Origin of the sequence: Herbaspirillum sp. C7C2 (assembly GCF_022627865.1) — a bacterium.
GTDB lineage: Bacteria > Pseudomonadota > Gammaproteobacteria > Burkholderiales > Burkholderiaceae_D > Herbaspirillum > Herbaspirillum frisingense.
The window spans coordinates 56605-114275 of sequence record NZ_JABXGI010000015.1 but is presented as its reverse complement, the minus strand read 5'-3'; the positions used below and the strand labels follow the sequence as shown (position 1 = coordinate 114275).

Sequence of the window (57671 nt, the reverse complement as noted above, 5' to 3'; positions counted from 1 at the left end):
AGGCCCTAGCCGCCGATGCCACGGCGGCCGACCGCAAGATGAACGAATACCTGGCCAGGCTGCAGCAAGTGGCACGCACCGAGGAAGACAGGCGATACGTGGAAGCCGCTATCGCGGCACGCCAGGCCTACGTTCCCGCGCGCGACCAGCTCATGGCCCTGGCCATGGCGGGTCGCACCGATGAAGCCCGTGCCTTCCTGCCGCAGCAATTCATGCCGGTGCAGATCAAGTACTTCATTGCGCTCGATGCCATGTTCGACTACCAGGGTGGTCTGATGGATGCGGCCGGCGAAGCAGCCACCCGGGATTCGGCCAGTGCCCGTCTACTCATCAACAGCCTGGCCGTGGTCGCTCTGCTGCTGGCTACCGCAGTCGCATGGCTGGTCTCGCGCAGCATCTCGCGCCCGCTCGGCCATGCCGTGGGCGTGGCACGGCGGGTGGCCGAAGGCGACCTGTCCACGCAGGTGGAAGTCACCTCGCGCGACGAGACTGGCGAGCTGATGGCGGCCCTGAAACTGATGAATGAGAACTTGCGCAACATCGTTGGTCGCGTGCACCAGGGCAGCAATACGATCCACCATGCCGCCGGTGAAATCGCCAGCGGCAACCTGGATCTCTCGGCCCGCACCGAGCAGCAGGCGGGCTCCCTGGAAGAAACCGCCTCGGCCATGGAAGAGCTGACCACCACCGTCAGACAGAACGCCAACAACGCCCGTCAGGCCACGCAACTGGCCAGCACCGCCTCCGGCATCGCGGTACAGGGCGGGAGCGTGGTGCATCGGGTGGTCGATACGATGGCTGACATCAATGCGTCCTCACGGCAGATCGTGGACATCATCGCGGTCATCGACGGCATCGCCTTCCAGACCAATATCCTCGCGCTCAATGCTGCCGTGGAAGCCGCGCGTGCCGGCGAACAGGGACGCGGCTTTGCGGTGGTGGCCTCGGAGGTGCGCTCGCTGGCCCAGCGCAGCGCCAGCGCCGCCCGCGAGATCAAGACCCTGATCCATGACTCGGTGGGCAAGATCGAAAACGGCAGTACCCTGGTGCAGCAGGCCGGCAGCACCATGGAGGATGTGGTGGCCAGCGTGCAAAGGGTCAACACCATCATCGCCGAGATCAGCCGGGCCAGCCAGGAGCAGAGCACGGGCCTGGAAGAAATCAACCGGGCCATCACCCAAATGGACGAATCGACCCAGCAGAACGCGGCCCTGGTGGAACAGGCCGCCGCCGCCGCCCAGTCCATGCGCGACCAGGCCGTGCAGTTGCAGGATGTGGTGGGGGTGTTCAAGCTGGCGCCAGCGCACCCATGAAAGAAAGCCGTTCAGCATGATGCTGAACGGCTTCTCCGGCCGTCATGATGGTTATCCGGCCTATCCCCACACCTCCGCCACCCGCAACAGATTGGTACTCCCCGGCTGCCCGAAGGGCATGCCGGCAGTGATCGCAATCTGATCTCCCTTGCGCGCAAATCCCTCCCGCACCGCTGCCTGGCAGGCAGCACCGACCAGCTGGCTTTCGTCGTGCATCTGTTCGCTGATGGTGGAATGCACGCCCCATACCAGCGCCAGCCGTCGGGCTGTCGTCAGTTGCGGGGTGATGCAGAGGATGGGCGCGGACGGGCGTTCGCGGGCGGCGCGCAGGCTGGTATGGCCGGAGCTGGTGTAGGTCACCGTGGCGCTGGCGCCGAGGATACCGGTGACGTCGCGCAGGGCGGCGCAGATGGCGTCCGGGCGGTTGCGTTGCGGGGCCGCGTACTGGGCCTGCATCAGCGTGCGGTAGAGCGGGTCTCGCTCCACTTCGGTGATCACCCGATCCATCATCGTCACCGCCTGCACCGGGTAGTCGCCATGGGCCGATTCGGCCGAGAGCATCACCGCGTCCGAGCCATCGTAGATGGCACTGGCTACATCCGAGACTTCTGCGCGGGTGGGGACCGGGGCGCTGATCATGGATTCCAGCATCTGGGTGGCGATCACGACCGGCTTGCCCTGCTGGCGGCAGGCACGCAGGATGCGCTTTTGCGTGCCCGGCACGCATTCCGGGGGCAGCTCCACACCGAGGTCGCCGCGCGCCACCATGATGGCGTCCGAGACGTCGACAATCTCTTCCAGCCGGTCCAGCGCGGCAGGCTTTTCCAGCTTGGAAAGAATGGCCGCGCGGCCTGCAACCAGGCTGCGGGCTTCCTTCACATCTTCAGGACGTTGTACGAAGGATAGTGCGATCCAGTCCGCGCCCATGTCCAATGCGAAATCGAGGTCGCGCCGGTCCTTGGCGGTCAGTGCGGGAATCGGCAACACCGCATCCGGCACATTGACGCCCTTGCGGTCGGACAGCACGCCGCTGTTGACCACGCGGGTAAGGATGCGGGCGCCATCGCTGGAGTCGACCTGCAGCCGCACCTTGCCATCGTCGATCAACAGGCTTTGCCCGGGTCCGATGACCTCGAACAATTCCGGATGCGGCAGGCATACCCGGTGAGCATCACCAGGGGTCGCATCGTGGTCCAGCACGAAGGCCTGCCCGGCCTCGACACTCACACGGCCTTGGGCGAACTGGCCGATGCGCAGCTTGGGGCCTTGCAGGTCGGCCAGGACGGCGATGGGACGGCCCACTTCCTGCTCCACCTGGCGCACGATCTGGTAGCGGGCGTGATGGTCGGCGTGGCTGCCGTGACTGAAATTGAAACGGAACACGTCGGCACCCGCCTCGAAGAGGGCGCGGATCATTTCCGGCGTGGCACTGGCGGGGCCGAGGGTGGCGACGATTTTGGCCTGGCGTTGGCGGCGCATGAACATCCTCTTTAAATTGTTTTGATCATTAAAAAGCCGTTCGGACTGAGTAGATCCGAAGGATCGTATCGAAGGCGCTCTCACGTCTGCGCGCCTTCGATACGCCGCTTGCGCGGCTACTCAGTCCGAACGGGATGAGGTATGCCAGGACCATCATCATCCCTGGCCGCACCTCATGCTGGCAGCGTCAACTGCTCACGCCTGGGCAATCTCATGGTTGGACATGATCTCCACGGCGCGGCACAGCGCCGAGTGATCCAGTCCGCTCAGGCCATGGGCGGCGCAGGCATTCATCAGCTCCTGCGCGGTGGCGGTGTTGGGCAGGCTGATGCCCAGCGCCTTGGCGCCCTGCAAGGCCAGGTTCAGGTCCTTCTGGTGTAACTCGATGCGGAAGCCCGGATTGAAGCTGCGCTTGACCATGCGTTCGCCATGCACCTCCAGGATGCGCGAGGCGGCGAAGCCCCCCATGAGCGCCTGACGCACCCGGGCCGGATCGGCACCGGCCCTGGAAGCGAACAGCAGTGCCTCGGCCACGGCCTGGATGTTCAGGGCCACGATGATCTGGTTGGCGACCTTGGTGGTCTGGCCGTCACCGTTGCCGCCGACCAGGGTGATGTTCTTGCCCATCAGTTCGAACAGGGGCTTGACGTCGTTGAAAGCCGATTCCGATCCGCCGACCATGATGGTCAGCGAGGCGGCCTTGGCGCCGACTTCGCCACCCGAGACCGGTGCATCCAGGTACTGGCAACCCAGGGCGTTGATCTTCTGCGCGAACTCCTTGGTGGCGATGGGCGAGATGGAACTCATGTCGACCACGATCTTGCCGGGCGAGAGGCCTTCGGCCACGCCCTTTTCGCCGAACAGCACAGCCTGGACGTGCGGCGTGTCCGGCACCATGACGATGACGATGTCGGCGCGCTTGGCCACTTCCGCGCCCGAGGTGCAGACGGTGGCGCCGCCTTCCAGCAATCCCGCCGGCGGGTTTTTCTGGTCATGCAGGTAGAGCTTGTGGCCGCCTTGTTGCAGCTTGTCCGCCATGGGTGCGCCCATGATACCCAGGCCGATGAATCCGACTTTTGCCATGCTGTGTCTCCTCAAGAAAAGATGAAATCCTGCTTGCGCGCACTTGCGCATTCACGCCCTCACGCGTGCTGCAAGCCGTGTTGCGCCATCCAGCCCAGGCCGGCAACGGTGCCGGCCTGCGGTTTGTATTCGCAGCCGATCCAGCCGCGATAGCCGATCTCCTGCAGCCAGCCGAACAGGTAGCGGTAATTGATTTCGCCGCTGCCGGGCTCGCCGCGCCCGGGGTTGTCGGCCAGTTGCACGTGGCCGATCAGGGAAAGGTTGGCCTTGAGGGTGTTGGCCAGTTCGCCCTCCATGCGCTGCATGTGATAGATGTCGTACTGGACGAAGAGATTGTCCGAGCCGGTGGCCAGGATCAGCTCTACCGCCTGGCGCGTGGTGTTGAGGAAGAAGCCGGGGATGTCGAAATGGTTGATCGGTTCGATCAGCAGGCGGATGCCCTGCTCCTTGAGCTTGCTGGCGGCGTACTTGAGATTGCCCACCAGCACCTCGCGGGCGGCCTCGCGCGAGACACCCGGTGGCAGGATGCCGACCAGGCAGTTCAGCTGCGGCACTTCCAGCGCCTTGGCATAGCGGATCGCCTCATCGACACCGGCGCGGAACTCGGCCACCCGGTCCGGGTGGCAGGCAATGCCCCGCTCGCCCGCATCCCAGTTGCCGGCTGGCAGGTTGTGCAATACCAGTTGCAAGCGATGGGTGCGCAGCTGGTCGGCGATCTGCTGCGGCGTGAAGGCATACGGGAACAGGAATTCCACGCCCTTGAAACCGGCATCGGCCGCAGCCTTGAAGCGTTCCAGGAAAGGCTGTTCGGTGAACAGCATGGTGAGATTGGCAGCAAGTCGGGTCATCGTGGCTCCTCTTAGTCCAGCAGGCTGATGGCGGTGGGGGCATCCTCGGCGCGCTCGGCCAGGGCTTCGAATTCGTTGATGGCATCGATCTCGGTGCCCATGGCGATGTTGGTGACGCGCTCCAGGATGATTTCCACCACCACCGGCACGCGATACTCGGCCATCCAGCGCTGCGCCTGGGCCAGCGCATCCTGGATGCCATTGGGGTCGGTCACGCGGATGGCCTTGCAGCCCAGGCCCTCGACGACGGCCACATGGTCCACGCCATAGCCCTGCAGTTCGGGGGCGTTGATGTTCTCGAAGGCCAGCTGCACGCAGTAGTCCATCTCGAAGCCGCGCTGGGCCTGGCGGATCAGGCCGAGGTAGGAGTTGTTGACCAGCACGTGCAGGTAGGGCAGCTTGAATTGCGCGCCCACGGCGAGTTCTTCGATCATGAACTGGAAGTCGTAGTCGCCCGAGATGGCCACCACCTTCTTCTGCGGATCGGCCGCCACCACGCCCAGTGCGGCGGGGATGGTCCAGCCCAGCGGACCGGCCTGGCCGCAGTTGATCCAGTGGCGGTCCTTGTAGACATGCAGGAATTGCGCGGCGGCGATCTGCGACAGGCCGATGGTGGCGACGTAGCAGGTATCGCGGTCGAAGGCGCGGTTCATTTCCTCATAGACGCGCTGCGGCTTGACCGGTACCTCGTTGAAATGGGTGCGCCGCTGCAGGGTCTTCTTGCGCTGCTGGCACTCGGTCAGCCAGGCCGAGCGGTCAGGCAGGCGGCCCGCCGCCTTGAGTTCACGTGCCACCTCGACGAACAGATTCAGTGCGGCGCCGGCATCGCTGACAATGCCATAGTCGGGGCCAAAGACGCGGCCGATCTGGGTCGGTTCGATATCGACGTGGACGAACTTGCGGCCCTTGGTGAAGACATCGATGGAGCCGGTATGGCGATTGGCCCAGCGATTGCCGATGCCGAGCACGAAGTCCGAGGCCAGCAGCGTGGCATTGCCATAGCGGTGGCTGGTCTGCAGGCCGACCATGCCGGCCATCTGCGGGTGATCGTCAGGGATGGCGCCCCAGGCCATGAGCGTGGGGATGACCGGCACGCCGGTCAGTTCGGCAAACTCCACCGCCAGCCCGGCAGCGTCGGCATTGACCACGCCGCCGCCGATGGTCAGCAGTGGACGTTCGGCGGCGTTGAGCATCTCCAGGGCCTTCTCGATCTGGGCGCGGGTGGCGGCGGGACGATAGACAGGCAGCGGCGCATAGGTATCCGGGTCGAAATCGATCTCGGCCATCTGCACATCGAAGGGCAGGTCGATCAGCACCGGCCCCGGGCGGCCCGAGCGCATCAGGTGGAAAGCCTGCTGGAATACGCGCGGCACCTGGGCCGGCTCGCGCACGGTCACGGCCCACTTGGTGACGGGCTTGGCGATGGACTCGATGTCCACGGCCTGGAAGTCTTCCTTGTAGAGCCGCGCACGCGGGGCCTGGCCGGTGACGCACAGGATGGGAATGGAATCGGCCTGGGCCGAATAGAGGCCGGTGATCATGTCGGTGCCGGCAGGCCCCGAGGTACCGATGCACAGGCCGATGTTGCCGGCCCTGGCGCGGGTATAGCCCTCGGCCATGTGGGAGGCGCCCTCCACATGGCGCGCCAGAATGTGTCCGATGCCGCCGTGCTTTTTGAGGGCCGAATAGAAGGGGTTGATGGCCGCGCCCGGTACGCCGAAGGCCTGCAGGCAGCCCTCCTTGACCAGTACATGCACTGCCGCGTCGACTGCTCTCATCTTTGCCATGCTCGTTCTCCAGATGTCCGTTGGGATGGTGTTGATCTCTGGAGGCCATGCTAGTCATTACAAATCCGGATGATAAGTATCATCAGAATCCACTGATTACTTACCAAAAGTATGGAAACATAGAAAAAGTATTGAATTACACTGCAGCCAGGAGGAATTGATGGACAAACTCAAGCAAATCGAAGCCTTCGTTTCGGTGGTGGACAAGGGCAGCCTGGCCGCCGCCGCGCTGGAAGAACAGGTCACGCCGGTGATGATGGGGCGGCGCATCGATGCCCTGGAAAAGCGCCTGGGGACCAAGCTCATGCACCGGACCACGCGCCACCTGACGCTGACCGAGCAGGGCAGCGTCTTCCTGGATCACTGCCGCAAGCTGCTGGAACAGATGGACACGGCCGAAAAGAGCGTGGCCGAAGGGCGTCACAAGGCCACCGGCCACCTGGTGGTCTCTACGCCTGCCGCCTATGGCCGGCTGCATGTGGCGCCGCATGCCCCGACCTTCCTGGCGGCCCACCCGGAGGTGCAGATCTCCTTCAACCTGACCGATCGCGTGGTGGATCTGGTGCGCGAGGGCTATGACCTGGGCATCCGCATCGGCGGCGCCATTGAGCCCAGTTTCGTGGCCGTGCGCCTGGCCAGCAACCGCCGCGTGGTCTGCGCGGCGCCGGATTACCTGCATCGCCACGGCATCCCGCGCACGCTGGACGACCTGGCGCGCCATAACTGCCTGGCCTTCAATCTGCAGGGCGGCCAGCAGCGCGGCTGGTATTTCCAGCAGAATGGCAAGCCGGTCATCATCAAGGTACAGGGCAAGCTGGATTGCAACGATGGCGAACTGCTGCACCGCTGGGCCAGCGAAGGGCTGGGACTGGCCTGGCGCTCCACCTGGGAAATCCAGGCGCAACTGGCGTCAGGCGAGCTGGTGACGGTGCTGGACGACTACGCCCTGCCCCACTACGACATCATGGCGGTCTACCCGCAGCAGCGGCACCTGCCGGCCAAGACGCGCTTTTTCATCGATTACCTCAAGGACGTCTATGCCCAGCCGGACTACTGGAACCGGGCACGCAGTCCGGCCCGAACGGCCTGAGGCGAAAGCCGAAAAGCGGGCGTTCCCGGATGCAATCCGACAACAGTGGCAAAATCTCGGTCCTGGCGGCAATTTGCGACGATCGATTGCTTACCCGTATGCCGACAATGCAATGCAACAAAATCCGCCTGCCAGGCGGGTTTTCCGCCAATCCGACCGTTATAACCCCAGCCCAATAATGGCTATGCCCCGGCCCTTACATCGCGCATCATGAAATTCAACGACATTACGAACGCTGCCAAGACAACAGCAACGCCCACTTTCTGCCTGCCACCGCTGCAGGCGGGTTTTCCGGCGCATAAAAAAGGACCCAACGGAGACAACCCACAATGAACGCCCTGAACAGATTCTTCCGCCTGGAAGAAAACGGCACCACCGTGCGCACCGAGCTGCTGGCCGGGCTCACCACCTTCCTGACGATGGCCTACATCATCTTCGTCAATCCCTCCATCCTGGGGGACGCCGGCATGCCCAAGGACTCGGTGTTCGTCGCCACCTGCGTGGCCGCTGCCGTGGGCACGCTCATCATGGGCCTGTACGCCAACTACCCCATCGGCCTGGCACCCGGCATGGGGCTCAATGCCTACTTCGCCTATGCCGTGGTCAAGGGCATGGGCTTCCCGTGGCAGGCCGCGCTGGGCGCGGTGCTGATCTCGGGCTGCCTGTTCCTGCTGGTGAGCGTGCTGCGCGTGCGCGAGTTGATCATCCAGAGCATTCCGCGCTCCTTGCGCACGGCCATCCCGGCCGGCATCGGGCTGTTCCTGGCGATCATTTCGCTCAAGAGCGCCGGCATCGTCGCCGCCAATCCGGCCACCTTCGTGACCCTCGGTGACCTGCACCAGCCGGCGCCGGTGATGGCCGTCATCGGCTTCCTGGTGATCGTGGCGCTGGACCGCCTGAAGGTGCGCGGGGCGCTGCTGATCGGCATCCTGCTGGTGACGGTGCTGTCGTTCGTCTTCGGCGGCAACCATTTCTCGGGCATCTTCGCCGCACCGCCCTCGATTGCGCCGACCTTCCTGCAACTGGATATCAAGGGCGCCATTTCCATGGGCCTGATCAATGTGGTGCTGGTGTTCTTCCTGGTGGAACTGTTCGACGCCACCGGCACCCTGATGGGCGTGGCCACCCGCGCCGGGCTGATGAAGGACGGCAAGATGGCGCGCCTGAACAAGGCCCTGATGGCCGACAGCACGGCCATCGTCGCCGGCTCCCTGCTGGGCACTTCGTCCACCACCGCCTACATCGAGAGCGCCGCCGGCGTACAGGCCGGTGGCCGTACCGGCCTCACCGCCGTGGCCATCGCGGTACTGTTCCTGCTGTGCCTGTTCATCGCACCGCTGGCTGGCGTGGTACCGGCCTATGCGACGGCACCGGCGCTGTTCTTCGTGGCCTGCCTGATGCTGCGCGAACTGGTGCACATCGACTGGGACGACACCACCGAATGCGTGCCGGCCGTGATCACGGCGCTGGTGATGCCCTTCACCTATTCGATCGCCAATGGCCTGGCACTGGGCTTCATCAGCTACGCCGGCCTGAAGCTGCTCACCGGTCGCGCCCGGGACGTGTCGGTGGTAATCTGGATCATCGCTGCGATCTTCCTGTTCAAGATCATCTACCTCGGTGGCGAATGAGCGCATGCAGCGTCATGAAGTAGTCTGAACCATCGAAGAGGCGGCCCGCAACGACAGGGGCTGCCTCTTCGGGATCGTGACAAGAGGGAACCCGACAATCGTCCGCAACAATAGGCTGCGGACAATCCGTTTCCTCTTTTGACGACCCCGGCACGTTTCTTGAATGCCATCTGGCCACGGGAGACACCACAGGCCGGCCGCCGCCCCGAGCGGACATGCCGCCTGAAAGCAGATCCAATAATAAGAAGCACGCCCCACGATACGCCCTGGAGCGCGCCATAAAGCAGTCTGTTTTGTAGACAATCCATATTGAGTAAAGCCAAATGCCAGAGACCATCCGCCCCATCCAGTTCTACTTTCGCGGCCAGACCCACGAAGTAGCAGGCCAACCCACGACCCGCACCGTTCTGCAGCATCTGCGCGAAGACCTGCATTGCACCGGCACCAAGGAAGGCTGTGCCGAAGGCGATTGCGGAGCCTGCACCGTGGTGGTGGGCGAGCTGCGCAATGATCAGCTGGAGCTCAAGACGGTCAACTCCTGCATCCAGTTCCTGCCCACCCTGGACGGCCGGGCGCTGTTCACCGTGGAAGACCTGAAGCAGGCCGATGGCTGCCTGCATCCGGTACAGCAGGCCATGGTGGAATGCCATGGCTCGCAGTGCGGCTTCTGCACGCCGGGTTTCGTGATGTCGCTGTGGGGCCTGTACCTGAAGCACGACCAGGACGGCGTCACGCCGACCAAGCGCGAGATCGATGACGCCCTTTCCGGCAACCTGTGCCGCTGCACCGGCTATCGCCCCATCATCGATGCGGCACGCCGCATGGGCGAACTGCCCAAGGTGGATTTCGACCGTGACGCCGTCAAGACCGCGCTACGCGCCATCGACCGCGACGCGCCGCTGGCCGTGACGCATGGCGGCCAGACCTTCCACGCCCCACGCACGCTGGCGCAGCTGCTGCAGTTGCGCGCCGAGCTGCCCAAGGCGCGCATCCTGGCCGGTTCCACCGATGTGGGCCTGTGGGTGACCAAGCAGATGCGCGAGCTGGGTGACATCCTCTACATCGGTCGCGTGGAAGAACTGCGCGCCATGTCCGTGCAGGATGGCATGCTGGAGATCGGTGCCGGCGTCTCGCTGGAGGACGCCTACGCCGAAGCGGCCCGCCACTATCCGCAAGAGCTGTCCGAACTATGGCAGCGCTTTGCCTCCATGCCGGTGCGCAACGCCGGCACCCTGGGCGGCAATATCGCCAATGGCTCGCCCATCGGCGACTCCATGCCCTGGCTGATCGCGCTGGGTGCGCAGATCGTGCTGGCCGGCGTGGACGGTCAGCGTGTCATGCCGCTGGAAGACTTCTATCTGGCCTATCAGAAGTCGGCCCTGCAAGCCAACGAGGTGGTGCAGGCCGTACGTATTCCGCTGCCCGGCAAGGAGGTGCGTTTCCGCGTGTACAAGCTCTCCAAGCGCTTCGACCAGGATATCTCGGCGGTCTGTGCTGCCTTTGCCCTGCGCATGGACGGTGACATCGTGACCGAAGCGCGCATCGCCTTCGGCGGCATGGCCGCCACGCCCAAACGCGCCGCACAGGCGGAGGCACTGTTGCAAGGCAAGGTGTGGGACGAGGCACAGGTACGCGCCGCCATGGCTGCGCTGGCCCAGGATTACGCGCCGCTGTCGGACATGCGTGCCAGCGCCGCCTATCGCCTGCGCACCGCGCAGAACCTGCTCTATCGCTATTGGCTGGAAACCCGCAGCGAGGCGCCGCTGACGCGCCAGGACGTGCGCGCCTTCGCGGCGTGAATGCATCGCGTACAGCCTATCGACAGAATCCGCAGGAGAACAGCATGAACAAGCAAAGCGAACAATTCCTCAATACTCTGGTACAACCGCCCCAGGACTGGGCCACCGTAGGCAAGCCGCATCCGCATGAATCGGCCCTGCTGCACGTGACCGGCGAAGCCACCTACACCGACGACATCGTGGAACTGCAGGGGACCCTGCATGCGGCCCTGGGCCTGTCGCAGAAGGCCCATGCCAGGGTGCGCGCCATCGACCTGGACAAGGTCAAGGCGGCCACCGGTGTGGTCGCAGTCTTCACCGCAACGGACATTCCGGGCGAGAACGAATGCGGGGCCATCATCCACGACGATCCGGTGCTGGCCGATGGGCTGGTGCAATACGTGGGTCAGCCGATGTTCATCGTGGTGGCCGACAGCCACGACCATGCGCGCCGCGCCGCGCGCCTGGCGGTGGTCGATTACGAAGAACTGCCGCCGGTCCTGACGCCACGCGCCGCCCATGCCGCGCAATCCTATGTACTGCCGCCGATGCACCTGTCGCGCGGGGAACCGGCGGTGGCCCTGGCGCTGGCACCGCACAAGCTGCGCGGCCAGTTCGATGTGGGCGGACAGGAGCAGTTCTACCTGGAGGGGCAGATTTCCTATGCCATCCCCAAGGAGGGGCGCGGCATGCACGTGTACTGCTCGACCCAGCACCCCAGCGAGATGCAGCACCATATCGCCACCGTGTTGAAACTGGCCTCGCACGATGTGCTGGTGGAATGCCGGCGCATGGGCGGTGGCTTCGGTGGCAAGGAATCGCAATCGGCGCTGTGGGCCTGCGCCGCTGCCGTGGCGGCGGCGCGCCTGCGTCGTCCGGTCAAGCTGCGCGCCGACCGGGACGACGACATGATGGTCACCGGCAAGCGCCACTGCTTCGCCTACGACTATGAGATCGGCTATGACGACAGCGGACGCATCCTGGCGGCCAAGATCGACATGATCTCGCGGGCCGGTTTTTCGGCCGACCTGTCCGGCCCGGTGGCCACGCGGGCGGTGTGCCACTTCGATAATGCCTACTACCTCTCGGACGTGGAAATCCACGCCATGTGCGGCAAGACCAACACCCAGTCCAATACCGCCTTCCGCGGTTTCGGCGGACCGCAGGGGGCGCTGGCCATCGAGTACATCATCGACGAGATCGCCCGCAACCTGGGGCGTGATCCGCTGGAGATCCGCCGCAACAATTTCTACGGCCCCAGCGATGAAGAAGGGCCGGCGGCGCGCAACGTCACCCACTATGGCCAGAAGGTGGAAGACAACGTCATCCACGGCCTGGTGGACCAGCTGGAAAAGAGCAGCCGCTACCAGGAGCGGCGCCGGGCGATCGCCGACTTCAATGCCGGCAATACGGTGCTGAAGAAAGGCCTGGCACTGACGCCGGTGAAGTTCGGCATTTCCTTCAACGTGCCGCACCTGAACCAGGCCGGTTCGCTGGTGCACGTCTATACCGATGGCTCGGTGCTGGTGAACCACGGCGGCACGGAGATGGGGCAAGGGCTCAATACCAAGGTGGCGCAGGTGGTCGCCCATGCGCTGGGCGTGCCGCTGGAGCAGGTGCGCTGCACCGCGACCGACACCAGCAAGATCGCCAACACCTCGGCCACCGCCGCCTCCACCGGCAGCGACCTCAACGGCAAGGCTGCGCAGGATGCGGCCCTGCAGATCCGCGAACGGCTGGCCCAGGTGGCGGCCCGGCATTTCGGCGTGGACGCATCGGCCATCCGCTTTGCCGATGGGCTGGTGATGGCCGGCGAGCAATCGATCGCCTTCGTCGAACTGGTGATGCAGGCTTACCTGCAACGGGTGCAGCTGTGGTCCGATGGCTTCTATTCCACGCCCAAGGTGCATTGGGACGCCAAGCGCATGCACGGCCATCCCTTCTTCTACTTCGCCTATGCGGCGGCGGTGTCGGAAGTGGTGATCGATACCCTGACCGGGGAGTGGAAACTGCTGCAGGCCGACCTGCTGTACGACGCCGGAGAGAGCCTGAACCCGGCGCTGGACATCGGCCAGGTCGAGGGTGGCTTCATCCAGGGCATGGGCTGGCTGACCACCGAGGAACTGTGGTGGAACAAGGACGGCAAGCTGATGACGCACGCCCCCTCGACCTACAAGATCCCGGCCATCTCGGATTGCCCGGAAGCCTTCCGCACCGAGCTGTATCGCAACAGCAATGTCTCCGACACCATCCACCGCTCCAAGGCAGTGGGCGAGCCGCCGCTGCTGCTGCCGTTCTCGGTGTTCCTGGCCATACGCGATGCGGTCTCGGCAGTGGGTGGGCATCGCGTCAACCCGCCATTGCGTGCACCGGCCACCAGCGAGGCCATCCTCGATGCGGTCGATGCGGTCCGCGCGGCCGCAGCGGTGCAGTAAGCCAGACCCTCGGAGAGCGATCATGACGACATGGCTAGCCGCCTTGCGCCGCATGCAGCAGAGCAGCACACCGGCCGTGCTGGTGACTGTGGCGCAGATCCAGGGTTCGACACCGCGTGAATCGGGGGCGCGCATGCTCTACACCGCCGATGCGCAGTTCGACACCATCGGCGGCGGCCACCTCGAATGGCGCGCCGCGCAGATCGCACGTGCCATGCTGCTGGCCAATCCTGACCAGCTGGATGGGCAGCGGCGGCTGGAGCGCATCGCACTGGGTCCCAGCCTGGGACAGTGCTGCGGTGGCGTGGTGTTTCTCTGTTTCGAACGGATCGCCAGCGATGCCGAGGCATTGCGGCTGTGGCGGGCACTGGAGCAATCATGGACCAGGGGAAATGACCGGTGGCGGGCCTTGCCACTGGACCATGCCGAGCCCATGCAACTGCTGCAACCTGATGGCACGCAGCACACGCTGCAGGACATGGCGCGTACAGCAAGCCAGACGCAGCTGGTGCGCGACCAACAGGGCCGCCGCTGGCTGCTGGACCTGTGCCGTGCGCACCAGCCGCAGGTGGTGCTGTTCGGCGCCGGCCACGTCGGCGCGGCCATCGTCAAGGTCTTGTCCACGCTACCCTGCCGGGTGCTATGGGTGGATGAGCGGGAAGACATGTTCCCGCCCGGCTTGCCGGTGCAGATCAGCACCGAAGCCACCGACGTGCCCAATGCCGCGGTGGACATGGCCGAGCCGGGTGCGTACTATCTCGTGATGACCCACAGCCACGCCCTTGACCAGCAGTTGACCGAACGCATCCTGAAACGCGGGGATGCGGCCTGGTTCGGCCTGATCGGGTCGATCACCAAGCGCCGGCAGTTCGAACATCGCCTGGCCGAACGCGGCTTCAGTGCGCAGCAGCTGGAACGCATCACCTGCCCCATCGGCATTCCCGGCATCTACGGCAAGGAACCGGCCAGCATCGCCATCGCGGTGGTGGCCCAACTGATGCAGTTGTGGGAATTGCGGTCCCGCCAGCCGGCCGCGCAACGCTATCCCTCTTCCCTGGTCACACACGCTCTGGACGGCAGAGGCTGAAGGAACACCCTGCCGTCACCCTCCGGAAATCCACGTCACCGGTCCTGCTCCAGGCGCCAGACACGATCGGATTTCCCCATCGATTCCACCCTATCCCTGTACGGAAAGCATCTTCACGTCTGTGCCTTCCAGTATGATGAATATTGAATCGACGGTCTGCGCCCAATGAGCGCCAGGCCGCCTGCAACGAGGAAATACCATGAGCCCATCCCTGCAAGCCTACCGCGCCAGCCTGCTGTACTTCAGCAACGATCCCGCCTTCGACGAACACGCCACGCACTGGCACAGCGACGGCCTGCTGCTGGTCCAGGACGGCAAGATCCAGGCCGCCGGCGACTATGCCGCGCTGGCCGCCAGCCTGCCACCTGGCACCGCCATCGAGGACCTGCGCGGCAAGATCCTCTGCCCCGGCTTCATCGATACCCACGTCCACTACCCGCAGACCGACATCATCGGTTCCCCCGCGCCAGGGCTGCTGCCCTGGCTGGAGAACTACACCTTCCCGGCCGAACGTCGCTTCCAGCAGCCCGAGCATGCGGCCGAAGTGGCCGATTTCTTCCTCAGTGAACTGCTGCGCAATGGCACCACCAGTGCGGCGGTGTATTGCACCGTGCATCCGCAGTCGGTGGACGCCTTCTTCAGCGCCAGCCATGCGCGCAACCTGCGCATGGTGGCCGGCAAATGCCTGATGGATCGCAATGCCCCCGATTTCCTGCGTGACACGGCCGAGAGCGGCGTACGCGAGAGCGAGGCGCTGATCCAGCGCTGGCACAACAAGGGACGCCAGCATTACGCCATCACCGTGCGTTTCGCACCGACGTCCACGCATGCGCAGATGAAGCTGGCCGGTGAACTGGCGGCGCAGTATCCGGATGCGTATATCCAGACCCATGTGGCCGAGAACACCGACGAAGTGAAGTGGGTCAAGGAGCTCTACCCCGACGCGCGCAGCTACCTGGATGTCTATGACGGCTACGGCCTCATGCGCCAGCGCGCCCTGTATGCACACTGCATCTGGCTGGACGACCAGGACCGCGCGCGCATGGCGGCCACGCAGTCGGCTGCGACCTTGTGCCCGACGTCCAACCTGTTCCTGGGCAGTGGCCTGTTCGACTTTGCCCGCGCCGACGCGGCACGGGTACCGCTGTCGCTGGCGACCGATGTCGGTGGCGGCACCAGCTTCTCGATGCTGCAGACCATGAACGAGCTGTACAAGGTGGCCCGCATGGGCGGCACCTATCTGCCGGCGCAGCGCATGTTCTACCTGGCGACACTGGGTGGCGCACGCGCCCTGCAACTGGAGGGGACCATCGGCAGCTTCACGCCGGGCTGTGACGCCGACTTCGTCGTCCTCGATCCACAGGCCACCCCCCTGCTGGCGCGCCGCAGTGCGACCACCGACAGCCTGGAAGAACAGTTGTTCGCCCTGGCTATCCTGGGGGACGACCGCGCCATCGCCGCGACCTATTCGGCGGGGGTGAAGGTGCATCAGCGCTGATCGCTTTACGTCAGCACGCCATCGTGTGGCCCGGCTTGCCCTTGCGGTGAGCCGGGCTTTTTTTGCGTCTGCCTTTTTCTTTATCTTTTTCCAACTTTTTCGTGACCACACGGACGCTGATTGATGGAGCATCCAAAGCTCAAATGTATCTACTGAGCAACATCATTTGATATGCAATAACCAATAACTTATCAATTGATTTATATTGGAGCCCATACGATGTCTGCCTCCCGCTTGCAGGTCCAAGGTTTTCTCAACCAGTTGTCTGCCATCAACCCGAAGGAAATCATCCTTTCGCGCCAGCGCAAGACGTTGGATTTCCTGGATGAACTCGATTTCGACATGCGCGACGTGATCATGGCGCTCAGACAACTGCGCGTGGAAGATTACAGCTATGGCCCGAATCAGAACGACTGGGGTGCGGGTTGAGTGTGGCACTTCGGCAAGGCCGTCATCCAGTGGGTCGATGAGGAACAGGTAGTACGGCGGGTGTACATCAAGCTCTGCCTGGCAGTCAGCAAGGATGGCCGCAAGACCACCTGCATGTCCTTCCATCCCCCTGAGAGGACGATGACCTTTCCCTTCTCCAAGCCCCCCGTTCAATGGAGCGTCTGATGGACAACAAGCTTTTCGATATCTGCCCCAACTGTGCCGGCGAAGGCACGGTACAGGCCGTGAGTACGACCGAAATCCGGACGGTGAACAAGGAAGCCTTCGAGGTTCCGGTGAACTATTTCGCCTGCCAGCGCTGCGGCGAAAGTTTCCAGACGATGGAGATGGACGACAGCCTGGCCCTGGCGCGCGATCTGTATCGCGACAAGCACGGCATGGTCCGGCCGGCGCAACTGACGGCGTGGCGCAAGTCGCTCGGACTGTCCCAGGTCGAACTGGCGGCCGTACTCGGCTGGGGCGTGGCGACCGTCAGTCGCTACGAGAACGGCAAGCTGCAGTCCGATGCCCATGACAAGGCCATGCGCATGGCCATGAGCTCGGCCGAGACCGCCATGGAACTGGTGCGCACCGCCGCCGACCTGGCACCGCAGGTGCGTTCCCGCCTGCTGGCTGATCTCGAAACGAAGGCCGCCGCCCAGGCGCTGGAAAAAGCCTTCCTGACCAGCGTGCGTACTGCACCGGCCGAGGGCATCCACCTGGAGAAGTTGGGACAACTGGTGCTGCTGCTGAGCGAACCGGAAGGCGTCTTCGTCACGAAACTCAACAAGCTGCTGTTCTACAGCGACTTCAGTTTCTATAAGCAACGGGGACGCAGCCTGTCCGGACTGGCCTATGAACGCCTGCCGTATGGGCCGGTGCCTTCGGCGTTCCGGCTGCTGTTCTCGCTGCTGGAACAACGTGGCCTGATTCGCCAGGTGGAAGTGAAGGTAGGCACCACCGAGGGAACACAGGTCCTGCCGCTGCTGGCGTCGGACCGGAACTGCTTCGATGAAGAGGAACTGGCCCTGCTGCTCGATATCAAGAAGCGCTTTGCCAGGATGACGGGCAACGATATCTCGGAAGCCTCCCACCGGGAACAGGCCTGGATCGCCACACCGATGGGCATGACGATCGCCTACCAGCACGCGGCCGCATTGAGCTTCTGAGCTACCCGCCTCAGCGTGGCTGGTACAGGTAGATGAATGCCTGGACCGCCCGCTCGGCCGATTCGCGCTGCTGTTGCGGCGTGATTTCGGTGACCACGTTGAGCACGCGCATCTCCATCCATTCCGCCTCCATCAAGCCCCGGAACTGCATGGCCGCGATCCAGGGATCGCCGCCATGCAGCGTGCCCTCGTCCATCTTGACCTTCAGGAACTCGGCGATGCGGGTCCAGCCACGACGGGGGCCGCGCTCGTAGAGCATGGGGCCCAGATCGGACTTGCCGGCGTAATACGAGGCCAACCGTTTGACGGCGATCACCTCGGGCCGGAACACCACACTCAAATAATGCGTCGCCAGACGCAATAAACCGGTTTTCAGATCGTCTTCGTTGCGTAGGGCCATGAACAGTTCTTCGAACTGGCACCCCACCTGTTTCATCATCACCTCCACGAAGATTTCTTCCTTGGAGTTGAAATAGTTGTAGAGCGTGGCCTTGGAACCGCCGACCCGGGCCGAGATTTCCGCCATCGAGGCTGCTTCGAAACCGATTTCGTTGAACACCTCGGCAGCGATATCAATCATTGCCTGGCGGCGTTCTTCACTTTTCTTGCGCATGAATTTTCCTGTGGTGCCGGCCGGCATCGCGGTGCTTGCTGCGGCCAATGTCGAATTATAGGCGGAGAAGCCATCCAAAGCCGCCAGATTCACATCAATTGCCCGTCCAAATTCGCTGTTGCGGCATTGCCGTACAAAGATGAGTAATTTCTCGCAATGAGTCTTGACTATTCATAAAACCAAATACTATACTGAACTGTACAGTTTTAAAAACAGGCATTTCTGTTTCAGTTGTTCACTCCACACTCCACGAACATGAATAACAATTCATCTCTCCACGGTCAGCGTTCGCCGTCGCCGCGACGTCCTCAGCCCTGGCGGCGGGCCGTGACGGCCTCGGCCGCCGTGCTGACGGCAACACTCATGGCAGGCTGCGCCTCCTTCACCGATCTCGGCCCACGCGCCGAACCCAAATCCATCGCACAGTACCAAGCAAGCCAGACGCTGGCGGCCACCGCAGTGCAGGCCGCCTGGCCCAGCGACCAGTGGTGGAAGGTCTATGGCGATGCGCAACTGGATGCGCTCATCGCCGAAGGCCTGCAAGGCGCACCCTCCATGGCCGTGGCCAAGGCGCGGCTGATGAAGGCCGAAGGCGCGGCCCAGCAGCAGGGTGCGGCGCTGTATCCGCAGATCAGCACCAACGCGTCGCTGGACCGGATGAAGCAGTCCTATAACAATGGCGTGCCGCCCGATTTCGTCCCCAAGAATTACAACAACGAAACCCGCGCCACCCTGGACTTCAGCTACGAGATCGACTTCTGGGGCAAGAACCGCGCCGCACTGGCGTCGGCCACCTCGGAACTGGAAGCCAGCCGCGCCGATGCCGCCCAGGCCCGCATCACGCTGGCCACCTCGATTGCCTCGGCCTATGCCGACCTGGCCCAGCTCTACGCCCAGCGCGATACCAACGAAGCCGCCCTGAAGGTGCGGGTGGAAAGCCTGGACCTGTTCAACCAGCGCTTCGGCAACGGCCTGGAAACGCGCGGTTCGGTCAAGCAGATGGAAGCGCGTCGCGCCATCGCCCAGGCCGACCTGAAGGCCACCGACGAATCCATCGGCCTGCAGCGCAACAAGCTGGCCGCACTGCTGGGCGCCGGGCCGGATCGTGGCCTGCAACTGGTCCGCCCGCAGATCGACCTGTCCAAGCCCTTCGCCCTGCCGGCGCAACTGCCGGTAGAACTACTGGGCCGCCGGCCCGACATCGTGGCCGCACGTCTGCGTGCAGAAGCCGCCGGCAAGCAGATCAAGGTGGCGCGCGCAGCCTTCTATCCCAACGTCAACCTGACAGCCTACTTCGGTTTCCAGTCGCTGGGCATCGATATGCTCACGCGCAGCGGTTCGGACATCGGCAGCGTCGGCCCGGCGATCTCGCTACCGATCTTCAACGGCGGTCGCCTGCGCGGACAATTCCGCTCGGCCAGCGCCAGCTATGACGAAGCCGTGGCCAACTACGACCAGGCCGTCACCCAGGCCCTGCAGGACGTGGCCGATGTCGGCGTGAGCGAAAAAGCCCTGGCCGGACGCCTGGCCGACGTGCAAGCCGCCGCCGATGCAGCCGAGGAGGCCTATCGCATCGTCAGCAACCGTTACAACGGCGGCCTGGCCAACTACCTCGACGTACTCAATGCGCAGGACACGCTCATCAGCAACCTGCGCCAGCTCTCCGATCTGCGCTCGCGCATGTTCACCCTGGATGTCGCGCTGGTGCGCGCCCTCGGCGGTGGCTACCGCGCCACCTCCGACAGCAGCCGCCAGAACAGCGCCGACGCGCCCCATACCGATATGCCAAATACGCAAGCGAAAGGTTGATCATCATGTCCCACAGCGATTCCCAAGCGACCCAGACCCTGGCCGACGACGCCAAGCAACGCAATGAAGCCGCCGCCCAGGCTGCGGCCGCGCAAAAGCGCAAGAAGCTCTTCTCCATCTTCGGTGGCGTGGTCGCCATCGCGGCCGTCGGCTACGGCGCCTACTGGTACCTGATCGGCTCGCGCTATGTCGAGACCGACAATGCCTACACCGCCACCGAGATCGCCACCGTCACCCCGGCCGTGAACGGCATCGTGTCGGCCGTGGATGTGGTCGATACCCAGGCCGTCAAGAAGGGCCAGGTGCTAGTGCGCATCGACGACGCCGACGCCCGGCTGGCAGTGGACCAGGCGGCTGCCGACCTGGACCGCACCGAGCGCAAGGTCAAGGGCTTCTTCGCCAATGACGCCGGCCTGGCAGCCCAGGTACTGGCCCGCGAAGCCGAGCAGAAGCGCGCCGGTGCGCAGTTGCTGTCGGCCCAGGCCGATCTCAAGCGTGCCGAGATCGACCTGCAGCGCCGCGAAGCGCTGGCCAAGTCGGGCTCGGTCTCGGGCGAGGAATTGAGCAACGCCCGCACCGCCCTGCTGACCGCCCAGGCCAACCTGAAGGCAGCCGACGCGGCCGAAGTGCAATCACGCGCCAACATCAAGGCCACCCAGGGTGCGCAGAAGGCCAGCACGGTGCTGACTGCCAACACCACCGTGGAAGACAACCCCGAAGTGGTACTGGCCCGCGCCAAGCTCGACCAGGCCCGCCTGGACCTGGAACGTACCGTCCTGCGCGCCCCCGTCGACGGCGTGATCGCCCGCCGCCAGGTGCAGGTCGGCCAGCGCGTGCAGAGTGGCGCCACCCTGCTGTCGGTGGTGCCGCTGCAGCAGATGCACGTGGACGCCAACTTCAAGGAAGGCCAGTTGACCAAGGTGCGCATCGGCCAGCCGGTGACCATGAAGGCTGACCTCTACGGCGGCTCGGTGGAATACCACGGCGTGGTCACGGGCCTCTCCGGCGGTACCGGCTCGGCCTTTGCCGTGATCCCGGCGCAGAACGCCACCGGTAACTGGATCAAGGTGGTCCAGCGCCTGCCGGTGCGCATCTCGCTGGATCCCAAGGAACTGGCGCAGCGCCCGCTGTCGGTTGGCCTGTCGATGGTGGTGGAGATCGATACCCGCGGCCAGATCCAGGTCGGCGACGCCCAGCCCAAGAGCGCGCAGAACACCGAGACCAAGGCCGCCGCGCTGTAAGCCAGGCCCCACGAGAAGAAGAGGTTTCCCATGTCATCCACACTCAGCGCAGATGCCGGCTCGCCGCCCGCATCTCCGCCCACACCTCCTCCCACCGCCCAGCCGGCGCTGTTCGAAGCGCCACTGAGCGGCGCCCAGCTGGTCGGCGCCGGCATCCTGCTGGCGGCGGCCAACTTCATCGCGGTGCTCGATACCACCATCGCCAACGTCTCGGTATCGACCATCGCCGGTGCGCTTGGTGCCTCCACCAGCCAGGGTACCTACGTCATCACCTCCTACGCGGTGGCCGAAGCCATCACGGTGCCGCTGACCGGCTGGCTGGCCAACCGCTTCGGCACGGTGCGCGTCTTCATCCTGTCGATGGTCATGTTCGGGCTGTTCTCGGCCCTGTGCGGCCTGGCCAATTCGCTGGGCATGCTGATCGCCTTCCGCGTGATGCAGGGCCTGGCCGGTGGCCCCCTGATGCCACTCTCGCAGACCCTGCTGCTGCGCATCTTCCCCAAGGAAAAGGCGCCCGCTGCGGTAGGCCTGTGGGCCATGACCACGCTGGTGGCGCCGATTGCCGGCCCGATCCTGGGCGGCGTGCTGTGCGACCAGTACAGTTGGCCCTACATCTTCTGGATCAACGTGCCGGTGGCCCTGATCTGCGGCTACCTCGGCTGGCGCATGCTCAAGCGCTTTGAAACCAAGATGTTCAAGCTGCCGATCGATCGCGTAGGCCTGATCCTGATGGTGGTGTGGGTCGCGGCGCTGCAGCTGATGCTGGATGAAGGCAAGGAAAAGGACTGGTTCGCTTCGACTGAAATCGTGCTGCTGGCGGTGACGGCGGTGGTGTTTTTCATCGCATTCCTGATCTGGGAACTGACCGAACGCAACCCCATCGTCGACCTGCGGGTATTCCGTCATCGCGGCTTCACGGCCAGCGTGACCACCATCTGCCTGGCCTTTGGCGCCTTCTTCGGCTCGGTGGTGCTGACCCCGCTCTGGCTGCAGGGCTACATGGGCTATACCGCCACCTGGTCGGGCTGCATCTCGGCCCTGACCGGCATCCTGGCGGTGATGACGGCGCCCATGGTGGCCAAGATGTCCACCACCATCGATGCCCGCAAGCTGGTGTGCATCGGTGTGACCTGGCTGGGTTTTATCACCTTCCTGCGCGCCTTCAACACGACCGACATGTCCTTCTTCCAGATCGGTTGGCCGCTGTTCCTGCAGGGCATCGGGCTGCCGCTGTTCTTCGTGCCGCTGACCGGTCTGGCGCTGTCCAGCGTCAATGAGGAAGAAACCGCCTCGGCGGCTGGCTTGATGAGTTTCTGCCGCACCATGGCCGGCGCCATCGCCACCTCCATCGTCAACACCAGCTGGGAGAACGATGCGACCTTCTTCCATGCCGAACTGTCCGGCCTGGTCGATCGCGGTGGCGAAGCCGTCAACAGCATGGTGGCTGCGGGGATGAGCCCCGATCAGGCCACCGCCTCGCTGGCACAGACGGTACAGAACCAGGCGGTGATGCTGGCCACCAATCACATCTTCATGATGGCGGCGGTGTCCTTCTCGCTGGCCGCCCTGGCAGTGTGGCTGGCGCCCAAACCCAGCCGCGTGGCCGATACCTCCTCGGCGCACTGACGATACCCGCTCCCCCTCCCCCCACAGTCCGTCCACCCCCTGCGGACTGGGCAGGCGGCCACTTCGGTGGCCGCCTGTTTTTTTGCGCTCCGACACGCCGGCAGCGATTTTGCTAGACTGCGCCATCCCATTGCTTCACCTTCCGAGGAGACCGTGCGCATGAGAGCCCTGCAAGCCGACGCCTTCGCCATCGACCGTCTGAGCCTGGTCGATCTGCCCACCCCGACAGCCCGACGCGGCGAGATCCTGGTCAAGGTCAAGGCCGCCAGCCTGAACTATCGCGACCTCGCCATCCTCTGCGGCGGCTACATGCCTTCCCTGCCATTGCCCTATACCCCTTGTTCGGATGCCTGTGGGGTGGTCGAAGCCGTGGGCGAGGATGTCACCCGTTTCAAGCCTGGTGATCGCGTCATCCCGGTCTATCTCCAGGGCTGGCGCGATGGCGCGCTCACGCCCGAGCAACGCAGCAGCGGCAGCCTGGGCGGGCCGCTGACCGGCGTGCTGCAGGACTACGTGGTGGTGCCGGCCGAAGACGCCGTGGCCGCGCCGGACTACCTCTCCGACGCCCAGGCCAGCACCCTGCCCATCGCCGCCCTGACCGCCTGGTCCTGTCTGCAGCAAGGCGGCCTGCAGGCCGGCCAGACCGTGCTGGTGCAAGGCACCGGCGGAGTGGCCCTGTTCGCGGCCCAGTTCGCCCGCGCCGCCGGCGCACGGGTGATCGGCCTGACCTCGACGGACGAGAAGGCGCAATTGATGCGCGACATGGGCGTGGACACCGTCATCAACTACCGCCAGACCCCAGCCTGGGGCCAGGCCGTGCGCGCCGCCACCGCGGGGCGCGGCGTGGATATCGTGGTCGAGACCACCGGCAGCAGCCTGGGCGAATCGCTCACGGCGGTGCGCTTCAATGGCTTTGTGGGTGTCATCGGCTTCGTCGGCGGCATGGAGACCCCGCTCAACATCCGCCAGCTGATCGGCCCCATGATCCGCATGCAGGGCGTGGTGGTGGGCTCGCGTGCCGCACTGGAGGCCATGATCCGGATGATGGCCATGCACCGCATCGAGCCCCTGATCGACTCCAGCTTCCCGCTGGCGCAGGCGGCGGAAGGCTTTGCCCGCATGCAACGGGGCGAACATGCGGGCAAGATCGTCATTTCCTTCGACTGAACCCACCGGCCAATCCGGTCACTGCCCGCCCGCATGCTTGGCTGCACCCGGCCAAGCGCGTACAATCCCGGCTCAAGCATGCGGACCACGGTCCGCATTTTTGATTTCTGGCGACCTGCCTGCCAGGCCGCCTGATGGACTCCCTGCCGTCAGCCCCGGCCCGTCGATCCCGCCCGATCCGGACCTGCCCGCACGGCAAGCGCCTTCCCGAACTTGCAAGACGCGATCCTCGCATCGCCATGAGTGACCAATGACCAAAGACCTCGCCGCCCACACGCCGATGATGCAGCAGTACCTGCGCATCAAGGCAGATCACCCCAACACGCTGGTGTTCTACCGCATGGGCGATTTCTACGAACTGTTCTTCGACGACGCCGAGAAGGCCTCGCGCCTGATGGGCGTGACCCTGACCCAGCGCGGCTCCTCCAACGGCAATCCGATCAAGATGGCCGGTGTGCCCTTCCACTCGGTGGAGCAATACCTGGCGCGGCTGATCAAGCTGGGCGAGTCGGTGGCGATCTGCGAGCAGATCGGCGATCCCGCCACCAGCAAGGGGCCGGTGGAGCGCAAGGTGGTACGGGTGGTCACGCCCGGCACCCTGACCGACTCTGACCTGCTGCCCGAAAAGGCCGAACGCTGCCTGCTGGCCATGCAATTGCTGCCCTCCAAGTCACGCAAGCAGATGCAGGTGGGCCTGGCCTGGCTGTCCATGGCCAGTGGCGCGCTGAAGATGATGGAATTCACGGTCGAGACCACCCTGCTGGACGGCCGCGTGAAGCAGGAACTGGAACGCATCTCGGCGGCCGAGGTGCTAGTGGCCGATGGCCAGCTGGAACTGTGCGAGCCGCTCCTGCCCAGCCGCGCGGTGACGGTGCCGGATTGGCATTTCGACCAGCCCAGCGGAGAAAAGGCCCTGCTGGAACAGTTGAACGTGGCCACCCTGCACGGCTTCGGCGCCGATGGCCTGGGCCCGGCGATCTGCGCGGCCGGCGCGCTGCTGCGCTATGCGCAATCCACCCAGGGGCGCGGCCTGCAGCACGTACGCACGCTGACGGTCGAATCCGAGAACGAATTCATCGGCCTGGACGCCGCTACCCGCCGCAACCTCGAACTGACCGAAACCATCCGCGCGCAGGATGCCAATGCGCTGGCACCCACCCTGTTCTCCACGCTGGATCACTGCCGCACCGCCATGGGTTCGCGCCTGCTGCGCCACTGGCTGCATCACGCGCTGCGCGACCAGCGGGTGGCGCGGGCGCGCCATGCGGCCATCAATGCGCTGATGCGCACGGACGCCTGCTCGGGCCTGTCGGCCACCTTGGCGGCGGTGCCCGACATCGAACGCATCACCACCCGCATCGCCCTGCTGTCGGCCCGTCCGCGCGACCTGGCCGGCCTGCGCGCCGGCCTGCAACAACTGGGCTCGCTGCGCGCCTATGTGGAAATGTGCGGACGTGACGCCGATGCGCCACTCTTGGGCCAGCTGCATGAAGACCTGGCCACGCCGGTGGAATGCCTGGACCTGCTGGAACGCGCCATCATGCTGGAACCGGCTGCCATGGTGCGCGATGGCGGCGTGATCGCACGCGGCTTCGATGCGGAACTCGATGAACTGCGCGGCCTGTCCGAAAACGCCGGCCAGTACCTGCTGGAACTGGAGGCCCGCGAGCGCGAGCGCACCGGCATCGCCAACCTGCGGGTGGAATACAACAAGGTGCATGGCTTCTACATCGAAGTCACCCACGGCCAGACCGACAAGGTGCCGGAAGACTACCGCCGCCGTCAGACGCTGAAGAACGCCGAGCGCTACATCATCCCCGAGCTCAAGGCCTTCGAGGACAAGGCGCTGTCGGCGCAGGAACGCTCGCTGTCGCGCGAGAAGTTCCTCTATGAACAGCTGCTGGGCGACATGGGCGAGCACATCCTGCGCCTGCAGTCCATCGCCCACGCGCTGGCCCAGCTCGACACCCTGGTGGCCCTGGCCGACCATGCCGTGCGCAACAACTGGTGCGCGCCGCAGCTGGTGGACGAACCCTGCATCCAGATCGAGCAGGGCCGCCACCCGGTGGTGGAAAACCAGATCGAACGCTTCATCGCCAACGACTGCCAGCTGGCGGCCGAACGCAAGCTACTGCTGATCACCGGCCCCAACATGGGCGGTAAATCGACCTTCATGCGCCAGGTAGCGCTGATCACGCTGCTGGCCTACGTGGGCAGCTTCGTGCCGGCCAGCGGTGCCGTGATCGGCCCCATCGACCGCATCTTCACCCGTATCGGTGCAGCCGACGACCTGGCCGGCGGGCGCTCGACCTTCATGGTGGAGATGACCGAATCGGCCTCCATCCTCAACAACGCCACCGAGCATTCGCTGGTGCTGATGGACGAGGTCGGGCGCGGCACCTCCACCTTCGACGGCCTGGCGCTGGCCTGGGCCATCGCCAAGCACCTCATCGACGTGACGCGCAGCTTTACGCTCTTCGCCACCCACTATTTCGAACTGACGCAGTTGCCGGACATCCATCCCACGGCGGCCAACGTCCACCTCTCGGCGGTGGAGCACAAGGACAGCATCGTCTTCCTGCACGCGGTACAAAGCGGCCCGGCCTCGCAGAGCTACGGCCTGCAGGTGGCGCAACTGGCCGGCGTGCCGGCGCCGGTGATCCGCGCGGCCCGCAAGCACCTGTCGGCGCTGGAAAGCCAGTCCATGCAACCGACGCCGCAGTTTGACCTCTTCAGTGCGCCCGCCTTCATGGAATCGGAGTCGGACGTGAAGCAACAGGATGCCCTGGCTGAACGCAACGCCCTTGCGGTGGTCGAACCCGATCCGCTGGCCCAGGCCCTGCTGCAATCGCTCGACGGCATCGACCCCGACGCCCTCACGCCGCGCCAGGCGCTGGAGGCGCTGTATCAGCTCAAGGCCCTGAGCCGGGCTCAATAGTAGGCTGCCTCCGGTCAGCCCCCCTACCACCGCAGAGAGACTGCATGACGAGCCGCCCGGTCCCACGCATCCTGCTGTACACCCTGCTGACCGTGGCCACCGCCCTGGTGGCCGGTCGCGGCTGGGCGGCGCCGCAGGATTTCTCGTTCGGCGTCATCAATCATGCCCTGGCTGGCAGTGCCGGCGAGGAAAAACTGCGGCGCGAGATTGCTGAGACCGATGCCGACAACCTGGCCTTCGTGGTGGTCAACGGCATCAAGTCGCCCTCGGAAAGCTGCGACGACAATCTCTACAGCCAGCGTCACGAGATGCTGTCGCAGGCGCAGAACGGTATCTTCCTGTCGCTGGCCGGCAGCGACTGGATCACCTGCCGCGACCGCGAAAACCGCTCGGATGCCATCGAACGACTGGCGCGCATGCGCGACATCTTCTATGCCGGCGAATTCTCGCTGGGGGCCACCCGCCTGCCGATGTTGCGCCAGTCGCTCACGCCCAAGTTCCGCAGCTATGCCGAGAACACCCGCTGGGAAGTCGGCAACGTGCTCTTCGCCACCGTCAATCTGCCGGCCGGCAACAATCATTTCCTGCTCGACGGCGGCCGCAACAACGAGTTCGAGGACAGGCTGATCGCCAACCGCAACTGGCTGCAGCACCTGTTCGCCTTTGCGGCATTGAAGAAGAGCGCGGCCATCGTCTTCTTCAGCGACGGCAATCCCTTTGGCCCGCCACCGCGACGCTCCTTCTTCCGCACCCAGCGCGACGGCTTTGCGGAGACGCGGCGCCTGTTCTCCGAACTGGCCGGCAAGTTCCCCGGTCGCGTGCTGGTGGTGCATGCGCAGGCGCCCAACGCCAAGGCCCCGGCGCACATCCTGTGGACGGGCAACCTCGGCAATGTGGGCGTGGGGGAGCGCTGGCTCAAGGTTGTGGTGGACGATCACCTGCCCCAGTTGTTCGCCGTCGCGGATGCCGATGGAGAGCGGCGCTAGAAGGGCCTCCCCTTCCTTTTGACTCAGAAAAAACAAACGCCCGCAGAATAATTCTGCGGGCGTTTTGTCTTCTTGCTTGATCTGCTGCCTCAGCGTCGGCTGCCTGGATCACCCTGCAGCCATCCATTCAGCAATCAGTTCAGCGGCTGGCTACGGAAATGATCGCCGGCTTCGCCGTCATCTTCATCATGGTGGTGATGATGACCATGGGCGCCATGCACGTGGCCGTGGGCGACTTCTTCTTCGGAGGCGGCACGCACTTCGGTCACGTTCAGCTCGAAGCGCAGGGCGATGCCGGCCAGCGGGTGGTTGCCATCCAGCACGGCCTTGCCGTCGGCCACTTCGGTGACGGTGAAGATGACCGATTCTTCGCTGTCGTCGTCGGGCGAACCTTCGAACTGCATGCCTACTTCCAGCGGCTGCGGCAGACGCTCGACGGGTTCGATCTTGACCAGCTCGGAGTCGTATTCGCCGAAGGCATCTTCCGGTTCGACCTGGATGGTGGTGCTGTAGCCGGTTTCCTTGCCGTCCAGTGCTTCTTCGATCTTGGGCAGGGTGTTCTGGTAACCGCCGTGCAGGTAGACCATCGGCTCGCTGCTCTGCTCGATCAGGTTGTTCTGGGCATCCGATAGCTTGTAGTTGACGGAAACGACGGTATTCTTTGCGATCTTCATCGTAAGGGTCCTTTGTATCGATAGTGGTGCGGGAGCGGCAGGTATTGCGGTCTGGTCGCGCGGGACACCTGCCACCCGGGTTGGGGCCTAAGAACCATCCCCTTGCCATTCCCGCGAGGCAAGGACTCTTTCAAACGGTTTCTCGACCCGGGAATTATACCTGCATCAAACTTCACCACCGCCGATGCCGTACGGCCGCGCCCCGACGCCTATAATGGCGGGCATGAAAAAACTCGATCTGCTCGGCGGCATCACGCCCGCCCAATTCCTGCGTGACTACTGGCACAAGAAGCCACTGCTGATCCGCAATGCCATTCCCGGTTTTTCCGCGCCCCTGCCGCGCCAGGAACTGTTCGACCTGGCCCGGCACGAGGACGTCGAGTCGCGCCTGATCACCCATCGCGAAGATGGCTGGGACATGCAGCACGGCCCGTTCAACAAGCTCCCGCCCTTGAAGCAAAAGGGCTGGACCCTGCTGGTACAGGGCGTGAACCTGCATCACCCCGCGGCCGATGCCTTGCTGCGCCAGTTCCGCTTCGTACCCGATGCGCGCCTGGATGACCTGATGATCAGCTACGCCACCGACGGCGGCGGTGTCGGTCCGCACTTCGATTCCTACGACGTGTTCCTGCTGCAGGCCCATGGCCAGCGCCGCTGGCGCATCAGCGCCCAGAATGACCTGACGCTGGAAGAAGGCGTGCCACTGAAGATCCTGAGCCACTTCCAGCCGGAAGAAGAATTCATCCTGGAACCCGGCGACATGCTCTATCTGCCGCCGCATTACGCCCATGACGGCGTGGCCGTGGGTGAATGCATGACCTATTCGGTGGGTTTCCGCGCACCGGCCTACCAGGAACTGGGCGAATCCTTCCTGGAATTCATGATGGATACCATCGATCTGCCCGGCCGCTATGCCGATCCGGACCTCAAGACCAGCGCCCGCCCGGCCGAATTGCAGGCGGACATGATCACGCGCATCCGCGACGAACTCAACAAGATCCGCTTCACCGACGACGACATCACCATCTTCCTGGGCGAACATCTGTCGGAGCCGAAACCCAGCGTTTTCTTCGAGCCACGCGGCGAGGAAATCTCCTTTGCTCGCTTTTTCCAGGGGGCCAAGAAACGTGGTCTGGTATTGCATCGCAAGACCCGCATGCTGTATCGCGGCTCGCACGTGTTCATCAATGGCGAGTCCTTCCAGGTCGGACGTCAGGACAAGACGATTCTTGCTCGTCTGGCGGACGCCCGCGCACTCGAAAAAACCGATCTCGCGCTGGCCTCGGAAGACCTGCTGGAAGCGCTCCACCAGTGGTATGAAAGTGGCTGGATCGAATTTGTTTGAGAATGCTTCAACTTTAAGTGGAAGCGACCTCGAAATCACTTTAGGAAATCTCTGGAACCGGCTCCAGCAAAGGCCTTCCGGGCGCATGGTTTTAGATGTAAGAACTTACAAATTCTTACGAAAAAGATAGGCGCCGGTGTGATTTCGGAAAAAAATAGCTATAATGATGGGCTGAGAAGTTTTCGTTGTCCGGAGATGTTTCGGCAGTAAAAAGAAGCAAGAACCGAAGCCCGACCGCAAGGTCTTAGCCTGCGGCGAAAGCCTCCCAGTAGAGCGATAATTACCGGTAATTATTCATCGCACAATTTTTAAATATTGAAGGAATATTCATGAAAAAGACTCTGTTGATCGCTTCGTTGTTGGCTGTTGCCCTGGCTGCTTGCGGCAAGAAGGAAGAAGCTCCTGCACCTGCTGCTGCTCCCGCTGCTGAAGCTCCTGCCGCTGCAGCTCCTGCTGCTGACGCAAAGCCGGCTGATGCCGCTCCTGCTGCTGCCCCGGCTGCTGACGCCGCTGCTCCGGCTGCTGACGCTGCCAAGCCTGCTGACGCTGCTCCGGCCGCTGACGCAAAGCCGGCTGAAGCCGCTCCTGCCAAGTAATCTTCGGATTATTGTCAGAAAAACCGGTCGCAAGACCGGTTTTTTTTCGTCCAGATTTTCCCCGCACTCTTCGACACGTCCAGGCCAGTTCAGGCGGCGGACATCTGTCCTCCTGCCCCCCCTCGCCAATCCCTCCAGAACGCATCAGAACGCGCTACAAGCCATTGCAGCACGCTGATTGCCCCATCGGACTGACAAAGCACTGACAGCGTATCCAGCAGGCCTTGGCAATCTCTTGCTGTCGCCCGATGGATATGCGCGTCAATGCGACCAACAAGGAATGAATGCGCAGCAATTGAGCCGCAGGCCGCAGGAAAGAGAAACAAATTGTTTCTGCCGCGCCGCAGGAAGATCTGACAGAACGCTGACCGGCTCGCGTTTGATCAGACGTCCAGCCAGGCGAAGCCTTCTGCCTGGCAGGCGATGCCGATGCCACCGAAGGTCGGCCCGAGGACGCTTTCGATCGCCGCGCGCGCCAGTTCCGGCGTGTTGTTCTGCTGGCTGAGATGAGCGCCGATGACGCGCTTGAGCCGGCTCTTGTCGAGCAGGCGCAGGATGTCGGCACTGGCGTCATTGGCCAGGTGGCCGTAGTCGCCGCCGATGCGGCGCTTGAGGAAGGCGGGATAGGGCGAGCGATCCAGCATCTCGCGGTCGTGATTGCATTCCAGCAGCAGCGAATCGCAAGCGCCCAGCGCCTGCACCAGGTGCGCGGTCGGCTGACCGGCATCGGTCAATACGCCCAGGCGCCGGTCACCGTCGCCGGCCACATACTGGATGGGCTCCCGGGCATCATGCGGAACGGTATAGGGGGACAATTCAAGATCGCCGATGGCAATCTTCTGACCATCGGCACAGAAGCGCACATCGACATCGGCAGCCTGCTCGGCCACCGCCTGCCAGGTACCATAACTGAGCCAGACCGGAATGCGATAGCGTCGCGCGAACTTGAACACGCCACTGACGTGATCCGAGTGCTCGTGCGTGACGACGATGGCGGCGACGTCGGAGGGGTCCAGCCCCAGGCGCAGGATACGCTTTTCGGCTTCGCGCAAAGTAAAGCCGCAGTCCAGCATGACCGTGGTCCCCGAGGAGGGACGCTGGTCGCCGGCTGCGGCCGAGATCAGCAGCGCATTGCCTTCGCTGCCGCTACCGAGGCTCGCGAACTTCATCTGAGCCCCGGGTCCTGATTACTTCAGTTGCTCGTTGAGCAGGCCCAGGATCTTGTCGGAAATACCCGAGGTATCCGGACCACCCTCGCCGTTCTGGACGGTGATATTGCTGCTGTCGGAACCGGCGCCCTTGACCACGATGCGGTACTTGGCGGCCTTCTTGTCCTTGTCCTTGGAGCTGAAGATGCGCGAGAAGAAACCGTCATCCTTCTTGTCCTTGGCGTCCTGGTTCTGGTCGACGTAACGGACAAAATAGATGCCCTGGCTGCGATCGCGGTCTTCCACGGTGAAGCCGACGCGATCCAGCGCCAGGCCGACGCGGCGCCATGCGCGGTCGAAGCCTTCATCGACTTGCACGCTGGTGCCCGCCACACCCTTCTGCAGACGCGAACGTGCCTGCAGCGACGGAGCATTGGCCACGGCGGCCTTGGCCTTGGTCTCTTCAGCACCCAGGCGCACCATCAGGCGCGACAGGAATTCGGCTTCCAGGCCCGGATCTGAGGGACGTGCGGTCCACACCGAGGTTTCCTTGGCCGAACCGGTCAGCACTTCCTCGGCACCGCGATGGCTGATGAAGATCTCGGTGGTGCCGTTGGGGCCGCGTTCCAGGCGGGTGCGGAACTTGTCACGCTCGCCGGTGGAATACAGCGAATCGAACACCTTGCCCAGCGTGTTGCGGATGAAGTCCTGGGGAATCTTGGCGCGGTTCTCGGCCCAGTCGGTTTCCATGACGCCGGTATCGGGCGATTCGACGTTGATCAGGAAACCGTTGTCCTGCCAGAAGTCCTTGATCTGCGACCACAGCTGTTCCGGGCTCTGCTTGACCACCAGCCAGCGCTGCGAACCGTCGCGTTCGATGCGGATTTCGTCGCCCTTGGCAGTCGGTGCCACGGAGGTGACTTCGGTGGTCGGCTTGTTCTGCTGCTCCAGCTGGTAGCCGGATGCGGTCGCCACGCCCTTGTTGGCCTCGGGGATGGAATAACGGTTGTCGCGCTGCAGCTGGGTCAGGTCGGGCGGCACTTCCAGACGCGGGCCACGGGCCTTTTCCGCGCTCTTGTAATCGATACGGTCCCCTTCGAGCATGTTGCCGATGGAGGAACATCCTGCCAGTCCGGCCAGCGCCAGTGCGATGACGATACTGCGTTGGGTAATTGTGTACGCGGAGCGGGATACCGGACGAACGTTCTTGCTATTAGTCATATCGTTACTATTGAAAGCGGAATCGGATTTCAGGAGACCTGCGCCAAAGCGGCCAAGCCGATTATTTTAATACACCGGACTCGCGCAGGGCCGCGCGCACGGTGTCGTGGTAAGCCGCTCCCAGCGGCGCCAGCGGCAGACGCATGCCGGAGGGAATGAGGCCCATTTCCTGCATGGCCCACTTCAGCGGCACCGGGTTGGGTTCGACGAAGAGCTTGTTGTGCAGGGGCAGCAGCTTGTTGTTCAGTTCCACGGCACGGGCGATGTTGCCGCTCATGGCGGCCACGCACAGTTCGTGCATGTCGCGCGGGGCGACGTTGGCGGTAACCGAGATGTTGCCGGCGCCGCCATACAGCATCAGCGCGATGGCGGTGGCGTCGTCGCCCGAGTAGACCGCGAAGCTCTTGGGCGCCAGGCGGATCAGGTCGGTGCCGCGGGCGATGTTGCCGGTGGCATCCTTCACGCCGACGATGCCCTTGACCTGCGCCAGGCGCAGGATGGTCTCGTTGCTCATGTCGGCGACAGTACGGCCGGGCACGTTGTACAGGATCACCGGCAGATCCACCGCTTCGGCGATGGTCTTGAAGTGCAGGTACATGCCTTCCTGGGTCGGACGGTTGTAGTACGGCACCACCTGCAGCGAGGCATCGGCACCGACCTTCTTGGCGAAGGCGGTCAGTTCGATCGCTTCGGCGGTGGAATTGCCACCGGTGCCGGCGATGATGGGGATGCGCTTGGCCGTGTGCTCGACCGCGACCTTGATCAGTTCGCAGTGTTCTTCCATCGAGACGGTGGGCGATTCGCCGGTGGTACCGACGATGACGATGCTGTCAGTTCCCTCGGCGATATGCCAGTCGATCAGCTTGCGCAGGCCATCGTAATCGAGGCTGCCGTCCGGATGCATGGGAGTGACGATTGCAACAATGCTACCCTTGATCATGGTGTGCGTGCTTTAGGTAATGGTCAAAATAAAGGCCTGATTGTAGCGGATAGACGCCTCAACAGGTCAATTTTGCCGGTGCTTCAGATGAAGGCCGGCGTAAAAATACGGGAAGAACGCAGGTTTTCGCCCTCACCGGTCGGACTTGCCGGAGCTCAATAGCCCAGCCCCATCGCCTCGCGTACGTCACGCATGGTGTCCTGGGCCAGCTTGCGGGCCTTTTCGCAGCCATCGGCAACGATGGCGCGCACCAGCGAGGGGTCGTCCAGATAAGGCTGCGCGCGCTCCAGCATCGGTTGCTGCTCCTGCAGGATGGCATCGATCACCGGTTGCTTGCATTCCAGGCAACCAATGCCGGCCGACCGGCAACCCTTGGCCGCCCAATCCTTCACGTCCGCCGGGGAATAGACCTGGTGGAATTGCCATACCGGGCATTTCTCGGGATCGCCCGGGTCGCTGCGGCGCACCCGCTGCGGGTCGGTCGGCATGGTCTTGACCTTCTTGGTGACCGACTCCTTGTCTTCACGCAGGGCGATGGCATTGCCATAGCTCTTGGACATCTTGGCGCCGTCCAGCCCCGGCAGGCGCGAGGCCTCGGTCAGCATGGCCTGCGGCTCGGTCAGGATCAGCTTGCGGCTGCCTTCCAGATAGCCGAACAGCCGTTCACGATCGATCATCGACAGGTTCTGCGCATCGTCCAGCATGGCCTTGGCCTGCTCCAGCGCCTCGTCGTCGCCCTTTTCCTGGAATTGCGTACGCAGCTCCAGGTACAGCCTGGCGCGCTTGCTGCCCAGTTTGCGGGTCGCGGCCAGGGCCTTTTCCTCGAATCCTTTTTCCTTGCCGTACAGATGGTTAAAGCGGCGCGCAATCTCGCGCATGATCTCGATGTGCGGCACTTGGTCCTCGCCCACCGGCACCTGGCTGGCGCGGTAGATCAGCACGTCGGCCGCCTGCAGCAGCGGATAGCCGAGGAAACCATAGGTCGCCAGGTCGCGATCGGCCAGCTTCTCCTGCTGGTCCTTGTAGGTGGGCACGCGCTCCAGCCAGCCCAGCGGGGTGGCCATGGACAGCAGCAGGTGCAGCTCCGCATGTTCCGGCACGCGCGACTGGATGAACAGCGTCGCCTGGGCCGGATCGACACCGGCCGCCAGCCAGTCGATGACCATTTCCCAGGTGCTGGTCTCGATCACCGAGGGATCGTCGTAATGGGTGGTCAGTGCATGCCAGTCGGCCACGAAGAACAGGCAGGGCAATTCGGATTGCAGCTTGACCCAGTTCTTCAGGGCGCCATGATAGTGGCCCAGGTGCAGCGCGCCGGTGGGGCGCATGCCGGAGACGACGCGATCAGGATACATGGCAGTAGGCTAGGTGGTAAGGAGGGAAAATCATGCGGATCATCACGTTGGCCGCTTCAGTCAGTGGAACAGCAAGGTGATCGGATAGGTAATCAACTGCAGTACCAGACCGGCACCGTACATCACCGGTGCCATCCACCAGGTATAGATCACCTTGAGCAGCACCAGCGCCATGACGATGAAGAAGCCATAGGGCTCGATCTGGGCGAATTTATAGGCGTACTTGTTGGGCAACAGGCTGGTGAGGATGCGACCGCCATCCAGCGGCGGGATCGGGAACAGGTTGAAGGCGAACATCACCAGGTTGGTCAATACACCGGCCTTGGCCATGAGGGTGAAGAATTCTTCTTGCACGCCCCCCAGCGCCAGGGCGTAGATGGCAATCATCCACAGCAGTGCCATGAGGAAATTGGCAGCCGGACCGGCCAGCGAGACCCAGGCCATGTCGCGCTTGGGCTTGCGCAGGTGGCCGAAGTTGATCGGCACCGGCTTGGCATAGCCGAACAGGAAGGCACCGCTGGTGGCGAAGTACAGCAGGATGGGGATGAGGATGGTGCCGAAGGGATCGATGTGCTTGAGCGGGTTCAGGCTCATGCGCCCCATGGAATAGGCGGTATTGTCGCCGAAGAACTTGGCGGCATAGGCATGCGCCGCCTCGTGCAGGGTGATGGCGAAGAGCACGGGCAGCGCGTAGACCGCGACAGTCTGGATGAGATCGTTCATGGGCGGGGATTTTATCAGAGGGGCAACATGGCGCTTGGGAATTCAAGCCCGGCGGGCTGTTGATACAAGAAATCGCCGGCTCAGGCGGCCTGCAGACCGAAGATGCCGGCATCTCCCCTGCCCTGGCGCACCAGCACCGGCTGTTCATCGTCGGTGAGGTCGATGACGGTAGTCGGCTCCAGGCTGCAGGCGCCGCTGTCGATGACCAGGTCGATCTGCTTTTCCAGATGGCTGCGGATATCGTCGGCGCTGGTCAGCGGCAGGTCTTCGTCCGGCAGGATCAGGGTGGTACCCAGCAGCGGCTGGCCCAGTTCTTCCAGGAGCATGTGGGCGATGCGGTTTTCCGGCACGCGCAGGCCGATGGTCTTGCGCGAGGGATGCGACAGGCGGCGCGGCACTTCCTTGGTAGCTTCCAGGATGAAGGTATAGGCCCCCGGCGTGGCGGCCTTGAGCAGCCGGTACTGGCGGTTGTCGACCTTGGCGTACTGGGCGATCTCGGAGAGGTCGCGGCACAGCAGGGTCAGGTGGTGCTTGTCGTCCACGCCGCGGATGCGACGTACACGCTCCACCGCATCCTTGTTGTCGAGCTGGCAGACCAGCGCGTAGCATGAGTCGGTCGGCAGGGCCACCAGGCCGCCCTTGTGGATGATCTGCGCCGCCTGCTTGATCAGGCGCAGTTGCGGGTTGTCGGGGTGAATCTCGAAAAACTGGCTCATGATGCGGTTTCCGTTTCCATTTCCAATACCAAATCGCTTTCAATTCGTAAAAAGCACAACGGCGGTGTCGCCACCGCCGTTGTCGCCGCCCGCCGGGCTTAACGCTGGCCGCGCAGGGCGGCGATGCGCTGTTCCAGCGGCGGATGCGTCGAGAACAGTTCCATGAAGCCGGGCTTGTCGCTGATGCCCAGGGCCGCCATGTTCTGCGGCAGGCCTTCGGGCGAGAAACCGCCCAGCCGCGCCAGCGCATTGATCATCGGCTGCGGCGTACCCAGCAGTCGGGCCGCGCCGGCGTCGGCGCGGAACTCGCGGTGGCGCGAGAACCAGGCCACGATCATCGAAGCACCGATGCCGAAGACGATCTGGCAGACCAGCACCGTCACGGTATAGCCGATGCCGGGACCGGATTCGTCGTTATTGCGGCGCAGGGCCGAATCGACGAAGTAACCCACCACGCGCGACAGGAACACTACGAAGGTATTTACCACACCCTGGATCAGCGTCATGGTGACCATGTCGCCATTGGCGATGTGTGCCACCTCGTGACCCAGCACGGCTTCCACCTCGTCCTGCGTCATGCCCTGCAGCAGCCCGGTGGACACCGCCACCAGGGCCGAGTCCTTGAACGCGCCGGTGGCGAAGGCATTGGGCTCACCGTCATAGACTGCCACTTCCGGCATGCCGATCCCGGCGCGCTGGGCCAGCTTGCCGACGGTCTGCAGCAGCCAGGCCTCGGTGCCGTTCATGGGCGTCTCGATCACCCTGGCGCCGGTGGACCACTTGGCCATGCTCTTGCTCATCAGCAAGGAAATGATGGAGCCCGTGAAGCCGACCACCAGCGAGAACACCAGCAGCATCGGCAGGTTCAGGCCGGACCGGGTCAGGAAGCGGTCCACGCCCAACAGCGACAAGATGACGCTCATCACGACCAGCACGGCGATATTGGTCGCAATAAACAACAAGATGCGTTTCATGGGGAAAACTCCTATCGGGAAAGTGGGGAGGGCCTGTTCACATTTAATCTACGAGTGCGAGAGGTCGCCAAGCGTTGACTGCCTAGGCGCAGCGACGCGCCGTAGTGGTGCTACGGCAAGGAGCTGCAACAACGGCAGGCGACGCTTGGCGGCCTCTCCCGGAGGGTTGGCGCCAGAAGGCGCGCTGGCGGCGTTGCACGTCAGGGCTGGTGGCACCACCACCAGCCCTGGCGCGCGCCTTGCCACCACGCCTTCTGGCGCCAACGCATCTCGCAGATTAAATGTGAACAGGCCCTAGATAGGAGTCCAGCCCCGGAAATCAAGGGCAAGCTCGGCCATGGCTGCAGTTTTCACCAACCTGCAGGCCCGCCCGGGAACCCGGACTTACAGGCCCCAGTCGTGCCACACCGGCTTGACCCCTGTCGGCAAGGCCGGCAGGCCGCCCAGGTCCACACGCGACTCGCCGGGGCCATGGAAGTCCGAGCCCATCGACGCCAGGAAGCCGTAGCTGCGCGCCACCTGGGCGTATTCCTGATACTGCTCGGGGGTATGGCTGCCGGTATTGACCTCGATGGCGGCGCCACCGAACTGCTTGAATTCATCGAACAGCGCGCCGAACTGGGTCTGGCTGTACTTGTAGCGGCCCGGGTGAGCGATCACCGCCACCCCGCCGGCCCCGCGGATCCAGCGCACCGCCTCTTCCAGCGTGGCCCAGCGGTGCGGCACGTAGCCCGGCTTGCCTTCGGTGAGGTAGTTGGCGAACACTTCCTTGGTATCGCCACACTGGCCGCACTCGACCAGATAGCGGGCGAAGTGGGTGCGCGAGATCAGGTCCGGGTTGCCCACATGCTTGAGCGCGCCTTCATAGGCGCCGCAGATGCCGTACTGGTCCAGCGCCTGGGCGATCTCGCGGGCGCGGCGCTCGCGGCCGTTGCGGGTGGCGGCCAGTCCCTCGACCAGCGCGCGGTTGGTCTCGTCGATGCGCAGGCCGACGATGTGCACCGTCTGCCCGGCCCAGGTGACCGAGATTTCCACCCCGCCCACATGTTGCAGGCCCAGCGCCTGCGCCGCCGCGCGGGCACGCGCCACGCCACCGACTTCGTCGTGATCGGTCAGCGCCCACACGCCCACGCCGTTGGCCTTGGCACGCGCGGCCACCTCCTCCGGCGGCAACAGGCCGTCCGAGACGTTGGAGTGGCAATGCAGGTCGAACTTGAGCTCAGACATAGGAATGCGCGATGACTCGGGCCGGTCGCTTGTGGCTGCCGCCGATCAGGGAATGCGGGGTGATTGGAATGTCTCCATTCTACGCCCTTCCACCCTGCCCCGCTCAGGCCGGCTGCGCCAGGAAGGTCTCGATGAGCTGCGCCAGCCGCTCGGGCTGGTCATGGTGCAGCATGTGGCCGGCCTGGTCGATCATCTCGACCTGGGTGCGCGGGATGCAGGCGATACGACGGTCGATTTCCTCGCGCTTGAGCGAGGCCGGCCCGAAGAAGCGACCGATGTCGCTGTCGGTCGCTTCGATCCACAGCACCGGCGCGGTGATGCGGCCCCAGCAGGCCATCATCTCGTCCACCCGATACAGGATGGGGCTGACCTGCTTGTGCGCCGGATCACCCAGGATCTGCCACAGTCCGCTGCCATCCTGCTGCGCCCAGTGTTGTGCCAGGAAAGCGGCACGCTCGTCGGACAGGCGCGCATTGTTCTTCTGCAGGCGCATGGCCACTTCTTCCAGCGTGTCATAGCCGCGCAGCAGTGGCGGGTTCTTGATCTCGTCCAGCCATTGCACAAACCTTCCCGGCGCCTGCTCAGGCTTGGCCGTGGGCAGGCCCAGGCCTTCCAGGTTGATCAGGCGGGCGATGCGCTCCGGGCGCAGGCCGGCATAGAGCGTCACCACATTGCCGCCCATGCTGTGGCCCAGCAGGTTGATGGCTTCCCCGGGCGCATGGTGGTCGATGATGGCCTCCAGATCGGCCAGGTAGTCAGGGAACCAGTAGGCATCTGCCGGGCTGCGCTCGCTCAGGCCAAAGCCGCGCCAGTCGGGCGCGATCACGTGCCACTCGCGCTGCAGCGCGTCGACCATGAACTGGAACGAGGCCGACATATCCATCCAGCCGTGGAACATGAAGATCTTGGGCGCCTGCGGGTCGCCCCAGTGACGGATGTGATAGCGCAGGCCGCGTACGGTAAGGAATTCGGAGCGTGAAGCGTGCTTGGCGATGGTCGGATGCATGTCGTTTTCTTTGTTATCGGTGCTGCAAGGCGGGACTACGAAAGATCAAGCAGCAAAGTATAGACAAAAGTGAACGATCGTGCGCGAAGGCCCTTGATCCGGCGGTTCAGGGCAGGAAGCGCCCCAGGTCGAAGGTGGAACGGTGGCCGATCTCGGCGAAGTTCTGCTCCAGCCACTCGGAGGCGCGCTCCCGTCCCTGCTGGAACAGGCTGCCGATGAAGCTGGCCTGGGTATTGAGCTTGGACAGGTTGGTCAATTGCTCCATCAGTTCGTTGGCATCGATCATGTGGATATTGAGCTGGCGCAGGCGCCGCTCCAGCGCACCGAAGGCCAGGGTGGAATTCTCGGCTTCGCGCTTGGCCAGGGCCAGTCCGCTCAGTTCGGTGAAGAAGGCCGAGCTGAAGCTGATTTCCGAAAGACGCTGGCCGATGTCATGGCTGCTGGTGGGCGTACCGGCGCGGCGGCTGGGGTGCAGCAGCACCACCATCACATCGCGCGCGGCGCAGGCATGCAGCAAGGGGAAGATCGGGGGATTGGCGGTGAGCCCCCCATCCCAGTAGGCCTCGCCATCGATCTCGATGGGCCGGTGCAGCGAGGGCAGGCAGGCCGAGGCCAGCAGCACCTCCACCGACAGGTCGGCATTGCGGAAGATCTTCAGGATGCCGGTGCTGACCTGGGTGGCGGCGATGAAGAGCTTCAACTCGCGCTGCCGGCGCAGCCGCTCGAAGTCCACCTGCTCCAGCAGGATGTCGCGCAGCGGGTTGATGTCCAGGGGATTGAGTTGCGTGGGCGAGAAGAAGCGGGTCATCGCCAGCAAGGCCTGCATGCCCGGCATGGGCGTGGGATTGGCCACCACCGGCGCGCCCTCGGCATTGAGGTAGTCCAGCGGCGCACCGGTGGACAACGCGGTCCAGAAGCGCTCCAGCGCGGCCCGCGCACCATCGCGACCATCCTGTACATAGCCCTGGGCCAGCACCGCCGCATTCATGGCCCCGGCGGAGGCACCGCTGATGCCTTCCATGTCCAGCCGCCCATCTTCCAGCAGGCGGTCCAGCACGCCCCAGGTGAAGGCGCCATGGGAGCCACCACCCTGCAGAGCCAGACTGACGATCTTGTTCGACATGATGTCCTTTTCCTCGGTCACATCCTGCGGGCTGTCATGCCCGGGTCACCACATAAGCTTATGCTGCACTGCACTATCATGGTATAACACGAATACCGCGCTGCCGAAAAGTGGCTGCCAGATGGAAACAAATCGGCAACCAAAAGCAACATGCCGGCACCCACAGGAAACAGCTCGGCCATTGTAACGAAGTAAAGACGTCACGACGGACACTGCAGAGGACACATGAAATCGATTTGCGTATATTGCGGCTCTTCCCCCGGTGCATCGCCCGCCTACGCCGAGGCGGCGCGCAAGCTGGCGCAGGAAATGGTGAAGAACAACATCGCCCTGGTCTATGGCGGCGGCAATGTCGGCCTGATGGGCATCATCGCCAGCGAAGTCATGAAACTCGGGGGCGAAGCCACCGGCGTCATCCCCAAGGCCTTGCTGGACAAGGAACTGGGCCACGACGGCCTGACCCGTCTGCACATCGTCAAGGACATGCACGAGCGCAAGGCCATGATGGCCGAGCTTTCCGACGGTTTCGTTGCCATGCCCGGTGGCATGGGGACGCTGGAAGAACTGTTCGAGGTGCTGACCTGGGCGCAGCTGGGCTTCCACTACAAGCCGATCTGCCTGTACAACGTGGAAGGCTTCTACAACAACCTGATCGCCTTCGTCGACCATCTGGTGTCGCAGCGTTTCGTCAGTTCCGACCAGTCCGGGCTGATGATGCATGAAGCCGATCCAGCCACGCTGATCGAGCGCTTCCAGAGCTTCAAACCGACCTACAAGACCAAATGGGCCGATCGCGAAGCGGTGGCCAATCTGGTGCCTTGATCCAAACCCGGTCGCGCCTGCGGCTCTGGAGCGGCTGCAGGTTTTGCAGGATTCATTTCCGTTTCTTCACATTCCTGCAGCAAGCAAAACGCCCGTCCCTCCTGCGAGGCGACGGGCGTTCTCATTTCTTCACTTTTGGCCCAAATCGGGGCCTAAGCAGGCTTTCAGGCTCTCAGGCCTCCAGTGCCTGACGGAAGTCGGCCACCAGATCCTCGGTATCTTCCAGGCCCACCGAGACGCGGATGAGCGACTCGGCAATGCCCATGCTGGCACGGCGCTCGGCGCCCATCTCGTAGAAGATGGTGTGGGCCACCGGGATCACCAGGGTGCGGGTGTCGCCCAGGTTGCTGGCGGCCACCGCCAGATGCATGCGGTTGAGATAGTCGAAGCAGTCGATGCCGTCCTTCAGTTCGAAGGACATCAGGCTGCCGAAGGAGCGGAACAATGCCTTGGACAAGGCATGCTGCGGATGGGACTCCAGCCCCGGGTAATACACGGCCGCCACGCGCTCATCGGCTTCCAGCATCTGCGCCACGGCCAGGGCATTCTTGCATTCGCGCTCCTGGCGCAGGGCCATGGTCTCGGCACCGACGGCGATGTGATGCGCCGCTTCCGGCCCCAGCGTGGCGCCGAAGTCGCGCAGCGCCTTGGCGCGGATCTGCGCCATGCCCCATTGCGGCGCCGGGTTCTTCTTGTAGTTGTCGGCGATGTGCGGATAGCGGGTCCAGTCGTATTCGCCGGTATCGGTCAGCGCGCCACCCAGCGCATTGCCGTGGCCGCCGATGGACTTGGTCAGCGAATTGACCACCAGGCCGGCGCCGACCGTCTTGGGACGGAACAGGTAGGGCGAGGTCATGGTGTTGTCCACCACGTAGAGGATGCCGCGCTCGCGGCACAGCTCGCCGATGCGCTTCAGGTCCGCCACCTGGGTGCGCGGATTGGCGATGGTCTCGACGAACACCAGGCGGGTATTGGGCGTGATGGCCGCTTCCACATTCTTCACATCGGTGGCGTCCACCATGGACACCTTGGCGCCCTGCGCGCCGACTGTCATCCACAGGCTATTGGTATTGCCGAACAGGAAAGCCGAGGACACCACATGGTCGCCCTCGCGCAGCAGACCCTGGACGATGGCGCCGATGGCGGCCATGCCGGTGGCAAAGCAGATGGTGGACTTGCCGTCTTCCATCTTGGTGATCTTCTCTTCCAGCGCCGACACCGTCGGGTTGCCCTGGCGACCGTAGCGATAGCCCGGCTGCTTGCCCTGGAAGACTTCGGCCAGCTGGCGCGCGTCTTCATAGCCGAAGGTCACGGAAGTGTGGATGGGCTTGTGCAGCGAGCCATGCTCGATACCCTTCTGGCGGTCGCTGTGGAGGATGGTGGTGGTAAAGCCGTAGGTCTTTTTATCGTTCATCGCGGGAGTCGGAAATGCAGGGATGGGCAGGGATGGGCAGGATGGCCGGCAGCGGCAAGCACGGGCCAAAGGCAAAATGATAAGCCAGTTTTCCACCAGCTGCGCATGAAAGAAAAACGCCGGCACCGCAGAAGCGGCCACCGGCGTGCTGTTCCAGCCTCTGGTCAGGCGCGGATCAATCCACGCGGGCCAGGTTCAGGTTCAGCTGCGAACGGACTGCATCTTCCAGTGCCGGCTTGGGATTCTTGCGGGCATATTCGATGCGGTCCAGGTATTCCTGGGTGATGTCGCCGGTGATGTAGTGACCGTCGAAGCAGGATGCCTCGAAGTTGCGCAGGGCCGGGTTGGAGTCGGCAATGGCGCGCTTCATGGCTTCCACGTCCTGGTAGACCAGGGCATCGGCGGTGATCTCGCGGCACACTTCCTCTTCGCTGCGGCCGAAGGCGATCAGCTCGTCGCGGGTCGGCATGTCGATACCGTAGACGTTGGGGAACTTCACCGGCGGCGCGGCCGAAGCGAAGATCACGTTCTTGGCGCCGGACTCGCGCGCCATCTGCACGATCTCGCGGCTGGTGGTGCCACGCACGATGGAGTCATCCACCAGCAGCACGTTCTTGCCCTTGAATTCGCTGCCGATGGCATTGAGCTTCTGGCGCACCGACTTCTTGCGCAGGGCCTGGCCCGGCATGATGAAGGTACGGCCGATGTAGCGGTTCTTGATGAAGCCTTCGCGGTACTCGATACCCAGCTTCAGCGCCAGTTCCATGGCGGCCGGACGCGAGGAATCGGGGATCGGCATGACCACGTCGATCTCGCCGTGCTTGAACTGCTTGCGGATCTTCTCGGCCAGGAACTCGCCCATCTTCAGGCGGGCGCCGTAGACGGAGGCGCCGTCGATGATGGAGTCCGGACGGGCCAGGTAGACGTATTCGAAGGCACAGGGGTTCAGCGACGGGTTCTCGGCGCATTGCTGGTTGTACAGCTTGCCGTCGTTGTCGATGAAGATCGCTTCACCCGGGTTGACGTCGCGCAGGAAGCGGAAGCCCATGCCTTCCAGGGCCACCGATTCGCTGGCCATCATGTATTCGATGCCCTTGTCGCTTTCGTTGAAGCCCAGGCACATCGGACGGATGCCGTACGGATCGCGGAAACCCAGGAGGCCATAACCGGCGATCTGCGCCACCACGGCGTAGGAGCCGCGCACGCGCTTGTGCACCATGGCCACGGCCTTGAAGAGCGCCGCCGGGTCCAGCGAGTAGCCGGTGGTGGCCTGCTGGATTTCGTGGGCCAGCACGTTCAGGAGCACTTCGGTATCGGAATCGGTGTTGATGTGGCGGCGATCGTTCTTGAACATCTCGATCTTCAACTGTTCCGCATTGGTCAGGTTGCCGTTGTGCGCCAGGATGATGCCGAAGGGGGCATTGACGTAGAACGGTTGCGCCTCTTCTTCCGAGGAAGAGCTGCCAGCGGTCGGGTAACGCACCTGGCCGATGCCGGTGTTGCCAGGCAGCGAGCGCATGTTGCGGGTACGGAACACGTCGCGCACCAGGCCATTGGCCTTGTGCATCGAGAAACCGTTGCTGTGGTTGGTTGCGATGCCCGCTGCATCCTGGCCGCGGTGCTGCAGCAGCAGCAGCGCGTCATACAGCATCTGGTTGACGGGGCTATGAGAGACGATACCGACGATGCCACACATGGTGGACTCCTAACGAAGAACGAAAACGAAAATGAACTACGACTGCAACCGACGACCAATGCACCCTGCCACGGGATCTGCCCGCGGCAGCGGCATCAGACAGGGGGTGAAAAATTCACATGCTCGGCCAGTTTTTCCGGCAGGTAGGGCAGCACGGCCTGGGCAGCCTGTTCAACCCAGGGGCTGAACCTGGCCTCTTTCCAGAACGGCTGTTGCGGAATCGAGGTCGTGCCGCACAGCAATGCCACCGCCACCACCAGCAGGACGCCACGCGCCACGCCGAAAATACTGCCCAATGTCCTGTCCAGCATGGTCAGGCCCGTGGCCTTGACCAGCTCACTCAATGTCTTGGCCACCAGCGCCATCAACAGGCGCGTCCCGATGAACAAGGCCACGAAGGCGACGATGAGTCGCGTCAATTCGCCCGGCACCACGTCCGGCAGCATCGTCGAAAGCGCCTCGCCATACATGTTGGCCACCACCAGCGCCACGATCCAGCCAGCCAGCGACAACACCTCGCGCACCAGTCCACGCAGGGTGCCGATGATCACGGAACACGCCAGGATCAGCAGCACCAGGTAGTCAAATATCGTCACGATGACAACAATATGCGGCTATCTGCAGCCAATTTCAAGCAGGAACAATAGTAGCATTCAAGCCCAGCTTCTTGATTCGGCTTCCCATGCGCTCGGCTTCATCGCGGCTGCCGAAGGGACCGACGCGGATGCGCGTACGTTCGCCGGCCTGGGTCGCGATCTTTTGCGTGTAGGAGTGAATACCTGCTGCGTTGAGCTTGTTGCGCAATTCATTGACCTTGTCCTGGGTCGCCAGCGCGGCGACCTGGATGACGAACTTGCCCCCGGTGGCGGCCGGCTTCTTCTCTGCCGGCGCAGCAGCGGCACCGGACTTGCCTTCCAGGATCGCCAGCGCACGGGCCGAATCGTCATGAGCGGAGGGCGCTGCTGCCGGCGCGGTGGAGGCTGGGGCCGGGGCCTTGGGCTTGGCGGCTTCCTTCTTCGGCTCTTCCTTGTGCTCGACCACGATAGCCTTCTTTTCCTCGACCTTGGTCGCAGGCTTGTCGATCACCTTGGGGGCCACGGCCGCCACCGGCGGGCTGGCCGGCTGTGCGGCCGGGGCAGTGGCGGGTTCGGGCGCGATGCTGGCCGGCTCGACGATCTCTTCCTTCTGGTCCAGCGAGGCCTGCTTGGCATCGCCCGCAGAGGCTGGCACCGGGGCCGAGGTTCCGGCCGAGGCCGCCTGGTCCTTGGATGGGATCTGGATGGCGATATCGTCGTTGAGCGGCTTGGGCTCGGAATCGAGGATCATCGGCAACACGATCACCACCGCCAGCGCCAGCGCGACGGCACCGATCAGGCGGCGGCGCGCACGTTTCTTTTCCGGCAACAAGGGATCAGCGGCGGCGTCCTTGCCGGCCTTGGCCCGTCCCCCTGCGGCACGGCCAGAGGTATTGGCGGCGCTACGGCTGCCGCGGCTGCGAATGACGGAAGACTGCTCGTCGGAACGCGAACGGAAAGTACCTTGATCGGAAGCAGAGTCCTGCTTGTTTTTGCGGAAAAACGAGAACAAGCCCATGCGGAGTCGTCTTGAATTGATCTGAAAATCTTGGAAAACCTGCCCGACCCATCAGGTCGGGGCGCCGCCGGGCGTGGCGGCCGGCTCCGGAAATCGGGTACGGGTTCAGTGCAGACCGGGGCGGCGCGCCTGCATGACGCCGGCCACGGTGAGGAAGGACCCGAAAACCACAATTCTATCATTCTCCCCTGCTCTGCTTAATGCATTTGCATAGGCGTCGGCCGGCGAAGTGAAGGTTTCGATGCTGCGCGCCGCGTCCCGCCTGAATTCCGGCGCCACGCCGGCACCCAGCAGGGCGTCCTTGAGCTGTTGTGCAGTGGCCGCGCGCGGCAGCGGCAGGTCGGTCACGCACCAGTGGTCGATCTTGTCCTTCAGATGACCGATGACGCCTTCGATGTCCTTGTCCAGCATGGAGCCGAACACCGCATAGGTGTAGGGGTGAAAGCCCATGTTGTCCAGGTTCTGCGCCAGCGTGGCGGCCGCATGGGGGTTGTGCGCCACGTCCAGGATCACCAGCGGCTGGCCCGGCAGAACCTGGAAGCGGCCCGGCAGCTCCACCGTGGCCAGCCCGGTGCGTACTTCCTGCGCGCCTACCGGCAAGACTTCGCGCAAGGCTTCCAGCGCGGCCAGGGCGGCCGAGGCGTTCAACAGCTGGTTGGCGCCGCGCAGGCTGGGATAGGCCAGCGAATTGCGACGCATGCCGCGTCCGCCATAGGCCCACTGCTGCTTGTCGCCCTGGTAGTTGAAGTCGCGGCCCATCAGCCACAGGTCGGCGCCGATCTTCTCGGCATGCGCGATCAGGGACTTGGGCGGCAGCGGGTCGCCGCACACGGCGACCTTGCCGGGACGGAAGATGCCGGCCTTCTCGAAGCCGATTTCTTCGCGGGTCTCGCCCAGGTATTCGGTATGGTCGATGTCGATGCTGGTGACGATGGACACATCGGCATCAATCACGTTGACCGCATCCAGGCGGCCACCCAGGCCGACTTCCAGGATCACCACGTCCTGCCCAGCATCGGCCAGCAGCTTCATGATGGCCAGGGTGGTGAATTCGAAATAGGTCAGGGAGATGTCACCGCGCTGCGCCTCCACCGCCTCGAAGGCCGCGATCAGTTGCGCATCGCTGGCCATGTCGCCGCTGATGCGGGCGCGTTCGTTGAAGTGCAGGAAATGCGGCTTCATGTACAGGCCCACGCGATAGCCGGCGCGCAGCAGGATCGATTCCAGCATGGCGCAGGTGGAGCCCTTGCCGTTGGTACCGGCCACCATGATGACCGGGCAGTCGAACCGGATGTCCAGCTTCTGCTTGACCTGCATGACCCGCTCCAGGCCCATGTCGATCTGCTTGAAGTGGCGTTGTTCCAGCAGGGCCAGCCATTCGCTCAAGGTGGCGGGGGTGGCAGGGCTCGGGGAAGCTTGGGAAGTCATGGCGCGTCTCGGTCGGTGAAGCTACAGCACAAAAACGAAATACGGATTACTGGACAGCTGTTCCGAATGAGGATGACACAAGTGTCCGTTCGTCCTGAGTAGCGGCATCGCCGCGTATCGAAGGCGCTACGTCCTGGTCCTTCGGCAAGCGCGGGAGCGCCTTCGATACGGCCCTGACCGGGCCTACTCAGGCCGAACGGTAGTCAGACATTCGAAACATGCATGAAAAAACAAGGCCCGGATTTGCACTTCTGCAAATCCGGGCCTGAAGTATATCCGCTTATCAGGAAACCGTTTCGGCGGCCTGGTTTTGCAGCAGGGCCAGCAGACGGGCGATTTCCTCGCGCATCTTGCGGCGGTCGACGATCATGTCGATGGCGCCCTTGGTGACCAGGAATTCGGCACGCTGGAAGCCTTCCGGCAGTTTCTCACGCACCGTGTTCTCGATCACGCGCGGGCCGGCAAAGCCGATCAGGGCGCGGGGTTCGGCCATCACCACATCGCCCATGAAGGCGAAGGATGCCGAGACACCGCCCATGGTCGGGTCGGTCAGCACGCTGATGAAGGGCAGCTTCTTTTCCGACAGCTTGGTCAGCATGGAGGTGGTCTTGGCCATCTGCATCAGCGACAGCAGGCCTTCCTGCATGCGGGCGCCGCCGGTGGCGGTGATGCAGATGAAGGGAACCTTCTGTTCCAGTGCCGCCTGGGCGCCGCGGGCGAAACGCTCACCCACCACCGAGCCCATGGAACCGCCCATGAATTCGAATTCGAAGCAGGCCACGACAACCGGCAGGGTCATGATGGCACCGCCCATGACCACCATGGCATCGGTTTCGCCGGTGGATTCCATGGCGTCCTTGAGACGGTCGGGGTACTTCTTGCTGTCCTTGAACTTCAGGGTGTCGACCGGCAGGGCTTCCTGGCCGATCTCATAGCGGCCGCCTTCGTCGAGCAGGGCATCGAGACGAGCGCGGGCGCGGATGCGCATGTGGTGACTGCATTTGGGGCAGACGTGGAGGTTGGACTCCAGGTCGGTACGGTACAGCACGGCCTCGCAGGAGGGGCATTTGACCCACAAACCTTCCGGGATGGCCTTGCGGCTGGTGGAGCCGCGTTGAATCTGGGGTGGCAGTAACTTCTCGAGCCAGCTCATAGATACCTCATAGATTTTTCCGGTGGCGCGCATTGTACCAGAGCCGACCGGGGCGGGACGTAAAGCACGGTCATGCTTTCCACCCAGCAAGAAATGAAGGACCGGCGGCTTGCGCCTTATCAAAAGACAAAGCCTCCGGGCGCAGTTCGGTGCACCCGGAGGCCTTCTGTCCGATTACTCCTGCCGGCCAGGCTCAGGCATCGAGCGCCTGGCGAATGCCGGTGACGAAGGTCTGCACCGCCTCGCAGGCTTTCTCCTGCGGGGTATTTTCGAGCTCGGCGATGATGCGGCTGCCGATCACGACCGCGTCGGCCACGCTGCCCACGGTGCGGGCGGTGGCACCGTCGCGGATGCCGAAGCCCACGGCGATGGGCAGCTTGACGTGCTGGCGGATGGCGGCGATACGTTCGGCCACTTCGGCGGTGTCGATATGGCCGGCACCGGTCACGCCCTTGAGCGAGACGTAATAGCAGAAGCCGCTGCTCACGGCCGCCACCTGGCGGATGCGCTCTTCCGACGAGGTCGGGGCCAGCAGGAAGATCGGGTCCATGCCGTTGGCCTGCATCTTCTGGGCGAATTCTTCACATTCCTCGGGCGGATAGTCCACCACGATGGTGCCGTCCACGCCCGCCTCGCTGGCAGCGGCGATGAAGGCATCCACGCCGAAGCGTTCGATGGGGTTGGCATAGCCCATCAATACGATGGGGGTATGGGTATTGGTCTTGCGGAATTCGCGCACATAGCCCAGCACATCATGGGTGCTGATGCCGAACTTCAGGGCCCGCTCGCAGGCGCGCTGGATCACCGGGCCTTCGGCCATGGGGTCGGAGAACGGCACACCCAGTTCGAGGATGTCGACGCCGCCGGCCACCAGCGCGTGCAGCAGCGGCACGGTCAGCTCCGGGGCCGGGTCGCCGGCGGTGATGAAGGTGATCAGGGCCTTGCGCTTCTGCTCGGCCAGTTGGGAAAAGGTAGTCTGGATTCTGGACATGATGGTGAAGTATTTTGTCGAACCAGCCGGCCACCCATCGGGCAGCCGGCACGCGTCAGGCAGGGGTGGCGATCAGCCCTGGCGCTGTTGCACGGTATGCATGTCCTTGTCCCCACGGCCGGACAGGTTGACCAGCACGATCTGATCCTTGGGCAGGGTCGCCGCCAGCTTGGCCGCATGGGCCAGGGCATGGCTGGACTCCAGCGCGGGGATGATGCCTTCGATGCGGCAGCAGGTGTTGAAGGCCTGCAGTGCCTCCTCGTCGGTGATGCAGGCATAGCTGGCGCGACCGCTGTCCTTGAGCCATGCGTGTTCCGGCCCCACGCCCGGATAATCCAGGCCGGCCGAGACCGAGTGGGTCTCGATGATCTGGCCATTGGCATCCTGCAGCAGGTAGGTGCGGTTGCCGTGCAGCACACCGGGCGAGCCCAGGGTCAGCGAGGCCGAATGGCGACCGGTATCAAGCCCGTCACCGGCGGCTTCCACGCCGACCAGCTTCACATCGGCATAGTCGATGTAGGGATAGAAGATACCCATGGCATTGGAGCCGCCACCGACGGCCGCCACCACGTAGTCCGGCTGGCGCGAGGCGATCTCGGGCATCTGCTGGATGCACTCGTTGCCGATCACCGACTGGAAGTCGCGCACCATCATCGGGTAGGGGTGCGGGCCGGCCACGGTGCCGATGATGTAGAAGGTGGTCTCGACATTGGTGACCCAGTCGCGCATGGCTTCGTTGAGCGCATCCTTCAGGGTCTTGGAGCCGGATTCCACCGGCACCACCTTGGCGCCCAGCAGGTTCATGCGGTACACGTTCTGCAACTGACGCTTCACGTCTTCCGCGCCCATGTAGACGATGCATTCCATGCCGAAACGCGCACAGATGGTGGCCGTGGCCACGCCGTGCTGGCCGGCACCGGTCTCGGCGATGATGCGCTTCTTGCCCATGCGCTTGGCCAGCAATGCCTGGCCGATCACGTTGTTGATCTTGTGGGCGCCGGTGTGGTTGAGGTCTTCGCGCTTGAAGTAGATCTGCGCACCGCCGGCCTGCTCGGACCAGCGCTTGGCGTGGTACACAGGGCTGGGACGGCCGACGAAATGCTTCAGTTCGGTGTGGAATTCGGCGAGGAATTGTTCATCGTGCTGGTAACGGGCATAGGCCTCGCGCAGCTCGTTCAGGGCCAGGGTCAGGGTTTCGGAGACGAAGCTGCCGCCGTAGGGGCCGAAGTGGCCACGCGCGTCCGGCAGGTTGTAGTGGGCCGACTGGTGCAGGGCGGCGACGGGAACGGCCTGGCGCTCGGCAAAGCTGCCGAGGGGGTTCAATTCTTTCATGGGTTTCCTCTGAATCTCGTACTGCGTACTGTATGGGGAGTGCTACGCCGGGGTAGCGTCCGCCAGGCGGACGGCGCTGATGAAGGCCTCGATCCTGGCGGCATCCTTGATGCCCTTGGCGGCTTCGACACCACTGCTGATATCGACCGCGTAGGGACGAACGCGGGTCACCGCCTCAGTGACGTTGTGTACGCTCAAGCCACCACTCAAAACGGCCCGAGGCGCGAGTTCTTTTGGAATGAGAGACCAATCGAAAACCTTTCCACTGCCGCCGTACTCCTCGACCAGGGTGTCGAGCAGCAGTCCGGTGAAAAACGGACTGGCGGAGCGATATGCCTGTTCATATTCTAACAAATCCGAGGGCTGCGTCGAACTTCCTATTCTGGCCGCACGCATGAAGGGTCTGACAACGGCGCGGGCGATCGCGGCACAGTGCTCGGGCGTTTCGTCGCCGTGGAACTGCAATATCGTCAGGGGCGCCTCGGCCAACACCTGTTGCACCTCTTCCAGGGTCGGGTTGACGAACAGGCCGACGATGCTCACCAGCGGCGGCACCGCCCGCGCCAGCTCGCCGGCACGTTGCGGCGTGACATAGCGCGGGCTTTTTGGATAGAACACCAGGCCCAGCGCATCGGCGCCAGCGGCCACGGTGGCACGGACATCCTCTTCGCGGGTCAGTCCACAGATCTTGATACGGGTACGCAAGCTCATCGATATTGCCTTTTTGCAAGAATTTCAGGGGTGCGCGCAGCGGCCCAACGCGCTACAGCCAGGGCCAGGAGCGATTCTCCTGCGGCAGCGCCCAGGCATCCGGATAGTCTACCCGCGCCAGGTAGAGGCCGTCCGGCATGAAGGTCGGGGCGGCCCGGCTGCGGTCGCGCAGGGCCAGTACCTGCCCTATCCACTCCGGCCCCTGCTTGCCGCTGCCGACCACGATCAGCGAGCCGACGATGTTGCGCACCATGTGATGCAGGAAGGCATTGGCCTTGAGCGTGAAGACGATCATGTCGCCATGGCGACGCACGGCGATGCTTTCCATCTTGCGCACCGGCGACTTGGCCTGGCACTCCACGGCCCGGAAGCTGGTGAAATCGTGCTCGCCAATCAGGTGCTGGGCCGCGCGGTGCATGCGGTCAGCGTCCAGCGGGCGGAAGGTCCAGCCGGCCTTGCCGGCCAGCAGCGGCGAACGGACCGCATGGTTGTAGAGCACGTAGTGATAGGTGCGGGCGATGGCCGAAAAGCGCGCATGGAAGCCGAACTGGGCCAGCTGCGCCGCCCCTTCGCGCTCGGCGCCATGCAGCGCGGCGACCTCGCCAGTGCCGGCACCGGCGCTGGCATTGGCAATGGCCGCGTCATCCACGTAAGGCAGCTCGCAGGCCCAGCGCACCGCGATCGTCGGCGGCAGGAAGGCATTGGTGCCGCGCACCCAGGAAAAGCTGTCGCGGGCGATGGCGGTGTCGAAATGGACCACCTGCTCCAGTGCATGCACGCCGGAGTCGGTGCGGCCGGCACAGGTGGTGGCGATGGGCTGGGTGCTGAAGCGCAGCAGGGCCGCTTCCAGCTGATCCTGCACGGTCTGGCGGTGCGGCTGGGTCTGCCAGCCCTGCCAGCAGGCGCCGTCGTATTGCACGCCCAGTACCACGCGGCGCAGACCGTCGGCTTGGGGGGGAATGTCTGTCATGGTGATCACTGCAGGCCGCCCTTGCGCTGCTTGCCAGGCTCAGGCGGCACGATGAAAACAAACGGGCAGCTCATGCGAGCTGCCCGCGAGATGAAGCTATTGTAATCGCTGGCCGTGGGTTTCAGCCCAGGGCGGACATCATTTGCTTGGCACGTGCGATCTGGGCATCGTTGCCGCCGCGCATGACTTCTTCGAGCAATTCGCGAGCACCTTCCTTGTCGCCGATTTCCTCATAGGCGGCGGCCAGGTCGAGCTTGGTAGTCATCTCGGCCTCGAAGGCGGACTCTTCATCTTCTTCCAGCAGGTTGGTGGACGCTGGCGCTGCGTCCTCCTCCGGCAGGCTCAGGTCCAGATCGGCCAGATCCGTAGCGGGAGCGGGAGCAGGTGAAGCGGGCGCCTCATCCAGGCTGTCCAGCAGCGTCGATGCCGAGGCGGCGCCGCTCGACGCCGGCAGGATGGGCTCGTTGGCGTCGGGCTTGGCGCCGTTTTCCAGGTCCAGGTCGAAATCGATGTCCTTGCCCAGGTCCATGGCCGCGCCTGCCGGCGGGGTCGGCGTGGCTTGCAGCTCGGCGCCCTTGAAGTCGCTGAGGTCGAACTCCATGCCCTGCTCTTCCTCGCTGCCGAGGATCGGTTCCTCTTCGGCGGGGACACCACCGTACAGCGGATTGGTGGGATCGACTTCCAGGCCCAGGGCTGCGGCCTTGACCCAGGTTTCGTTGAGCCCACCGCTGAGCTGATGCAGGTCGAGCGCGACCTTGTTGAAGTTCGCCACATCGCCGCGCTTGGCATAGATTTCCAGCAGCTTGGCGTGCAGCGCCTGGCGCTCGGGCGTTGTCTGCAGGGCCAGCTTGAGAATGTCCTCGGCCTGCTCGTCACGGCCATAGGCGATGTACATGTCGGCTTCGGAGATCGGATCGACCGGCTCTTCCGGAACCACGGCGGCCACCGGAGCAGCCTCCTCGACCACGGGCGCGACGACCGCTACGGTCGCCGGAACCTCGGGTTCTGCTTCAGGCTCCGCCTCAGCCACCGCTGCCGCAGCCGCAGCCGCTGCTGCAGGTGCAGGCGAAGCAGGCTCGGGTTCGACGGCAGGTTCGACGGCGCCTTCCTCGGACTTCTTCTTGCGACGACGCATGGCCAGCACACCACCACCGGCGGCCAGCAGCGCGACCAGCACACCGGCACCGATCAGGAAGGCGGGATTTTCCTTCACCTTGTCAACGAAGCTGCCACCGTTCTTGTCTGCCGGTTTGGCGCTGGCTGCCGGCGGCGTAGTCGACGAAGCGACTGCTGCAGCCGGCGCCGTTGCAGGTTCAGGCGCAGGGGTTGCGGGCGCATCGGCCGGCTTGTCCTCGGCCTTGGGTGCGGCGGCGTCGGCGGCCGGCTTGGCGGCTTCGCCCTCCTTCGGTTGTTGCGCGCTCAGTTCGGCGATGGTCTTGTTCTTCAGCTCCAGCAGTTTCTGGAGGTTGTCGACGTTCTTTTCCAGGTCCTTGACGCGGTCATTGGCCTCGGCCAGCGCGCGCTCGCTGGCGGCCTTGTCTTCGGCAGCAGCGCCGGCGCTGCCGGTCTTGCCATTGCCCTTGTTGGCGCGGGACAGCTCCAGGCGATCACGCGCCGACTGGGTGCCGGAACGTTCTTCCACCCGCGTGGTGATTTTGCCGCCGCCACTCTGGCGGCTGGTGCCGGGCTTGCCGGCCGGTGCGTTGGCGACCTGGCCGGCCAGCTTGTTGCGGTAGGCGTTGAAGTCCTGCGCCTGCGCCACGACCATGCCGCGTGCCTCATCGCGGTCGACGGCGGCGGCGGTGGGCTGATCGGGAATGCTGAGGATCCTGCCGGCGCGCAGGCGGTTGATGTTGTTGCCCTGGAAGGCGTCGGGATTGGCGCGATACAGGGCGATGAGCATCTGGTCCAGCGAGACATTGGCCGGCTGGTTGCGGGCGGCAATCGCGCCCAGGGTATCGCCCTGCTTGACGCGGTAGTCGGCGCTCTTGCCGGCAGCAGCCGGCGCAGCGGCCGCTGACGGATTAGCCGCGGCCGGCTGGGCCACCGTCCCCGTGGCGCTTTGCGTCGCTGCCCGGGAGGCGGCAAGCGCGTCCGGGCTGGCCGAGGCCGGGGTATCGGCAGGCGATGCCTGCTGGCGACGGATCAGTTCCTCGGCCAGGGCCGATGGTGCAGGCCGCTGGACGATGGTGGTCGCGGGCTCTTCGCCGCTGACCGGGATCGGGGTGCTGCTGGCGGCAGGAGCGGCAGCGGGTGCGGCAGCCTGTGCTGGTGCGGGGGTCGGCGCGGCAGCGGCGGCCGGTGCAGCCTGGGCAGCGGTCGGTTCAGAATCGGCAGCCGGGGCAGCCGATGCAGCCGGCGCAGCAGGCGTGGTCGCCGCAGCAGGGGCTGTGGGGGCGGCCGCAGCGCTTGCTGCAGCCTCGCTACGGGAGGACGAACCGTTGGTCGCGCCGGCATTACCCGGCGTCAGCGGTGCCACCTGGGCGTTGCGCGGTGCCTTGCTGTCAGGTGGATCAAGCAGGAAAGTATATTCACGCAGCAGGCGGGAATCGCCCGCGCTCAATTCCATCAGGAGGTCGACAAACGGATCACTGACCGGTTGGGAAGAGCTGATACGGATGAAGTGACGCCCCTGGCGCTGTTCGACCACGAAGGATAGCGAACCCAGTACCGGGTTGTAATCCATGTTGGCGCGGCGGAAGGCCTCGGCCGGTGCCAGGCGGGCCGACAGCTTGCCGGCCTCATCGGCGCTCACGGAAGTGACCTCGATCTCGGCCCGCAACGGCTGGCCCAGCGAGGACAGCACGGTCAGCTTGCCCAGTCCGGCCGCTTGCGCACCCAGCGGCAAGGCCAGGGCCAGCGCAACGGCGGCGCTCAGGGTCTTCATCTGGGACAGGGGAAGCTTCTTGTTAGTATTCAGAGGCATGTTTTATATGGCTTAGAGAAACGTTCCGCTTGAAACCCGTCACGCTCGCGTTCAACCCGGTGGAAGCCGTGAATGGGGCATGTGCCGCGCAGCCTTGCTGTGGGCCGTCGCTGCTCCTGTCCCTGCAGCCCTTGCTGTCTTGAAAGCATTGTTTTGCAGCTCAGGGAACGGAAATGCAGATCCATTTCATCAAATCCAGCAGGCGCCCGGCGGTGGCGCTGCCATGTTGGTTTTCATGAAATGAATGGGCTTTTCAAATTAACATCAAGAACTTACACCCGCAAGTGTACTTAACTTCTCAAGATGAGAAAAACCCGCCAGCTTCTCCCTGGGGAAAAGCTGGCGGGCTATTGTTGCAGACTGACAACGGGATAGGCAAGCCCTATTCGCATTGCAGCAACGCACGGCGGTTGCCGGCCGGATATTTTCCGGCCGTCGCATTACTCCAGGTTGCCCAGGATGATGCGCAGCATGCGGCGCAGCGGTTCGGCCGCGCCCCACAGCAACTGGTCGCCGATGACGAAGGCGGAAATGTATTCCGGACCCTGGTTCAGCTTGCGCACACGGCCCACGCCGATTTCCAGGCCGCCGGTGATGGCTGCCGGGGTCAGTTCCTTGACCGTGATGGCGCGGTCATTGGGAACCCACTTCACCCACTGGTTGCCGGCGCGAATGATGGACTCGATCTCGGCCAGGGGCAGGTCGCGCTTCAACTTGATGGTCAGCGCCAGGCTGTGGCAACGCATGGCACCGATACGCACGCACAGGCCGTCGACCGGGATGATCTTCTCGTTGCCGAGGATCTTGTTGACTTCGGCCTGGCCCTTCCACTCTTCCTTGGACTGACCGTTTTCCAGCTGGGCGTCGATCCAGGGGATCAGGCCGCCGGCCAGCGGTGCGCCGAAGAACTCGGTGGGCACGTCTTCACGGATGGTCTTGGCAACCTTGCGGTCGATGTCCAGGATGGCCGACGACGGTGTAGCCAGCTCTTCGGACACGGCGGCGTTGATGACGCCCATGCCCTTCAACAGTTCGCGCATGTGGTTGGCGCCGCCACCGGAGGCTGCCTGGTAGGTCATGGAGCTGACCCACTCGACCAGGCCTTCCTTGAACAGGCCACCCACGCCCATCAACAGGATGGAGTTGGTGCAGTTGCCACCGATGTAGTTCTTCACGCCCTTGGCCAGTGCGTCCTTGATGACGTTGTTGTTGACCGGGTCCAGCACGATCACGGCATCATCCTTCATGCGCAGCGAGGAGGCGGCGTCGATCCAGTAGCCGTCCCAGCCGGCTGCACGCAGCTTGGGGAAGATCTCGTTGGTGTAGTCGCCACCCTGTGCGGTAATGATGATGTCGCATTTCTTCAGCTCATCGATGCTGTTGGCGTCTTTGAGCGTCGTTGCCGTTTTGGCAAACGACGGCGCTTTGCCGCCCGCATTCGAAGTCGAGAAAAATACCGGTTCGATGTGATCGAAATCACCCTCGTCCTGCATGCGTTGCATCAGGACCGAACCCACCATTCCACGCCAGCCAACCAAACCAACCAGTTTCATCATCTTTCCCTATTTAGAACATCCATG

Annotated in this window: 48 protein-coding genes (1 of these 48 running past the window's edge); 20 read left to right on the top strand and 28 right to left on the bottom strand. The window is 63.9% G+C overall.

Going from position 1 to position 57671, the window contains the following annotated elements; all coding sequences use genetic code 11:
• Positions 1–1313 carry the 3' portion of a methyl-accepting chemotaxis protein gene (locus HWE04_RS24480; protein WP_274620166.1) on the top strand. Its footprint begins 244 nt before the window's first position, so 1313 of the gene's 1557 nt are visible here — the last part of the coding sequence; its start codon lies off the left edge, out of view; it ends in the stop codon at positions 1311–1313.
• Between the two features lie 60 nt (positions 1314–1373).
• On the opposite strand, the gene pyk is transcribed toward HWE04_RS24480, so the two are convergent.
• From pyk to gcl, 4 genes are all read right to left on the bottom strand, one after another.
• The gene (pyk, locus tag HWE04_RS17815) at positions 1374–2792 is read right to left on the bottom strand and encodes a pyruvate kinase (protein ID WP_241813249.1); all 1419 of its coding nucleotides are present in this window, start codon (positions 2790–2792) and stop codon (positions 1374–1376) included.
• A 195-nt stretch (positions 2793–2987) separates the two neighbouring features.
• Positions 2988–3875, bottom strand: coding sequence for a 2-hydroxy-3-oxopropionate reductase (locus HWE04_RS17810; protein WP_077236362.1), 888 nt, complete (start codon positions 3873–3875; stop codon positions 2988–2990).
• 59 nt (positions 3876–3934) lie between these two features.
• Entirely contained in the window at positions 3935–4723 is a 789-nt protein-coding gene (gene hyi / locus HWE04_RS17805) for a hydroxypyruvate isomerase (RefSeq protein WP_241813248.1), read from the bottom strand.
• An 11-nt stretch (positions 4724–4734) separates the two neighbouring features.
• The gene (gene gcl, locus HWE04_RS17800) at positions 4735–6510 is read right to left on the bottom strand and encodes a glyoxylate carboligase (protein WP_241813247.1); all 1776 of its coding nucleotides are present in this window, start codon (positions 6508–6510) and stop codon (positions 4735–4737) included.
• A gap of 160 nt (positions 6511–6670) precedes the next feature.
• On the opposite strand from gcl, the gene HWE04_RS17795 reads away from it, so the two are divergent.
• The 10 genes from HWE04_RS17795 to HWE04_RS17755 all read left to right on the top strand — a co-directional run bounded on the left by HWE04_RS17795 (position 6671) and on the right by HWE04_RS17755 (position 17627).
• Positions 6671–7600, top strand: a complete 930-nt coding sequence (locus HWE04_RS17795; protein ID WP_241813246.1) for a LysR family transcriptional regulator — start codon at positions 6671–6673, stop codon at positions 7598–7600.
• A gap of 210 nt (positions 7601–7810) precedes the next feature.
• Complete coding sequence (locus tag HWE04_RS24475) at positions 7811–7933, top strand: hypothetical protein (protein WP_256385241.1); 123 nt, start codon at positions 7811–7813, stop codon at positions 7931–7933.
• Entirely contained in the window at positions 7930–9231 is a 1302-nt protein-coding gene (locus HWE04_RS17790) for an NCS2 family permease (RefSeq protein WP_077236358.1), read from the top strand. The genes HWE04_RS24475 and HWE04_RS17790 overlap by 4 nt, the downstream gene beginning before the upstream one ends.
• Positions 9232–9554: 323 nt before the next feature.
• Positions 9555–11030, top strand: a complete 1476-nt coding sequence (xdhA, locus tag HWE04_RS17785; RefSeq protein WP_241813245.1) for a xanthine dehydrogenase small subunit — start codon at positions 9555–9557, stop codon at positions 11028–11030.
• Positions 11031–11074: 44 nt separating this feature from the next.
• Positions 11075–13444 (top strand): xanthine dehydrogenase molybdopterin binding subunit, encoded by a 2370-nt coding sequence (gene xdhB / locus HWE04_RS17780; RefSeq protein ID WP_241813244.1) that lies wholly within the window; start codon positions 11075–11077, stop codon positions 13442–13444.
• A 22-nt stretch (positions 13445–13466) separates the two neighbouring features.
• The gene (gene xdhC / locus HWE04_RS17775) at positions 13467–14531 is read left to right on the top strand and encodes a xanthine dehydrogenase accessory protein XdhC (protein WP_241813243.1); all 1065 of its coding nucleotides are present in this window, start codon (positions 13467–13469) and stop codon (positions 14529–14531) included.
• A 199-nt stretch (positions 14532–14730) separates the two neighbouring features.
• Entirely contained in the window at positions 14731–16029 is a 1299-nt protein-coding gene (gene guaD / locus HWE04_RS17770; RefSeq protein WP_241813242.1) for a guanine deaminase, read from the top strand.
• Between the two features lie 219 nt (positions 16030–16248).
• On the top strand, positions 16249–16458 hold the full coding sequence (locus HWE04_RS17765) for a hypothetical protein (RefSeq protein WP_241813241.1): 210 nt from the start codon (positions 16249–16251) through the stop codon (positions 16456–16458).
• Complete coding sequence (locus HWE04_RS17760; protein WP_241813240.1) at positions 16459–16644, top strand: hypothetical protein; 186 nt, start codon at positions 16459–16461, stop codon at positions 16642–16644.
• Entirely contained in the window at positions 16644–17627 is a 984-nt protein-coding gene (locus HWE04_RS17755; protein WP_241813239.1) for a type II TA system antitoxin MqsA family protein, read from the top strand. Before HWE04_RS17760 ends, HWE04_RS17755 begins: the two co-directional genes overlap by 1 nt.
• Before the next feature lie 10 nt (positions 17628–17637).
• Here the strand turns inward: HWE04_RS17755 and HWE04_RS17750 are convergent, their stop codons facing one another.
• Positions 17638–18240 carry a TetR/AcrR family transcriptional regulator gene (locus HWE04_RS17750; protein WP_241813238.1) on the bottom strand — a complete coding sequence of 201 codons (603 nt, stop codon included), beginning with the start codon at positions 18238–18240 and terminating at the stop codon, positions 17638–17640.
• A 255-nt stretch (positions 18241–18495) separates the two neighbouring features.
• Here HWE04_RS17750 and HWE04_RS17745 point away from each other — a divergent pair, with 255 nt between their 5' ends.
• The 6 genes from HWE04_RS17745 (at position 18496) to HWE04_RS17720 (ending at position 28007) form a co-directional block, all read left to right on the top strand.
• Complete coding sequence (locus HWE04_RS17745; RefSeq protein WP_274620165.1) at positions 18496–20049, top strand: efflux transporter outer membrane subunit; 1554 nt, start codon at positions 18496–18498, stop codon at positions 20047–20049.
• 5 nt (positions 20050–20054) lie between these two features.
• A complete protein-coding gene (locus tag HWE04_RS17740; RefSeq protein WP_241813236.1) occupies positions 20055–21290 on the top strand; it encodes an HlyD family efflux transporter periplasmic adaptor subunit in 1236 nt (411 codons plus the stop codon).
• 30 nt (positions 21291–21320) lie between these two features.
• Positions 21321–22916: a DHA2 family efflux MFS transporter permease subunit gene (locus tag HWE04_RS17735; RefSeq protein WP_241813235.1), complete on the top strand. Its 1596-nt coding sequence runs from the start codon at positions 21321–21323 to the stop codon at positions 22914–22916.
• A 159-nt stretch (positions 22917–23075) separates the two neighbouring features.
• Positions 23076–24083: a zinc-dependent alcohol dehydrogenase family protein gene (locus tag HWE04_RS17730; protein ID WP_241813234.1), complete on the top strand. Its 1008-nt coding sequence runs from the start codon at positions 23076–23078 to the stop codon at positions 24081–24083.
• A 250-nt stretch (positions 24084–24333) separates the two neighbouring features.
• Entirely contained in the window at positions 24334–27021 is a 2688-nt protein-coding gene (gene mutS / locus HWE04_RS17725; RefSeq protein ID WP_241813233.1) for a DNA mismatch repair protein MutS, read from the top strand.
• Positions 27022–27065: 44 nt separating this feature from the next.
• Positions 27066–28007 carry a hypothetical protein gene (locus HWE04_RS17720; protein ID WP_241813232.1) on the top strand — a complete coding sequence of 314 codons (942 nt, stop codon included), beginning with the start codon at positions 27066–27068 and terminating at the stop codon, positions 28005–28007.
• A gap of 134 nt (positions 28008–28141) precedes the next feature.
• Here the strand turns inward: HWE04_RS17720 and HWE04_RS17715 are convergent, their stop codons facing one another.
• A complete protein-coding gene (locus HWE04_RS17715; protein ID WP_006462695.1) occupies positions 28142–28681 on the bottom strand; it encodes an FKBP-type peptidyl-prolyl cis-trans isomerase in 540 nt (179 codons plus the stop codon).
• A 223-nt stretch (positions 28682–28904) separates the two neighbouring features.
• On the opposite strand from HWE04_RS17715, the gene HWE04_RS17710 reads away from it, so the two are divergent.
• Entirely contained in the window at positions 28905–30026 is a 1122-nt protein-coding gene (locus tag HWE04_RS17710) for a ribosomal protein uL16 3-hydroxylase (protein WP_241813231.1), read from the top strand.
• 329 nt (positions 30027–30355) lie between these two features.
• On the top strand, positions 30356–30622 hold the full coding sequence (locus tag HWE04_RS17705) for a hypothetical protein (protein WP_039874891.1): 267 nt from the start codon (positions 30356–30358) through the stop codon (positions 30620–30622).
• A gap of 383 nt (positions 30623–31005) precedes the next feature.
• On the opposite strand, the gene HWE04_RS17700 is transcribed toward HWE04_RS17705, so the two are convergent.
• The 10 genes from HWE04_RS17700 to HWE04_RS17655 form a co-directional block, all read right to left on the bottom strand.
• On the bottom strand, positions 31006–31791 hold the full coding sequence (locus tag HWE04_RS17700) for an MBL fold metallo-hydrolase (RefSeq protein WP_006462698.1): 786 nt from the start codon (positions 31789–31791) through the stop codon (positions 31006–31008).
• 18 nt (positions 31792–31809) lie between these two features.
• Complete coding sequence (bamC, locus tag HWE04_RS17695; protein WP_039874893.1) at positions 31810–32991, bottom strand: outer membrane protein assembly factor BamC; 1182 nt, start codon at positions 32989–32991, stop codon at positions 31810–31812.
• Positions 32992–33052: 61 nt separating this feature from the next.
• Positions 33053–33931, bottom strand: a complete 879-nt coding sequence (gene dapA / locus HWE04_RS17690) for a 4-hydroxy-tetrahydrodipicolinate synthase (protein WP_006462700.1) — start codon at positions 33929–33931, stop codon at positions 33053–33055.
• Positions 33932–34086: 155 nt separating this feature from the next.
• Positions 34087–35286, bottom strand: a complete 1200-nt coding sequence (locus HWE04_RS17685; RefSeq protein WP_180670329.1) for a tryptophan--tRNA ligase — start codon at positions 35284–35286, stop codon at positions 34087–34089.
• Between the two features lie 60 nt (positions 35287–35346).
• Positions 35347–36009: a site-2 protease family protein gene (locus HWE04_RS17680; RefSeq protein ID WP_006462702.1), complete on the bottom strand. Its 663-nt coding sequence runs from the start codon at positions 36007–36009 to the stop codon at positions 35347–35349.
• Between the two features lie 80 nt (positions 36010–36089).
• Entirely contained in the window at positions 36090–36725 is a 636-nt protein-coding gene (locus HWE04_RS17675; protein WP_077236344.1) for an L-threonylcarbamoyladenylate synthase, read from the bottom strand.
• A 98-nt stretch (positions 36726–36823) separates the two neighbouring features.
• Positions 36824–37699 carry a protease HtpX gene (htpX, locus tag HWE04_RS17670; protein ID WP_006462704.1) on the bottom strand — a complete coding sequence of 292 codons (876 nt, stop codon included), beginning with the start codon at positions 37697–37699 and terminating at the stop codon, positions 36824–36826.
• 384 nt (positions 37700–38083) lie between these two features.
• Positions 38084–38926 (bottom strand): 3',5'-nucleoside bisphosphate phosphatase, encoded by an 843-nt coding sequence (locus HWE04_RS17665; protein ID WP_077236343.1) that lies wholly within the window; start codon positions 38924–38926, stop codon positions 38084–38086.
• A 103-nt stretch (positions 38927–39029) separates the two neighbouring features.
• Positions 39030–39932 carry an alpha/beta fold hydrolase gene (locus HWE04_RS17660; RefSeq protein WP_241813230.1) on the bottom strand — a complete coding sequence of 301 codons (903 nt, stop codon included), beginning with the start codon at positions 39930–39932 and terminating at the stop codon, positions 39030–39032.
• A 106-nt stretch (positions 39933–40038) separates the two neighbouring features.
• Positions 40039–41055 (bottom strand): patatin-like phospholipase family protein, encoded by a 1017-nt coding sequence (locus HWE04_RS17655; RefSeq protein ID WP_006462707.1) that lies wholly within the window; start codon positions 41053–41055, stop codon positions 40039–40041.
• A 225-nt stretch (positions 41056–41280) separates the two neighbouring features.
• On the opposite strand from HWE04_RS17655, the gene HWE04_RS17650 reads away from it, so the two are divergent.
• Complete coding sequence (locus HWE04_RS17650; protein WP_077236340.1) at positions 41281–41877, top strand: LOG family protein; 597 nt, start codon at positions 41281–41283, stop codon at positions 41875–41877.
• A 172-nt stretch (positions 41878–42049) separates the two neighbouring features.
• On the opposite strand, the gene HWE04_RS17645 is transcribed toward HWE04_RS17650, so the two are convergent.
• The 12 genes from HWE04_RS17645 to asd all read right to left on the bottom strand — a co-directional run bounded on the left by HWE04_RS17645 (position 42050) and on the right by asd (position 57644).
• Positions 42050–43291, bottom strand: a complete 1242-nt coding sequence (locus HWE04_RS17645; RefSeq protein ID WP_102663386.1) for a cystathionine gamma-synthase family protein — start codon at positions 43289–43291, stop codon at positions 42050–42052.
• Positions 43292–43466: 175 nt separating this feature from the next.
• A complete protein-coding gene (purF, locus tag HWE04_RS17640) occupies positions 43467–44987 on the bottom strand; it encodes an amidophosphoribosyltransferase (protein WP_006462710.1) in 1521 nt (506 codons plus the stop codon).
• 95 nt (positions 44988–45082) lie between these two features.
• A complete protein-coding gene (locus HWE04_RS17635; RefSeq protein WP_241813229.1) occupies positions 45083–45583 on the bottom strand; it encodes a CvpA family protein in 501 nt (166 codons plus the stop codon).
• Between the two features lie 34 nt (positions 45584–45617).
• Complete coding sequence (locus HWE04_RS17630) at positions 45618–46580, bottom strand: SPOR domain-containing protein (protein WP_241813228.1); 963 nt, start codon at positions 46578–46580, stop codon at positions 45618–45620.
• A gap of 105 nt (positions 46581–46685) precedes the next feature.
• Complete coding sequence (gene folC, locus HWE04_RS17625) at positions 46686–48008, bottom strand: bifunctional tetrahydrofolate synthase/dihydrofolate synthase (RefSeq protein WP_039874898.1); 1323 nt, start codon at positions 48006–48008, stop codon at positions 46686–46688.
• A 283-nt stretch (positions 48009–48291) separates the two neighbouring features.
• Entirely contained in the window at positions 48292–49161 is an 870-nt protein-coding gene (accD, locus tag HWE04_RS17620; protein ID WP_006462714.1) for an acetyl-CoA carboxylase, carboxyltransferase subunit beta, read from the bottom strand.
• Positions 49162–49354: 193 nt separating this feature from the next.
• The gene (trpA, locus tag HWE04_RS17615; RefSeq protein WP_006462715.1) at positions 49355–50152 is read right to left on the bottom strand and encodes a tryptophan synthase subunit alpha; all 798 of its coding nucleotides are present in this window, start codon (positions 50150–50152) and stop codon (positions 49355–49357) included.
• A gap of 72 nt (positions 50153–50224) precedes the next feature.
• Entirely contained in the window at positions 50225–51484 is a 1260-nt protein-coding gene (trpB, locus tag HWE04_RS17610; RefSeq protein ID WP_102663382.1) for a tryptophan synthase subunit beta, read from the bottom strand.
• Between the two features lie 42 nt (positions 51485–51526).
• Positions 51527–52195 (bottom strand): phosphoribosylanthranilate isomerase, encoded by a 669-nt coding sequence (locus HWE04_RS17605; protein ID WP_102663381.1) that lies wholly within the window; start codon positions 52193–52195, stop codon positions 51527–51529.
• Between the two features lie 52 nt (positions 52196–52247).
• Positions 52248–53165 carry a tRNA pseudouridine synthase A gene (locus HWE04_RS17600; RefSeq protein WP_241813227.1) on the bottom strand — a complete coding sequence of 306 codons (918 nt, stop codon included), beginning with the start codon at positions 53163–53165 and terminating at the stop codon, positions 52248–52250.
• Positions 53166–53286: 121 nt separating this feature from the next.
• Positions 53287–56091, bottom strand: coding sequence for a FimV/HubP family polar landmark protein (locus HWE04_RS17595; protein WP_241813226.1), 2805 nt, complete (start codon positions 56089–56091; stop codon positions 53287–53289).
• A gap of 440 nt (positions 56092–56531) precedes the next feature.
• Complete coding sequence (gene asd / locus HWE04_RS17590) at positions 56532–57644, bottom strand: aspartate-semialdehyde dehydrogenase (protein WP_006462720.1); 1113 nt, start codon at positions 57642–57644, stop codon at positions 56532–56534.
• Positions 57645–57671: the final 27 nt, after the last annotated feature.

Bases quoted from the DNA above. Each gene is read 5' to 3' on its own strand.
- trpB (WP_102663382.1), bottom strand. From the start codon at position 51,484: ATGAAAGAATTGAACCCCCTCGGCAGCTTTGCCGAGCGCCAGGCCGTT.
- purF (WP_006462710.1), bottom strand. From the start codon at position 44,987: ATGTGTGGCATCGTCGGTATCGTCTCTCATAGCCCCGTCAACCAGATG.
- xdhB (WP_241813244.1), top strand. From the start codon at position 11,075: ATGAACAAGCAAAGCGAACAATTCCTCAATACTCTGGTACAACCGCCC.
- HWE04_RS17685 (WP_180670329.1), bottom strand. From the start codon at position 35,286: ATGTATCCTGATCGCGTCGTCTCCGGCATGCGCCCCACCGGCGCGCTG.
- HWE04_RS17680 (WP_006462702.1), bottom strand. From the start codon at position 36,009: ATGAACGATCTCATCCAGACTGTCGCGGTCTACGCGCTGCCCGTGCTC.
- HWE04_RS17665 (WP_077236343.1), bottom strand. From the start codon at position 38,926: ATGTCTGAGCTCAAGTTCGACCTGCATTGCCACTCCAACGTCTCGGAC.
- HWE04_RS17630 (WP_241813228.1), bottom strand. From the start codon at position 46,580: ATGGGCTTGTTCTCGTTTTTCCGCAAAAACAAGCAGGACTCTGCTTCC.
- gcl (WP_241813247.1), bottom strand. From the start codon at position 6,510: ATGGCAAAGATGAGAGCAGTCGACGCGGCAGTGCATGTACTGGTCAAG.
- HWE04_RS17795 (WP_241813246.1), top strand. From the start codon at position 6,671: ATGGACAAACTCAAGCAAATCGAAGCCTTCGTTTCGGTGGTGGACAAG.
- HWE04_RS17810 (WP_077236362.1), bottom strand. From the start codon at position 3,875: ATGGCAAAAGTCGGATTCATCGGCCTGGGTATCATGGGCGCACCCATG.
- folC (WP_039874898.1), bottom strand. From the start codon at position 48,008: ATGACTTCCCAAGCTTCCCCGAGCCCTGCCACCCCCGCCACCTTGAGC.
- HWE04_RS17700 (WP_006462698.1), bottom strand. From the start codon at position 31,791: ATGAAGTTCGCGAGCCTCGGTAGCGGCAGCGAAGGCAATGCGCTGCTG.
- guaD (WP_241813242.1), top strand. From the start codon at position 14,731: ATGAGCCCATCCCTGCAAGCCTACCGCGCCAGCCTGCTGTACTTCAGC.
- HWE04_RS17660 (WP_241813230.1), bottom strand. From the start codon at position 39,932: ATGCATCCGACCATCGCCAAGCACGCTTCACGCTCCGAATTCCTTACC.
- HWE04_RS17705 (WP_039874891.1), top strand. From the start codon at position 30,356: ATGAAAAAGACTCTGTTGATCGCTTCGTTGTTGGCTGTTGCCCTGGCT.
- trpA (WP_006462715.1), bottom strand. From the start codon at position 50,152: ATGTCCAGAATCCAGACTACCTTTTCCCAACTGGCCGAGCAGAAGCGC.
- HWE04_RS17710 (WP_241813231.1), top strand. From the start codon at position 28,905: ATGAAAAAACTCGATCTGCTCGGCGGCATCACGCCCGCCCAATTCCTG.
- bamC (WP_039874893.1), bottom strand. From the start codon at position 32,991: ATGACTAATAGCAAGAACGTTCGTCCGGTATCCCGCTCCGCGTACACA.
- HWE04_RS17655 (WP_006462707.1), bottom strand. From the start codon at position 41,055: ATGTCGAACAAGATCGTCAGTCTGGCTCTGCAGGGTGGTGGCTCCCAT.
- hyi (WP_241813248.1), bottom strand. From the start codon at position 4,723: ATGACCCGACTTGCTGCCAATCTCACCATGCTGTTCACCGAACAGCCT.
- HWE04_RS17750 (WP_241813238.1), bottom strand. From the start codon at position 18,240: ATGCGCAAGAAAAGTGAAGAACGCCGCCAGGCAATGATTGATATCGCT.
- HWE04_RS17715 (WP_006462695.1), bottom strand. From the start codon at position 28,681: ATGAAGATCGCAAAGAATACCGTCGTTTCCGTCAACTACAAGCTATCG.
- htpX (WP_006462704.1), bottom strand. From the start codon at position 37,699: ATGAAACGCATCTTGTTGTTTATTGCGACCAATATCGCCGTGCTGGTC.
- HWE04_RS17765 (WP_241813241.1), top strand. From the start codon at position 16,249: ATGTCTGCCTCCCGCTTGCAGGTCCAAGGTTTTCTCAACCAGTTGTCT.
- HWE04_RS17755 (WP_241813239.1), top strand. From the start codon at position 16,644: ATGGACAACAAGCTTTTCGATATCTGCCCCAACTGTGCCGGCGAAGGC.
- HWE04_RS17600 (WP_241813227.1), bottom strand. From the start codon at position 53,165: ATGACAGACATTCCCCCCCAAGCCGACGGTCTGCGCCGCGTGGTACTG.
- HWE04_RS17790 (WP_077236358.1), top strand. From the start codon at position 7,930: ATGAACGCCCTGAACAGATTCTTCCGCCTGGAAGAAAACGGCACCACC.
- xdhC (WP_241813243.1), top strand. From the start codon at position 13,467: ATGACGACATGGCTAGCCGCCTTGCGCCGCATGCAGCAGAGCAGCACA.
- HWE04_RS17735 (WP_241813235.1), top strand. From the start codon at position 21,321: ATGTCATCCACACTCAGCGCAGATGCCGGCTCGCCGCCCGCATCTCCG.
- mutS (WP_241813233.1), top strand. From the start codon at position 24,334: ATGACCAAAGACCTCGCCGCCCACACGCCGATGATGCAGCAGTACCTG.
- xdhA (WP_241813245.1), top strand. From the start codon at position 9,555: ATGCCAGAGACCATCCGCCCCATCCAGTTCTACTTTCGCGGCCAGACC.
- asd (WP_006462720.1), bottom strand. From the start codon at position 57,644: ATGAAACTGGTTGGTTTGGTTGGCTGGCGTGGAATGGTGGGTTCGGTC.
- HWE04_RS17745 (WP_274620165.1), top strand. From the start codon at position 18,496: ATGAATAACAATTCATCTCTCCACGGTCAGCGTTCGCCGTCGCCGCGA.
- pyk (WP_241813249.1), bottom strand. From the start codon at position 2,792: ATGCGCCGCCAACGCCAGGCCAAAATCGTCGCCACCCTCGGCCCCGCC.
- HWE04_RS17595 (WP_241813226.1), bottom strand. From the start codon at position 56,091: ATGCCTCTGAATACTAACAAGAAGCTTCCCCTGTCCCAGATGAAGACC.
- HWE04_RS17650 (WP_077236340.1), top strand. From the start codon at position 41,281: ATGAAATCGATTTGCGTATATTGCGGCTCTTCCCCCGGTGCATCGCCC.
- HWE04_RS17645 (WP_102663386.1), bottom strand. From the start codon at position 43,291: ATGAACGATAAAAAGACCTACGGCTTTACCACCACCATCCTCCACAGC.
- HWE04_RS17720 (WP_241813232.1), top strand. From the start codon at position 27,066: ATGACGAGCCGCCCGGTCCCACGCATCCTGCTGTACACCCTGCTGACC.
- HWE04_RS17730 (WP_241813234.1), top strand. From the start codon at position 23,076: ATGAGAGCCCTGCAAGCCGACGCCTTCGCCATCGACCGTCTGAGCCTG.
- HWE04_RS17605 (WP_102663381.1), bottom strand. From the start codon at position 52,195: ATGAGCTTGCGTACCCGTATCAAGATCTGTGGACTGACCCGCGAAGAG.
- HWE04_RS17740 (WP_241813236.1), top strand. From the start codon at position 20,055: ATGTCCCACAGCGATTCCCAAGCGACCCAGACCCTGGCCGACGACGCC.
- dapA (WP_006462700.1), bottom strand. From the start codon at position 33,931: ATGATCAAGGGTAGCATTGTTGCAATCGTCACTCCCATGCATCCGGAC.
- HWE04_RS24475 (WP_256385241.1), top strand. From the start codon at position 7,811: ATGAAATTCAACGACATTACGAACGCTGCCAAGACAACAGCAACGCCC.
- HWE04_RS17675 (WP_077236344.1), bottom strand. From the start codon at position 36,725: ATGAGCCAGTTTTTCGAGATTCACCCCGACAACCCGCAACTGCGCCTG.
- accD (WP_006462714.1), bottom strand. From the start codon at position 49,161: ATGAGCTGGCTCGAGAAGTTACTGCCACCCCAGATTCAACGCGGCTCC.